The sequence below is a fragment of the Ensifer sp. R-19 genome (assembly GCF_049905105.1).
Classification (GTDB): Bacteria; Pseudomonadota; Alphaproteobacteria; order Rhizobiales; family Rhizobiaceae; genus Ensifer.
In genome coordinates this window covers 2,282,291-2,332,500 of the sequence record NZ_CP184570.1, presented here as the reverse complement: position 1 = coordinate 2,332,500, position 50,210 = coordinate 2,282,291, and the positions used below count along the sequence as shown (strand labels likewise).

The 50,210-nt window shown below is 63.2% G+C and carries 50 protein-coding genes (1 of these 50 cut by a window edge); 22 read left to right on the top strand and 28 right to left on the bottom strand.

Going from position 1 to position 50,210, the window contains the following annotated elements; genetic code table 11:
• Positions 1 to 24: 24 nt before the first annotated feature.
• From ACN9MO_RS30015 to ACN9MO_RS30005, 3 genes are all read right to left on the bottom strand, one after another.
• Positions 25 to 1,077, bottom strand: a complete 1,053-nt coding sequence (locus ACN9MO_RS30015) for an enoyl-CoA hydratase/isomerase family protein (protein ID WP_113133605.1) — start codon at positions 1,075 to 1,077, stop codon at positions 25 to 27.
• A gap of 23 nt (positions 1,078 to 1,100) precedes the next feature.
• Complete coding sequence (locus ACN9MO_RS30010) at positions 1,101 to 2,243, bottom strand: isobutyryl-CoA dehydrogenase (RefSeq protein ID WP_058328381.1); 1,143 nt, start codon at positions 2,241 to 2,243, stop codon at positions 1,101 to 1,103.
• Positions 2,244 to 2,462: 219 nt separating this feature from the next.
• Positions 2,463 to 3,881, bottom strand: a complete 1,419-nt coding sequence (locus tag ACN9MO_RS30005; protein WP_057251636.1) for a helix-turn-helix domain-containing protein — start codon at positions 3,879 to 3,881, stop codon at positions 2,463 to 2,465.
• Positions 3,882 to 4,038: 157 nt separating this feature from the next.
• Between ACN9MO_RS30005 and ACN9MO_RS30000 the strand changes: the two genes are divergently transcribed.
• The 5 genes from ACN9MO_RS30000 to ACN9MO_RS29980 all read left to right on the top strand — a co-directional run bounded on the left by ACN9MO_RS30000 (position 4,039) and on the right by ACN9MO_RS29980 (position 11,566).
• A complete protein-coding gene (locus tag ACN9MO_RS30000; RefSeq protein ID WP_113133606.1) occupies positions 4,039 to 5,571 on the top strand; it encodes an acyl-CoA carboxylase subunit beta in 1,533 nt (510 codons plus the stop codon).
• A gap of 11 nt (positions 5,572 to 5,582) precedes the next feature.
• A complete protein-coding gene (locus tag ACN9MO_RS29995; RefSeq protein ID WP_244495648.1) occupies positions 5,583 to 5,873 on the top strand; it encodes a hypothetical protein in 291 nt (96 codons plus the stop codon).
• A 32-nt stretch (positions 5,874 to 5,905) separates the two neighbouring features.
• The gene (locus ACN9MO_RS29990) at positions 5,906 to 7,909 is read left to right on the top strand and encodes an acetyl-CoA carboxylase biotin carboxylase subunit (RefSeq protein WP_057251638.1); all 2,004 of its coding nucleotides are present in this window, start codon (positions 5,906 to 5,908) and stop codon (positions 7,907 to 7,909) included.
• A gap of 175 nt (positions 7,910 to 8,084) precedes the next feature.
• The gene (gene scpA, locus ACN9MO_RS29985; RefSeq protein ID WP_113133607.1) at positions 8,085 to 10,223 is read left to right on the top strand and encodes a methylmalonyl-CoA mutase; all 2,139 of its coding nucleotides are present in this window, start codon (positions 8,085 to 8,087) and stop codon (positions 10,221 to 10,223) included.
• A gap of 20 nt (positions 10,224 to 10,243) precedes the next feature.
• Positions 10,244 to 11,566: a hypothetical protein gene (locus ACN9MO_RS29980; protein WP_244495649.1), complete on the top strand. Its 1,323-nt coding sequence runs from the start codon at positions 10,244 to 10,246 to the stop codon at positions 11,564 to 11,566.
• Here ACN9MO_RS29980 and ACN9MO_RS29975 read toward each other — a convergent pair.
• The 4 genes from ACN9MO_RS29975 to ACN9MO_RS29960 all read right to left on the bottom strand — a co-directional run bounded on the left by ACN9MO_RS29975 (position 11,559) and on the right by ACN9MO_RS29960 (position 13,859).
• The gene (locus ACN9MO_RS29975) at positions 11,559 to 12,086 is read right to left on the bottom strand and encodes a hypothetical protein (RefSeq protein WP_057251640.1); all 528 of its coding nucleotides are present in this window, start codon (positions 12,084 to 12,086) and stop codon (positions 11,559 to 11,561) included. The two genes, ACN9MO_RS29980 and ACN9MO_RS29975, sit on opposite strands and share 8 nt — an antisense overlap.
• Before the next feature lie 12 nt (positions 12,087 to 12,098).
• Positions 12,099 to 12,689: a hypothetical protein gene (locus tag ACN9MO_RS29970; RefSeq protein WP_057251641.1), complete on the bottom strand. Its 591-nt coding sequence runs from the start codon at positions 12,687 to 12,689 to the stop codon at positions 12,099 to 12,101.
• Complete coding sequence (locus ACN9MO_RS29965) at positions 12,689 to 13,288, bottom strand: hypothetical protein (protein ID WP_057251642.1); 600 nt, start codon at positions 13,286 to 13,288, stop codon at positions 12,689 to 12,691. The genes ACN9MO_RS29970 and ACN9MO_RS29965 overlap by 1 nt, the downstream gene beginning before the upstream one ends.
• Positions 13,289 to 13,406: 118 nt before the next feature.
• Complete coding sequence (locus ACN9MO_RS29960) at positions 13,407 to 13,859, bottom strand: hypothetical protein (protein WP_156414666.1); 453 nt, start codon at positions 13,857 to 13,859, stop codon at positions 13,407 to 13,409.
• Between the two features lie 259 nt (positions 13,860 to 14,118).
• Here ACN9MO_RS29960 and ACN9MO_RS29955 point away from each other — a divergent pair, with 259 nt between their 5' ends.
• Together ACN9MO_RS29955 and ACN9MO_RS29950 are read left to right on the top strand one after the other, a co-directional pair.
• Positions 14,119 to 14,709, top strand: a complete 591-nt coding sequence (locus ACN9MO_RS29955; protein ID WP_057251644.1) for a VOC family protein — start codon at positions 14,119 to 14,121, stop codon at positions 14,707 to 14,709.
• A gap of 93 nt (positions 14,710 to 14,802) precedes the next feature.
• Positions 14,803 to 15,492 carry a glutathione S-transferase family protein gene (locus ACN9MO_RS29950; RefSeq protein WP_057251645.1) on the top strand — a complete coding sequence of 230 codons (690 nt, stop codon included), beginning with the start codon at positions 14,803 to 14,805 and terminating at the stop codon, positions 15,490 to 15,492.
• A gap of 28 nt (positions 15,493 to 15,520) precedes the next feature.
• Here ACN9MO_RS29950 and ACN9MO_RS29945 read toward each other — a convergent pair whose 3' ends face one another.
• The 3 genes from ACN9MO_RS29945 to phnF form a co-directional block, all read right to left on the bottom strand.
• A complete protein-coding gene (locus ACN9MO_RS29945) occupies positions 15,521 to 16,147 on the bottom strand; it encodes a hypothetical protein (protein ID WP_112997347.1) in 627 nt (208 codons plus the stop codon).
• A 33-nt stretch (positions 16,148 to 16,180) separates the two neighbouring features.
• Positions 16,181 to 17,575: a selenium-binding family protein gene (locus ACN9MO_RS29940; protein WP_057251647.1), complete on the bottom strand. Its 1,395-nt coding sequence runs from the start codon at positions 17,573 to 17,575 to the stop codon at positions 16,181 to 16,183.
• A gap of 160 nt (positions 17,576 to 17,735) precedes the next feature.
• Entirely contained in the window at positions 17,736 to 18,467 is a 732-nt protein-coding gene (gene phnF / locus ACN9MO_RS29935) for a phosphonate metabolism transcriptional regulator PhnF (protein WP_057251648.1), read from the bottom strand.
• A gap of 108 nt (positions 18,468 to 18,575) precedes the next feature.
• On the opposite strand from phnF, the gene phnG reads away from it, so the two are divergent.
• Genes phnG through ACN9MO_RS29920 form a run of 3 tightly spaced genes read left to right on the top strand, consistent with a single transcriptional unit; the run spans position 18,576 to position 20,764 of the window.
• Entirely contained in the window at positions 18,576 to 19,043 is a 468-nt protein-coding gene (phnG, locus tag ACN9MO_RS29930) for a phosphonate C-P lyase system protein PhnG (RefSeq protein WP_057251649.1), read from the top strand.
• A complete protein-coding gene (gene phnH / locus ACN9MO_RS29925) occupies positions 19,043 to 19,651 on the top strand; it encodes a phosphonate C-P lyase system protein PhnH (protein WP_057251650.1) in 609 nt (202 codons plus the stop codon). Before phnG ends, phnH begins: the two co-directional genes overlap by 1 nt.
• Positions 19,652 to 19,654: 3 nt before the next feature.
• Positions 19,655 to 20,764 (top strand): carbon-phosphorus lyase complex subunit PhnI, encoded by a 1,110-nt coding sequence (locus ACN9MO_RS29920; RefSeq protein ID WP_057251651.1) that lies wholly within the window; start codon positions 19,655 to 19,657, stop codon positions 20,762 to 20,764.
• A gap of 32 nt (positions 20,765 to 20,796) precedes the next feature.
• On the opposite strand, the gene ACN9MO_RS29915 is transcribed toward ACN9MO_RS29920, so the two are convergent.
• Positions 20,797 to 20,988, bottom strand: a complete 192-nt coding sequence (locus tag ACN9MO_RS29915) for a hypothetical protein (protein WP_112997346.1) — start codon at positions 20,986 to 20,988, stop codon at positions 20,797 to 20,799.
• 44 nt (positions 20,989 to 21,032) lie between these two features.
• Between ACN9MO_RS29915 and ACN9MO_RS29910 the strand changes: the two genes are divergently transcribed.
• Genes ACN9MO_RS29910 through ACN9MO_RS29895 form a run of 4 tightly spaced genes read left to right on the top strand, consistent with a single transcriptional unit; the run spans position 21,033 to position 24,006 of the window.
• Positions 21,033 to 21,911 (top strand): alpha-D-ribose 1-methylphosphonate 5-phosphate C-P-lyase PhnJ, encoded by an 879-nt coding sequence (locus ACN9MO_RS29910; protein WP_057251652.1) that lies wholly within the window; start codon positions 21,033 to 21,035, stop codon positions 21,909 to 21,911.
• Entirely contained in the window at positions 21,908 to 22,684 is a 777-nt protein-coding gene (phnK, locus tag ACN9MO_RS29905) for a phosphonate C-P lyase system protein PhnK (protein ID WP_057251653.1), read from the top strand. Before ACN9MO_RS29910 ends, phnK begins: the two co-directional genes overlap by 4 nt.
• Before the next feature lie 3 nt (positions 22,685 to 22,687).
• Positions 22,688 to 23,395: a phosphonate C-P lyase system protein PhnL gene (gene phnL, locus ACN9MO_RS29900; protein ID WP_057251654.1), complete on the top strand. Its 708-nt coding sequence runs from the start codon at positions 22,688 to 22,690 to the stop codon at positions 23,393 to 23,395.
• Entirely contained in the window at positions 23,392 to 24,006 is a 615-nt protein-coding gene (locus tag ACN9MO_RS29895) for a DapH/DapD/GlmU-related protein (protein ID WP_057251655.1), read from the top strand. Before phnL ends, ACN9MO_RS29895 begins: the two co-directional genes overlap by 4 nt.
• Before the next feature lie 55 nt (positions 24,007 to 24,061).
• On the opposite strand, the gene ACN9MO_RS29890 is transcribed toward ACN9MO_RS29895, so the two are convergent.
• The 8 genes from ACN9MO_RS29890 to ACN9MO_RS29855 form a co-directional block, all read right to left on the bottom strand.
• Positions 24,062 to 24,658: a DUF922 domain-containing Zn-dependent protease gene (locus ACN9MO_RS29890; protein WP_057251656.1), complete on the bottom strand. Its 597-nt coding sequence runs from the start codon at positions 24,656 to 24,658 to the stop codon at positions 24,062 to 24,064.
• A 186-nt stretch (positions 24,659 to 24,844) separates the two neighbouring features.
• Positions 24,845 to 25,369: a DUF992 domain-containing protein gene (locus tag ACN9MO_RS29885; protein ID WP_057251657.1), complete on the bottom strand. Its 525-nt coding sequence runs from the start codon at positions 25,367 to 25,369 to the stop codon at positions 24,845 to 24,847.
• 385 nt (positions 25,370 to 25,754) lie between these two features.
• A complete protein-coding gene (locus ACN9MO_RS29880; RefSeq protein ID WP_057251658.1) occupies positions 25,755 to 27,473 on the bottom strand; it encodes a dihydroxyacetone kinase family protein in 1,719 nt (572 codons plus the stop codon).
• 13 nt (positions 27,474 to 27,486) lie between these two features.
• Positions 27,487 to 28,425: a sugar phosphate isomerase/epimerase family protein gene (locus ACN9MO_RS29875; protein WP_057251659.1), complete on the bottom strand. Its 939-nt coding sequence runs from the start codon at positions 28,423 to 28,425 to the stop codon at positions 27,487 to 27,489.
• A gap of 44 nt (positions 28,426 to 28,469) precedes the next feature.
• Positions 28,470 to 30,008: a tripartite tricarboxylate transporter permease gene (locus ACN9MO_RS29870; RefSeq protein ID WP_057251660.1), complete on the bottom strand. Its 1,539-nt coding sequence runs from the start codon at positions 30,006 to 30,008 to the stop codon at positions 28,470 to 28,472.
• Between the two features lie 34 nt (positions 30,009 to 30,042).
• Positions 30,043 to 30,543: a tripartite tricarboxylate transporter TctB family protein gene (locus ACN9MO_RS29865; RefSeq protein WP_057251661.1), complete on the bottom strand. Its 501-nt coding sequence runs from the start codon at positions 30,541 to 30,543 to the stop codon at positions 30,043 to 30,045.
• Between the two features lie 61 nt (positions 30,544 to 30,604).
• Positions 30,605 to 31,591, bottom strand: coding sequence for a Bug family tripartite tricarboxylate transporter substrate binding protein (locus ACN9MO_RS29860; RefSeq protein ID WP_057251662.1), 987 nt, complete (start codon positions 31,589 to 31,591; stop codon positions 30,605 to 30,607).
• A 75-nt stretch (positions 31,592 to 31,666) separates the two neighbouring features.
• Complete coding sequence (locus tag ACN9MO_RS29855) at positions 31,667 to 32,710, bottom strand: 4-hydroxythreonine-4-phosphate dehydrogenase PdxA (protein WP_112997364.1); 1,044 nt, start codon at positions 32,708 to 32,710, stop codon at positions 31,667 to 31,669.
• Between the two features lie 203 nt (positions 32,711 to 32,913).
• Here ACN9MO_RS29855 and ACN9MO_RS29850 point away from each other — a divergent pair, with 203 nt between their 5' ends.
• Positions 32,914 to 33,600 (top strand): GntR family transcriptional regulator, encoded by a 687-nt coding sequence (locus ACN9MO_RS29850; protein WP_057251664.1) that lies wholly within the window; start codon positions 32,914 to 32,916, stop codon positions 33,598 to 33,600.
• 51 nt (positions 33,601 to 33,651) lie between these two features.
• Here the strand turns inward: ACN9MO_RS29850 and ACN9MO_RS29845 are convergent, their stop codons facing one another.
• The 7 genes from ACN9MO_RS29845 to ACN9MO_RS29815 form a co-directional block, all read right to left on the bottom strand.
• Positions 33,652 to 33,945, bottom strand: coding sequence for a hypothetical protein (locus ACN9MO_RS29845; protein ID WP_057251665.1), 294 nt, complete (start codon positions 33,943 to 33,945; stop codon positions 33,652 to 33,654).
• 202 nt (positions 33,946 to 34,147) lie between these two features.
• The gene (locus tag ACN9MO_RS29840; RefSeq protein WP_057251666.1) at positions 34,148 to 34,864 is read right to left on the bottom strand and encodes an ABC transporter ATP-binding protein; all 717 of its coding nucleotides are present in this window, start codon (positions 34,862 to 34,864) and stop codon (positions 34,148 to 34,150) included.
• Entirely contained in the window at positions 34,845 to 35,609 is a 765-nt protein-coding gene (locus ACN9MO_RS29835; protein ID WP_057252085.1) for an ABC transporter ATP-binding protein, read from the bottom strand. Before ACN9MO_RS29835 ends, ACN9MO_RS29840 begins: the two co-directional genes overlap by 20 nt.
• On the bottom strand, positions 35,609 to 36,613 hold the full coding sequence (locus ACN9MO_RS29830) for a branched-chain amino acid ABC transporter permease (RefSeq protein WP_112997363.1): 1,005 nt from the start codon (positions 36,611 to 36,613) through the stop codon (positions 35,609 to 35,611). The genes ACN9MO_RS29835 and ACN9MO_RS29830 overlap by 1 nt, the downstream gene beginning before the upstream one ends.
• Positions 36,610 to 37,476 (bottom strand): branched-chain amino acid ABC transporter permease, encoded by an 867-nt coding sequence (locus ACN9MO_RS29825; RefSeq protein WP_112997362.1) that lies wholly within the window; start codon positions 37,474 to 37,476, stop codon positions 36,610 to 36,612. Before ACN9MO_RS29825 ends, ACN9MO_RS29830 begins: the two co-directional genes overlap by 4 nt.
• Positions 37,477 to 37,660: 184 nt before the next feature.
• Positions 37,661 to 38,833 carry an ABC transporter substrate-binding protein gene (locus tag ACN9MO_RS29820; RefSeq protein WP_057251668.1) on the bottom strand — a complete coding sequence of 391 codons (1,173 nt, stop codon included), beginning with the start codon at positions 38,831 to 38,833 and terminating at the stop codon, positions 37,661 to 37,663.
• Positions 38,834 to 39,201: 368 nt separating this feature from the next.
• Positions 39,202 to 40,512 carry an aspartate aminotransferase family protein gene (locus tag ACN9MO_RS29815; RefSeq protein WP_057251669.1) on the bottom strand — a complete coding sequence of 437 codons (1,311 nt, stop codon included), beginning with the start codon at positions 40,510 to 40,512 and terminating at the stop codon, positions 39,202 to 39,204.
• 97 nt (positions 40,513 to 40,609) lie between these two features.
• Here ACN9MO_RS29815 and ACN9MO_RS29810 point away from each other — a divergent pair, with 97 nt between their 5' ends.
• Entirely contained in the window at positions 40,610 to 41,458 is an 849-nt protein-coding gene (locus tag ACN9MO_RS29810; RefSeq protein ID WP_057251670.1) for a LysR family transcriptional regulator, read from the top strand.
• A gap of 18 nt (positions 41,459 to 41,476) precedes the next feature.
• Here ACN9MO_RS29810 and ACN9MO_RS29805 read toward each other — a convergent pair whose 3' ends face one another.
• A complete protein-coding gene (locus ACN9MO_RS29805; protein WP_057251671.1) occupies positions 41,477 to 42,910 on the bottom strand; it encodes a PLP-dependent aminotransferase family protein in 1,434 nt (477 codons plus the stop codon).
• A gap of 79 nt (positions 42,911 to 42,989) precedes the next feature.
• Here ACN9MO_RS29805 and ACN9MO_RS29800 point away from each other — a divergent pair, with 79 nt between their 5' ends.
• Entirely contained in the window at positions 42,990 to 43,721 is a 732-nt protein-coding gene (locus ACN9MO_RS29800) for a pyridoxamine 5'-phosphate oxidase family protein (protein WP_057251672.1), read from the top strand.
• A gap of 39 nt (positions 43,722 to 43,760) precedes the next feature.
• On the opposite strand, the gene ACN9MO_RS29795 is transcribed toward ACN9MO_RS29800, so the two are convergent.
• Entirely contained in the window at positions 43,761 to 44,852 is a 1,092-nt protein-coding gene (locus tag ACN9MO_RS29795; protein ID WP_057251673.1) for a LacI family DNA-binding transcriptional regulator, read from the bottom strand.
• Positions 44,853 to 45,120: 268 nt separating this feature from the next.
• Between ACN9MO_RS29795 and ACN9MO_RS29790 the strand changes: the two genes are divergently transcribed.
• From ACN9MO_RS29790 to ACN9MO_RS29770, 5 genes are all read left to right on the top strand, one after another.
• Entirely contained in the window at positions 45,121 to 46,101 is a 981-nt protein-coding gene (locus tag ACN9MO_RS29790; RefSeq protein ID WP_057251674.1) for an ABC transporter substrate-binding protein, read from the top strand.
• Between the two features lie 258 nt (positions 46,102 to 46,359).
• On the top strand, positions 46,360 to 47,850 hold the full coding sequence (locus ACN9MO_RS29785) for a sugar ABC transporter ATP-binding protein (RefSeq protein WP_112997361.1): 1,491 nt from the start codon (positions 46,360 to 46,362) through the stop codon (positions 47,848 to 47,850).
• A 1-nt stretch (position 47,851) separates the two neighbouring features.
• Positions 47,852 to 48,862, top strand: a complete 1,011-nt coding sequence (locus tag ACN9MO_RS29780; RefSeq protein ID WP_112997360.1) for an ABC transporter permease — start codon at positions 47,852 to 47,854, stop codon at positions 48,860 to 48,862.
• A gap of 11 nt (positions 48,863 to 48,873) precedes the next feature.
• A complete protein-coding gene (locus ACN9MO_RS29775) occupies positions 48,874 to 49,857 on the top strand; it encodes an ABC transporter permease (protein WP_112997359.1) in 984 nt (327 codons plus the stop codon).
• Between the two features lie 176 nt (positions 49,858 to 50,033).
• On the top strand, positions 50,034 to 50,210 hold the 5' end (the start) of the coding sequence (locus ACN9MO_RS29770) for an MDR family MFS transporter (protein ID WP_112997358.1). 1,308 nt of this gene lie beyond the right edge of the window; only the first 177 of its 1,485 coding nucleotides appear in the window; it begins with the start codon at positions 50,034 to 50,036; its stop codon lies beyond the right edge, outside the window.

The window sequence follows — 50,210 nt, the reverse complement described above, 5'->3', positions numbered from 1 at the left end:
CGAACAGCGCCCCATCCTCAGGCGCTAAAACAGTGGCGGGTGATCCTTCCTGCCGAAACGCGACAGCAAGGCAGGTGTGACACCGGCCAGCGCCACCGACCATTTTGGATTGCGGTCCTTGTCGATCACCGCAGCACGCACACCTTCGTAGAAGTCGGGGTTACCAAGCATTCCGAGCGTCGCGGAATATTCCCGTTCGAGACATTCGTTCAGCGACGCGCTGCGGCGACCGGCGCGCAAGAGTTCGAGCGTCAGCTTCATGCTCAGCGCCGAACGCGAATTGAGCAGCGCCAGCGTTTCCTTGGCGAAATCGGAACCATCAGCCTCGAGCGCCGCCACGATCTCTTCAACCGTATCAAAGGCGAAGCAGCGGTCGATCAGCGCAAAGTGGTTTCGAAGCGCCGTTGCCGGCGCTTCCGAAGCGTGCTTTGCAATCACCGCGTTGACATCTGCGCTGCCTGCCGTCGGCGGCAGCGTGGCAAGATCAGCGGCGAGTGCTTCCAGCTTATCCGAGGCGACGAAACTATCTGCAAGCCGCGCATGGATCGCATCGGCTGCGACGATGTCCCGACCGGTGAGACCGAGATAGGTGCCGAATTCGCCGGGCGCCTTAGGAAGAAGCCAGGTGGCGCCAACGTCAGGGAAGTAGCCGATCCCGGTCTCCGGCATCGCAAGCCGCGTGCGTTCGGTGACGATGCGGTGGCTGCCGTGGGCGGAAATCCCGACACCGCCGCCCATGACGATACCGTCCATGATCGCAATGTACGGCTTGCGGTAGCCGGAGATGCGGCTGTTGACGACGAATTCCTCGCGCCAGAACTGCGCACCTTCCTCCGGCCGTTCGCGGCCACTCTCGTAAATCATGCGAATATCGCCACCGGCGCAAAGCCCGCGCTCGCCCTCGCCGGTCACCAACACGGCGGCGACGGCCGGATCATTTTCGAACTCGGTCAAAGCCGCGGCGATCAGCCGGATCATCGGCACGTTGAGGCTGTTCAATGCCCGCGTGCGGTTCAGCCGGATTCTGCCGATCGCTCCCCGCCGCTCGACGATGACTTCAGGCGCCTGCATGTCCATGAACGATCTTTCCTGTTTCTGGCCTATTTCCGGCCGATAAGCGAACGCGCAACGATCAGGCGCATGATTTCGTTGGTGCCCTCGAGGATCTGGTGCACCCGGAGGTCCCTGACAATCTTTTCGACACCATAGTCTGCGAGATAGCCGTAACCGCCGTGAAGCTGCAGCGCGTCATTGGCGACGGCAAAGCAGCGGTCGGTGACGAAGCGCTTGGCCATGGCGCAGAGTTTTGTCGCTTCGGGGTCGCCGGCATCAAGCGCAGATGCCGCGCGCCAGAGGAAGGTGCGGGCGATTTCGAGGTCGGTCGCCATGTCGGCGAGACGGAACTGCAGCGCCTGGAACTCGCCGATCGCCTTGCCAAAGGCCCGGCGCTCCTGGACATAAGCCAGCGCCTTTTCGAAGGCGGACTGGGCGCCACCGAGAGACGCGGCGGCAATGTTCAATCGCCCGCCATCGAGCCCGCCCATGGCGATCTTGAAACCATCGCCTTCCGCGCCGAGGCGGTTTTCCGCCGGCACGCGGACACCATCGAGCATGACGGCGCGGGTGGGCTGGACGTGCCAGCCCATCTTTTTCTCATTGGCACCGAATGTGAGGCCAGGTGCGTCCTTCTCGACCACGAAGGTGGAGATGCCCTTGGGGCCGTCCTCGCCGGTCCGCGCCATGATCACGTAGAGGCCGGACTCGCCAGCGCCCGAGATGAACTGCTTCTGGCCGGTCAGGACATAATCGTTGCCGTCTCTCACCGCCTTGGTCTTCAGCGCCGCTGCATCCGAGCCCGAGCCTGGCTCGGTCAGGCAGTAACTCGCCAGCACCTCCATGGTCAGCAGCCTCGGCAGCAGCCGCTGGCGCTGTTCGTCCGTGCCGTAGCGGTCGATCATGCCGGCGCACATGTTGTGGATCGAGACGAAGGAGGCGACGGCCGGGCAGCCGGTCGCGAGCGCCTCGATGATGATCGCGGCATCGAGCCGCGTCAGTCCCGTGCCGCCGACATCGTCGCGGACATAAATGCCGGCCATTCCGAGCGCTGCGGCACCGCGCAACGTGTCAACCGGAAAATGCTTCTGCTGATCCCAGTCGATCGCGTGAGGGGCGATCTCGTCGCGGGCGAAATCGAGCGCCATCTGACGAATGGCCTCCTGCTCCTCCGACAGGCGAAAATCCATATGCATGTCCTCCCTGACCGCATACCTCTGCAGGTTTCCTTTAATCGTAACCGATAAAAGGGCAAAAACCTGCAGCAACCAAACGTGCCACAGCGACCTTTGCGCGTTTCACAAGACGCGCGGCGCTGTAGGCGATGGAGGCCTAGTTACACCAAACTTTGTCCAGGCCCAGATGCAACTTCTCACAGGGGCTGTTCAAAAATGAACAGACCGTCGCAATCAGCTCTCGCTTAGACGATACGGCAGAGCGCCGCGTAAGTCATGGTCCACGATCAGGCGGCGTTTCAATGGCGGTACCGCACGGCTCGCGCATTTCGTGCGTTCGCAGATCCGGCAGGAAATGCCGATCGGATCGAAGGCGGCGCGGTTGCCGAGGTCCATGTCGTCGGCGTAGACGAAGGCATCGGCATAGGAGACCTCGCAGCCAAGCGCCAGCGCGTAGCGCGGCTGCGCGGCGCGAAAGCCGCCACCGCCCTTAGTGATCTGGGTGGCGAGGCAGAGGTAGCGCACGCCGTCAGGCGTCTCGGCCAGTTGCCGGATGATCCGGCCCGGCGTCTCGAAGGCCTGGTGCACGTTCCAGAGCGGACAGGCTGCACCGAACCGGGCGAATTGCAGCTTCGCGGCGCTGTGGCGCTTGGTGATATTGCCCGCCCGGTCGATGCGGGCAAAGAAGATCGGTATGCCTTTCTGTCCCGGCCGCTGCAGGGTCGAGAGGCGGTGGCAGACCTGCTCCAGAGACGCGCCGAAGCGGGCGGCGAGCAATTCGATGTCGTGCCTCAAGTCGCGAGCGGCCTTCGAGAAGGCCTGGTAGGGCAGGATCAGCGCGCCGGCAAAATAGTTCTGCAGGCCGATGCGACAGATCTCATAGGCCTCTTCGGTGCGGAAGCCGGCACTACCGGCCACCCGATCGATCTCTTCGCGGGCATGAAGCTGGGCGATCTGCAGGGCGATCTGGAAGTCGCGTGTTGCTGCGGGCGCATAGGGATTGAGGGTCAGGATGCGGGCGCGCGGATCGAAGCGGCGGATCGCCTCGTCGCCGGCCGCTCCGCGCACGACCCGAACGCCGTGACGCTGTTCCAGATAGCTTGCCAGCGCCGCATGATTGTCGCCTTCGCCGAGCCCGAGCTCGCCCGCCAGCCGCTCGGCAAGCATGTCGATCTCGTGAATGTAGTTGTCGACGAAATGAAAGAAGTCGCGCACCTCTTCATACGGCGTGGTTTCGACAAATGAGGCCCCGCGGCCGATGGTGTCGTCAATGCTTGCGAGCTGCTCGCTGTTGCGGCGATAGGCCTGGTGGCAGGTGATCAGCGCATGTGCCAGTCCCGGGGCATTCTGCGCGACGAGCTTCAGTTCCTGCAGGCTTGCGGAATAGGTTTCAAACAAGGGATCGCTGAGGGCTTCCGAGAGCGCCGAGAGCAGACGATCGCCCTCCCCGGTCGAAAGCTCGGCGATATCGATCTGGAATTTTTCGGCGAGCGCTAAAAGCACTGCGGCTGAGACCGGCCGCTGGTTGTTCTCGATCTGGTTGAGGTAGCTGGTCGAGATGCCGATGCGTTCTGCAAATTGGCCTTGCGTCGCCTTGTTCGCCTCCCGCAGTTCCCTGACCTTGCGGCCGATATAGAGTTTGCCGATCGCCATGTTTGCAACTTTGCACTTTACGTTTCACAAATTTCTCTATTTCACATTTGCACATGAAGAGACGTTTTTCCATGCCGTCTTCGACGCTATTGCGAAGCTCGAAGCGCCTCTGCACAATCGCTGAAAAAACAGGCACTGAAAAAACCGGGAGGGCACCATGCGCGCCATACTAGAACAGGTCGAAGCCCGCCGGGCAGAAGCAAGAGCCGGCGGCGGCCAACGACGGATCGACGCCCAGCACGGCAAGGGTAAGCTGACGGCGCGCGAACGCATCGAGGTGCTGCTCGATGAAGGCTCGTTCGAAGAATACGACATGTACGTCACGCATCGCTGCGTCGATTTCGGCATGGAGAGCCAAAAGGTCGCGGGCGATGGCGTCGTCACCGGTTGGGGCACGGTCAACGGCCGGCAGGTCTATGTCTTTTCTCAGGACTTCACCGTTCTCGGCGGCTCCCTGTCGGAAACCCACGCGCAGAAGATCTGCAAGGTCATGGATATGGCGGTACGCAACGGGGCACCAGTCATCGGCCTCAACGACAGTGGCGGCGCCCGCATCCAGGAAGGCGTGGCCTCGCTTGCCGGTTACGCCGAGGTCTTCCGCCGCAATGCCGAAGCCTCCGGCGTCATTCCGCAGATCTCGGTCATCATGGGTCCCTGCGCCGGCGGCGCGGTCTATTCGCCGGCCATGACCGACTTCATCTTCATGGTTCGCGATTCATCCTACATGTTCGTGACCGGGCCGGATGTCGTGAAGACAGTGACGAACGAGATCGTCACTGCGGAAGAGCTCGGCGGCGCGCGCACGCATACGTCAAAGTCTTCGGTCGCCGACGGTGCGTATGAAAACGACATCGAGGCACTGGAAGCGACCCGCCTGCTTTTCGATTTCCTGCCGCTCAACAACCGCGAAAAGCCGCCGGTCCGTCCCTTCCACGACGACCCGTCGCGGCTCGAAATGCGCCTTGACAGCCTGATCCCAGACAGCGCCGCCAAACCCTACGACATGAAGGAACTGATCCTGGCGCTTGCGGATGAAGGCGACTTCTTCGAATTGCAGCAGAGCTTCGCCAGGAACATCATCACCGGCTTCATCCGCATGGAAGGCCAGACGGTCGGCGTCGTCGCCAACCAGCCGATGGTGCTTGCCGGCTGCCTCGACATCGACAGTTCGCGCAAGGCCGCCCGGTTCGTGCGCTTCTGCGATGCCTTCTCGATCCCGATCCTGACGCTGGTCGACGTGCCCGGCTTCCTGCCCGGCACCGCGCAGGAATATGGCGGCGTCATCAAGCATGGCGCCAAGCTGCTCTTTGCCTATAGCCAGGCGACCGTGCCGATGGTGACGCTGATTACCCGCAAAGCCTATGGCGGCGCCTATGACGTCATGGCCTCGAAACATATCGGCGCCGACGTCAATTATGCCTGGCCGACCGCCGAGATCGCCGTCATGGGTGCCAAGGGCGCCACCGAAATCCTCTACCGCTCGGAACTCGGCGACGTCGAGAAGATCGCCGCGCGCACGAAGGAGTACGAGGAGCGCTTCGCCAACCCGTTCGTGGCGGCAGAGCGTGGCTTCATCGACGAGGTGATCATGCCACATTCGTCGCGCCGACGCATCGCGCGTGCTTTTGCGTCTCTGCGCAACAAGCAGGTCGATGTCCGCTGGCGCAAGCACGACACGATCCCACTCTGATGGAGGCGACGATGGAACGGGAGCCAGAGCGCATCATGACGCCGGAAGAAGCCAGGCGCGACCACTGGTCGATGCTGCGCTATATGGCCGTCAATGCGCTGATCGGCGTGGCGATTGGCGCGCTCACGGCTGGCGTGCTGATCTGGCTCAATATCGGCGCCGTCGGCACCCACATCGTCCGTTCGACGAGCCCGGTTCTCGCCACCCTCATGGTTGTCCTGCCCTTCGCATTGCTTTTCGGTGGGGCCGCCGCGGCATCGTCGATCGCGCTTCTTCCCTATCGCCGCAAGTTCAAACGCTGACGCGCCGCCCCAAGGATTTGAAAGAGAAACAAATGTTCAAGAAAATCCTCATCGCCAACCGTGGTGAAATCGCCTGCCGCGTCATCAAGACCGCAAAGAAGCTCGGCATCGCCACCGTCGCGGTCTACTCCGACGCCGACCGCGAGGCCATGCATGTGCGCATGGCGGACGAGGCGGTGCATATCGGCCCCTCGCCGTCGGCCCAGTCCTATATCGTCATCGACAAGATCATCGACGCGATCCGCAAGACCGGCGCCGATGCCGTTCATCCGGGCTATGGTTTCCTCTCGGAAAACGCCGCCTTTGCCCAAGCGCTCGAAAAAGAAGGCGTGGCCTTCATCGGCCCGCCGGTCGGGGCGATCCAGGCGATGGGCGACAAGATCACCTCCAAGAAGCTCGCGGCCGAGGCCGGCGTCTCGACGGTTCCGGGCCATATGGGCCTGATCGACGATGCAGACGAAGCGGTCCGGATCGCCGCGTCGATCGGCTATCCGGTGATGATCAAGGCGTCTGCCGGCGGCGGCGGCAAGGGCATGCGCATCGCCTGGAACGACCAGGAGGCGCGTGAAGGCTTCCAGTCCTCAAAGAACGAGGCAAAGAACGCCTTCGGCGACGATCGCATCTTCATCGAAAAATTCGTGACGGAGCCGCGTCACATCGAGATCCAGGTGCTTGGCGACAAGCACGGCAACACGCTCTATCTCGGCGAGCGCGAATGCTCGATCCAGCGCCGCAATCAGAAGGTCATCGAGGAGGCACCCTCGCCTTTCCTCGACCCCGAGACCCGCAAGGCCATGGGCGAACAGGCGGTCGCACTTGCCAAGGCCGTCGGCTACCACTCGGCCGGCACCGTCGAATTCATCGTCGATGCCAAGCGCAACTTCTACTTCCTCGAGATGAACACCCGCCTGCAGGTGGAGCATCCAGTGACCGAACTCATCACCGGGCTCGACCTCGTCGAGCAGATGATCCGAGTTGCTAGCGGCGAAAAGCTCGCCTTCGGCCAGGACGATGTAAAGCTCAATGGCTGGGCGATTGAAAGCCGGCTTTATGCGGAAGATCCCTATCGCAACTTCCTGCCGTCGATCGGCCGGCTGACGCGCTACCGTCCGCCTGTCGAGGGCACGCGCGACAACGGCACGGTGACGCGCAACGACACCGGCGTCTTCGAGGGCGGCGAGATCTCGATGTTCTACGACCCGATGATCGCCAAGCTCTGCACCTGGGCACCGGACCGGCAGGCGGCGGTCGAGGCTATGGCCGACGCGCTCGATCAGTTCGAAGTGGAAGGCATTGGCCATAACCTGCCGTTCCTGGCCGCGGTCATGCAACAGCAGCGCTTCCGCGACGGCCGGTTGACGACTGCCTATATCGCCGAGGAATTTGTCGACGGTTTTCACGGCGTTGCGGCCGATGAGCGGTCGCTTCGCAAGCTCGCCGCCGTCGCGGTCTCGGTCAATCAGATCCTGCAGGAACGGGCCAGCCAGATTTCCGGCACGATCGGCAATCATCGCCGCATCATCGGCCATGATTGGGTGGTCGGTCTCGGCGATCACGATATTGCGGTGACTGCCGGTTCGTCCGCTGACGGCTCCTATGTGAGCTTCGCCGATGGCTCGACAGTCACCATCGCCGGCGACTGGACGCCCGGTCGTACGCTTGCCACGTTCAACATCGACAATGAGCCCTTGAGCGTCAAAGTCGATCTGGTCGGCACCGCCCTCCGGCTTCGCTGGCGCGGCATTGATGTCGTTGCCCATGTCAGAAGCCCGCGGGTTGCGGAACTAGCACGGCTGATGCCGAAGAAGCTGCCGCCGGACACGTCGCGCATGCTGCTTTGCCCGATGCCCGGGGTGATCACCTCGGTCACGGTAAAAGCCGGCGACACGGTCGAAGCAGGACAGGCGCTCGCGGTCGTCGAGGCGATGAAGATGGAGAACATCCTGCGCGCCGAGAAACGGGCCGTGGTGAAGCGCGTGGCGGTCGCCGCCGGCGCCAGCCTCGCCGTCGACGAGCTGATCATGGAATTCGAATAGTGAAAGCCGCAAAGCCATCCAGGCTTTGCCCCTCACCCTGACCCTCTCCCCGCAGGCGGGGAGAGGGAAGTTAAGCGCCGAGAGTGCGACGGCCCCCTTCTCCCGTTGTGACTGGGAGAAGGTCCCGGCAGGGGATGAGGGGCTGATTGAGACAAGCAGAATGCGGAGCACGTCGATGACCGAGAAAACCATCAAGGACTGGGAAGCGCTCGCCGAGAGAGAACTCAAGGCGGCGCCCGAAAGCCTCACCTGGCAGACGCCCGAAGGAATCGCCGTGAAGCCCCTCTACACGGCGGGAGATCTCGACGGCATCGATTATCTCACGTCGTTGCCCGGTTTCGAGCCTTTCGTGCGCGGCCCGCGCGCCACCATGTATGCCGGCCGTCCCTGGACGATCCGGCAATATGCCGGCTTCTCGACGGCGGAGGCCTCCAACGCCTTCTACCGGAAGAACCTTGCTGCCGGACAGAAGGGGCTCTCGGTCGCCTTCGACCTCGCAACCCATCGCGGCTATGACAGCGACCACCCGCGCGTCGAGGGCGACGTCGGCAAGGCCGGTGTGGCGATCGACTCGGTTGAGGACATGAAGATCCTGTTCGACGGCATCCCGCTCGACGAGATGTCGGTGTCGATGACCATGAATGGCGCCGTCATCCCGATCCTCGCCTCCTTCATCGTCGCTGGCGAGGAGCAGGGTGTTTCGCGCGACAAGCTTTCAGGCACTATCCAGAACGACATCCTCAAGGAGTTCATGGTCCGCAACACCTATATCTACCCGCCGGAACCCTCGATGCGCATCGTCGCCGATATCATCGAGTACACGGCCAGGGAGATGCCGAAATTCAACTCGATCTCGATCTCCGGCTATCACATGCAGGAGGCCGGCGCGACGCTGGTGCAGGAGCTTGCCTTCACGCTCGCCGACGGGCGCGAATATGTACGGGCGGCGCTTGCCAAGGGGCTGAATGTCGACGAATTCGCCGGGCGGCTTTCCTTCTTCTTTGCCATCGGCATGAACTTCTTCATGGAAGCCGCGAAGCTTCGCGCTGCGCGCCTGCTCTGGACCCGGATCATGAAGGAGTTCGAGCCGAAGAAGCCGTCGTCGCTGATGCTGCGCACCCATTGCCAGACCTCGGGCGTCTCGCTGCAGGAGCAGGATCCCTACAACAACATCGTCCGCACGGCCTTCGAGGCGATGTCCGCCGCTCTCGGTGGCACCCAGTCGCTGCACACCAATTCGTTCGACGAGGCGATCGCGCTGCCGACGGAGTTTTCCGCCCGCATCGCCCGCAACACGCAACTGATCCTGCAGCACGAGACCGGCGTGACCAAGGTCGTCGATCCGCTCGCCGGGTCCTACTATGTCGAAAGCCTGACCAACGAGCTCGCGGACAAAGCCTGGCTACTGATCGAGGAGGTCGAGGCGATGGGCGGCATGACCCGTGCGGTCGATGCCGGGCTGCCGAAGCGATTGATCGAAGAGGCGGCGACCCGTCGCCAGGCCGCCGTCGACAAGGGCGAGGAGATCATCGTTGGGGTCAACAAGTACCGCCTCGACAACGAGGAGCCGATCGACATTCTGGAGATCGACAACAGCGCCGTGCGCGCCGCGCAGATCCGCCGGATCGAGGAAACCAAGCGTCGGCGCGACAGCGTCGAGGTCAAGAAGACCCTTACGGCGCTTGCTGAGATCGCATTGACAGGCGAAGGCAACCTGCTGGCCGCCGCCGTCGAGGCAGCGCGTGCCCGCGCCACCGTCGGCGAAATTTCCGATGCGATGCGTGGCGCCTTCGGCGACCACGCCGCGACGCCCAAGGTCGTCAGCAAGATCTACGGCAAGGCCTATGAAGGTGAGCCGGAGCTCGAGGTGCTCTCGGGGCGCCTCGACGAGGTCTCAGCAAAGCTCGGCCGCAAACCAAAAATAATGGTCGCAAAGCTCGGCCAGGACGGCCACGACCGCGGCGCCAAAGTTATCGCCTCGGCCTTCGGCGATATCGGTTTCGACGTGCTTGCCGGCCCTCTTTTCCAGACCCCGGAAGAGGCCGCCGACATGGCGCTGGCCAGTAAGGTCAATGTCATCGGCGTCTCCTCGCTTGCCGCCGGCCACAAGACGTTGATGCCGCAGCTTGCAGAAGCCCTGAAGAAGCGCGGCGGCGAGGATGTCATCGTCATCTGCGGCGGCGTCATTCCGCGTCAGGACTATGACTACCTGATGGACAACGGCGTGTCGGCCGTCTTCGGTCCGGGCACCAATGTGCTCGACGCCGCACGCGCCGTGCTCGACCTGATCGAAGGCAAACGCCGCAATATCTGACACGGCAAGGCGGAGGGTGTTTGGCTCTTCACCTGCCCCGTGCGGTTGTCGTCGCCGATTGGCGCAACTATGTTGTGGCCATGACGTCGATCGCCGAAGTGTTCGGACCCTTTGTCCTGATGGGGCGCCTCATCGCTCGCTTCTGGCCGCAGCTCCTCTTGATCGGGACCTGCGGCTACATCGTGCATGATCTCCTGATGCGTGCGGCAGTCTGGATCGGGCTGCAGCATCCGCTCGGTGGCATGGTGACGCTCTCCTTTGTCGTGCTGGCGAAGCTCGTCGTTATCGTCTTGATGTTCATGGCGCTTCGCCCCGGTTTGCCGGCACTCGAAGCGCTCCGCCAACAACCGGTGGCCACGCATGTCGAGACCACGGTGCCGAAAACCGATCGCAGGCTGCTCGCCGTCACCTCAGCCGCCATCCTGCCGTTCTTCGCCTATTACGCCGCCTGGGGTTTCCTCGGCGAGGCGGTGCGGGAATATTCGCGTTTGGCACTCGACGCCGTCGCCTTCGGCGAGAAGGGTGACTTCTTCGATATCCTGAAATCGCGCGGCGTCTTTATTTCGATCGCGTTGTGCTGGCTGGTGCGGTGGGGCGCAAAGCGCATGAGCAAGCGCAGCGAAACACCCTTCTGGCGACTGCTGGTCGTCGCGGCGGACGCGAGCTGGATCTTCATCGGGCTTTATGGCCTGTCGGTCTGGAAAGACCAGGTCATCACCTGGCTCGGCGCCGGCAGGCTTCTCAGCATGAACGGTTTCACCTTCACCGCCGTAGCGCATGCCGCCGAGACCTTCGTGCCGGTGGAACTGAGAAGACCCGATTGGAACACTGAGGCCGAGGGTCTGTTCTTCTATGCGCTTCTACCGATCATCTGGCTGGTCATGGCGGCGATCATCAATGGTTACGAGCTTTCGAGCCCGGAATCGCGCGCCAGGCCATCCTCGCCGCGGCCGCGGCGGGCCAGAACCTTTCGCAAGTGGATTGCCGATTTCCTCGACCACTTCGTCAGCGACTACCGCTCCCGCTACGCTCCGATATGGACCTGCCTGAAGCTGACGCTCGGTTCAGGGCTTGCGACGCTATTTGCCTTCATCATTGCCTACCGCGCCATCGCCTGGCTTGGTGCCTGGATCTGGTATGCGGCGACGCGAACCCTCGGCATGGGCGACCTCGCGAGTTGGCAGCTTGTCTTCGATGCACTCAGCCTTTTCATCGGCAGCCCTAGCGATCTCGACGGTGGCATCGTGCTCGACGCCGTGCGCATCACCTTGTTGGCGGCGATGCTCGAACATGCGGTTTCCGGCCAGGCTGAGAAGAGCGAAATCAGCTACGCGTCTACTTGAAGATCAGCGTTTCATCGCTTGCGCCCGGAAACTCAATCCTGAGCGAAAGATCCCGCGCCTCCGCGGGAACGATGAAGCTCTCGGCCATACGGACCGTGGCGCCAGTCTTGGCGTCGGTAAAGGCGAGCACACCGCAGCGCGGGCGTTCGGCCACCTCCGGATACATCTCCCGGACGATCGGCTCGGTCAGGGTGACGGGCTCAAAACGGCGCCCCTCACTGTCGATCAGCCGGACGCGGCAGGCTCCTTGCGACAGAACGGCCGGATCGGTCGGCGACGCCTCGAATTCGGCGAGAATGACGCGCGCGTCATTGGTGCGCGGCAGCCGCCTCATGTCCAGAAGCTTCCACTGTCCACCGGCAAAGGCCTGCCCCGCTCCATCCTCGACGACGATCTCGGCCTTTTGGGTGGCAAGCCAATGCCCCTCTCGCAGGCTCTCCCACGCACGGACGACGAAGGCGAGCGGCAGTGCGACGACCAGCGCCAGCAGGCAGATCCAGAACGTGCGCTTCTCGCTCATGCCGGTGTCTCCTCAGCGCGCCGCCAACGTCCAGGGCGTGCCGCTGCTGCCGCGCGCAATGGTGACGGACGGCTTGATATCGGTCGGCTGCTTGTCGCCGAGCGTAATCCAAAGCTCCTCAGCAAGCGGCATCACCAGGCTGCGGGCGACGAGCAGCGTGCCTTTGTCAACGGCCGCTTCGGGAAGTTCGAAGGCAAGAAGTACCGGCCTCGGCAGGCCTGGTTCGAGCCTTTCCGTCGGCAGATAGCCGGGCACGGTCGAGAACCGCTGGCTGAGCTCGTAGCGCAAACCGTTGCCTGCCAGCCACTCCGCCGAGGTCAGCGTCATCGTTTCGGTTTTCGCGACGGCCGCGCCTTCGATGATGAGCCAGATGCCGGATGTCGAGTATTCCTTGATCCGCCCGAAGCTCTCGACCCTGACCTGGCGTGCCAGGTGCACATTGGCCGCGCCGAAGGCGAAGTCCCGGCTCTCGACCCGCTCGCCGACTGCACCACGAACGGCAATCGGTGCCGTGATATCGCCGTAGCCAGGCGTGCTGCTTCGCATCGCGTACAGCGCTGCGATTGCAGACACTGAGAGCAGCAGCGCGCGAAGAGCCGACATCATTGCTCCGACGATCCCGTATCTTGCGTGACTGCCAATTCGACCACCGCGGCCTCGCCATCATCGAACCAGTTGGGCGCGCCGTAGAGGTTGTCACGCGGCTTGTAGATCTGTTTGCCGATGGACAGAGAAACCTTCTCCGGCTCCGGGCGATCCGCCGGCCATTCCCAGACCGCGATGAGCTTTTCCGGCATGTTTGGGTTGATGGCACTCGCGATCCATTTGTCCCTGGCGAGATAATAGACCGGCTTCGGCGATGCGATGACTCGCTCGTCCTTGATCGCGATCAGGTTCATAAAGGCATTGCTGGTGGTGACCGATCGGTTGTCGAGTTCGATATCCACCATCAGGAATCGCTTCGGCTCGAACGGCTTGGTTCCGGTCGGCGGCACGGAAGCCATGGTGGCGTCGTTGATCGTCACCCGCCACCGGCCGGTATCGATCGCCTCACCCTTGGCTGCGGTGACGGCAGGCACCGGATTCGCCGCATCATAGACTGCGGTCGCAAAGGAGACCGCAGCCGCAGCCATTCCGCCGATACCGGTGACCAGCATGATCAAAAGACGCTGCCTGATTTTCGATCGTTGCACGACCGGCATTTGTCCTCCGTCCGCCCCTTCGGATGTTGCAACCGGAAGATAGGGAGGTTCGCACGGAAAATCAAAACACGCGTATCGGGGCAAGCGTCTTTGTCGGCCCGCGTCAGGACATCAGCACCTAGATCCGTTGCATCTCGATCGGCGCCGGCTGATGACGCCAGTTCGTAGCAGGCAGCCCTCTTTCGAAGGTCGCGCGAATGGACAATGGCCTGCCTGTTGCGTGCGAAACCACCATGAACATCTGCAATTCAGGGCCACGCCGAACGAACTGAATACCGAAATGCTTGCCGCCATAGGCGCCAGCGACTGTGGACTTCCACTGCCCGGTCCCTGCGGCAAGCTCGAGGTCCAAAAAGTTCTCGACGTTCATGACGGCTTGCCAGCCGTTGTTGCTCGTGACCGTCAGCAGGTCGCCATGTCTTACGATGCCGATGTAGCACTGATCGCAACGGCCGGCCGTCGAAGTCAGTTGCCGCCATTGCCCCGCAAACGCAGAGCCGTCCGCCCGCGCCGCGCCTGCAAGCGAAAAAGACAACAGGCAGACAACACCGACTCCCCGGAGAAACTTCACACTTCAACTCCCTGATTGTTCCCAGCCATCAGGCCGTTTGGAGCGTTGCCGACACATTCACTGATTGCATAATACACACACAGCAACCCAGAAGAAAATAGTTGAGATGTCGGATGCTTTCCGACCGCTTTGCGGGCAGCTTGCCCCCGCATTGGCGCTTGCCTTCTTGCCGCGACGGACGACAATCGAGTGGAGCGGAAAAGGGTGAAACCAGATCCCGTTTCGTCCTGTGTCCTCCGCTTCACCTGGGAGGCCTTCGATGCGAAAACTGCAGTCGCAAGGGGTTCATCACATCACGCTCGTCGGCGCCGACCGACAGACGTCGATCGATTTCTGGGAGGGTCTTCTCGGCATGCCCTTCATTTTCGAGCAGCCGAATCTCGACCGGGCGAGCGAAAGCCATCTCTATTTCGACCCGGGCGATGGCCGCCTGATCACCATCTTCACCGACGAGAACCGCAAGCCCGATCCCGAGCGAACCCCGACGGACATCGGCTGTGTGCACCACATCGCCTTTGCCGTTTCGCGCGCGACCTTCACCCAAGCGGTGGAGCGGCTCGACGAGCGAAGTATCCGGCACAGCGGCGTCAAGGACCGCGGCTTCATGGACTCGATCTATTTCGAGGACCCGCTTGGGCTGCTGGTCGAGCTTGCCTCCTATCGCTTCGAGCCACCACCGGGCCACAGCCACGCCGAGGTGCTGATGGAAGCACACAAGGTCAGGGTCGCACGCGGCGACTACAATATCGCCGAGGTGCACCTGGCCGATGCGATCGAGACACTGATCGAGCGCGCACGGCCAACGCTGTCGTCCGACCGGGAGCCGAAGGATCCTTATCGGCCGCGATAAAGCGCGTCGTGGTCCACGCCTGTCGTTCAACGCACGCGACCGCGCCGGCGAGCGAGCCGGAACTGCGGGATCGCGAGCAAAGGGAGGAGTGACATGCCTGCAATCAAGCTCAACGTGATCAAGCCCAGCGTCAACAACATGACGGCGCGCGTCTTCCTGAGGGCAGCCAAGCTCGACTTCAGCGAACAGGATGTCTACGGCCAGACCCGGACGGCCGAATACCTGGCGAAGGCACCGTCGCATCTGACACCGATGGTGGAGACTGCGGACCTGCCCAAGGGAGCCCTATGGGAGAGTTGCGCGATCATGCAGTATCTCTGCAACAAGCACGGGCTCGACGAATTCTATCCGAGGGACCCCGAGGCCCGCGCCATGATCGATAGCGCGATGTTCTATCTGATCGGCACCTTCTACCCCTATCTCGCCCGGGCCACCTATCCGGCACTGAACTTCCCGCTCTATCCGGGCGAAGTTGGTTGCAGCGATGCGGATGCGGAGACCAAGGAGAAGGCGCGCCGCGCAGCAGTCGAAGCGCTTGCCGAGCCGCTCGACGTCTTTCGGGCGTTCTATATCGGCGACAAACCCTTCATCGGTGGTTCCACCCCCTCGATCGCTGACATCAGGCTTGCGGCGACCCTCGAATTCCTGGCGGCAATCGACTACTCGCTGCCGGACTGGGCGAAGACCTACGTCGCCAACATGGAAAAGACGCTCGGCAATGCCTACACCGAACCGGCGACCGATGTGCGCGGCTACATCAGTTACGTGAAGGCCCAAAGGTAGACGCTCCGCCGGCTGCCACGTAGCAGGCTCATTGAACGAGAAGCACGATACCGGTTGCACCCAGCGCCAGCGTCCAGAGGCGATCGAAGTTGATCCACGCCGAGCGGAGTGCCGCAAGGCCGAGCCATTCGAAGACGGCGAGCGCGACCGCGGCGACGACGGCCAGCATTGCTGCGCCATGAACCGCAACGGCGGCGAGCGCGACGGGAAGCGAACCTGCGATTGCGAGATCCCCGGGACTATCCGCCACGCAGAGGCTGAGGACCGCCGGCAGCAGCATCAGGCCCGCCCCGTGGCTCGTCGCCATCAGGAAGGACCAGAGGCCAAGGCTGGCCATGCTGGCGCGCATGCCAACTCTCACCCGATGGCGGTGTCCGTAAAGCGCGCCGTAGGCGGCGACGCTGAGTATGAGCAGCGCCGCGACAAGCCTGAAACTGTGCGGCTCCAGCGCCGCGCCGAATGTGACGACCACTGCCAGCGTCAGCGCGGCGGAGACGGCATGACCGGCAGCAATCGGAGCAAGTGACAACCACACGATCCGACGGTCCTGGCGGTGAAGTCCGAGCGCCACGGCAAAGAGCCAGCCCATCGCCGGATTGATGCCGTGAAAGGCACCGAGGGCGGCAATCGAAAGCCACGGCCAGAACGTCGTCATTCGCCCCGACAGGACTGCACGATCGTCCCCTCCCTACGGGTAGCAATAGGAGTCGGACGAGCAGTCACCGCCTTCGAGACGGACCTGATGCGGGCGATGGCCCTTCGGCCAGTCGACGAAGAAGTTTTCGTCGAAGGTGATGCCGCCACCGTCGGCGACGTCCAGTTTGACCATCCACCCGTCGATACCTTCGGGGTAGAACTGCGGATCGATGGCACCATAGAGCGAATTGGTGAAATAGACCCGCTTGCCGTCCCGGCTGATCTCCACCATCTGCGGCCCGCCATTCAGCGCTCCGTTCTTGGCCTTCGGATGGGATGCACGCGAAACGATGCCGCCGATCCGCACACGGCCCGTCTCCTTCGGCGCAAAGGGGTCAGAAACGTCGTACTGGATCATGTCGCCGGTGCCCCAGCAGGAAACGTAGAGGAACCGGTCGTCCATCGACAGGTCGATATCGGTGACGAGCGGCGCGACAGCGCTGAAGCCCTTGAGCACGGGGGGCAGCAAATCCGGATCGGCCGGCTCCGCCGGTATCTCGATCACCTTCTTCACCGCCCATCGGTCGCCGTCGCGATACCAGGTCCAGATCGACGCCGAGAGGTCCTTGAGGCTGATGACGCAGCCGACGAAGCCATAGGCCTTGGTCGGATCATGCGCAGGCCGCAGCTCGAAGACGAGCTGGTGCTCCTCGCCGAAATCGATCTCCTGCAGGTGCTTGCGCTTGTGTAGGTCCCAGAAGTGCAGCCGGCGGCCATATTTCGAACCGAGCAGCACCTCGGGAACCAGCCCGTTTTCGAACGTATCCGGCGTGCCCCATTCGCTGGTGATCAGCGTGTCATGGCCGAGATGCCACCAGAAATCATAGGCAAGCTTCTGCGGCCCACGATCCATTTCCCATTGGCCGAGCACATCGAAACTCTGGTGGTCCAGCAGGAAGATGCCGCCGGGCGCCTTGCCGTCACGATCCGCGAGCGCGTTGATGTAGATGCCTTCGGGACCGCAATGGGTGGTGTGCAGCCGCGAATAATTTGCCTTCTCGGCAATTTCCGAAGGCTCGATCACCCGCACGATCTTCGGATTGCGCGGGTCCGGCTTGGTGTCGATGATGTGCAGACGGGAGGACCTCAACCCCGGCACTACCAGATAGCGGCGCTCGACATGCGGATGCGGCGCATTGGGGCAAAGACAGGAAGAGCAAGCATTCCAGCCGAAATGGTGCAGTTCGTCGCCGACGTTCGGCATGTCGACCTGGCCGACGATCTGCGAATAGCTTGGCGACGCCGGATCGACGTCGACGACCGCAATCGCATCCGGCCGCTTCCGCTCGGGATCGAACGCCGCCACATAGGCGAGCGTTTCCTTGGGAGCCTTGGCCGCCATGCGCGGTGATGGATAGAAGGAAGGATCGGGTCGCCACGTCGCCATTGCCATTCTCCCCTACGAGAATTCTAAATGCGCGGTTCCGGATGCAGGTTCCGGTCATGCGGCAAAAACGCGTCGGAAATGCGGCCTATCCGCCACATTTCCCCGATGGAGTGCTTGAGGCCGGGTGCGGATCCTGTCGCCGTGGGCAGCCGGCGGCGTTCTATGTCTCAATCCGCAGTTTCATTCGGTCAGCGGCAAATCGGGTACGGGAATACTCCACTGGAGAGCCGTCGAGATCGGCATTCAGCGATTGCGCCTCGAGCACGATCGCGCCCGGCGAGAGCTTCAGCATCGAAAGCTCCTCCGCGTCGGCATGCCGGGCGACAATCTCGGTCGAGGCGCGGACATAGTCATCCAAGCCGTGGGCGGCGAAGGCCTTGGTGACGGAATGCAACCGTTCGAATTCTTCGGCCATGCGCGGAAAACGATGCGCAGGATAATAGCTCGAGGATACCGACAGCGGTCGGCCATCGCCGCTGCTGACGGTCCTGAGCTCGATCACCGTATCGCCCGGCGCAATGCCGAGTGCCTTTGCGATCTCGCCGTTTGCCGGCAATTCGCCGTGGCCGAGCAGCCTCGTGCCGATCTCCTTCACTTGGCGACCGAGCCCCTGCGAGAACCGCGTGCGCTTCGAGATCGGGTAGCTCACCCTTTCCTTGCGCTCGATCATCGTGCCGCGTCCCTGGACCGCGCGCACCAGTCCCTCTTCGGCAAGCGCCGCAAGCGCGCTTCTGACCGTGTGCCGGTTGACGCCGAATTCGCCCGCAAGCACCGTCTCAGGCGGCACCATGCCGGCCGCATCGTAGTCGCCATTGCTGATTGCCAGGCGGATCCGGTCGGCGATCTGCCGCCACAGAGCGACGCCGGTCTGGCGCTCCACCACTTTTCGCATTGCCGTGTCTTTTCGCATTGGCATGTCACAAGCCTGTCATTTGCGGACGTTATGGAAAAGTATAAGATGTACAGTTGTCTAGATCAATGGACATTTGAGGTGAAAATGATGGATGCGAAGCTGAAACAGGAAAGCCCGCCGGATCCGGCGCGCAAGAAAGCCATGGGACTGCTCGCTCGCGCGACCCTCGACGAGCTGAATGCTGCCTGGGAAGCGCTCGCCGACAAGCCGGACGTTCATCCGGTTCGCGGTCCGGAGACCGGCCTCGTCATGGTGCGTGGCCGCATCGGTGGCGGTGGCGATCCCTTCAACCTCGGCGAGGCGACGGTCTCGCGCGCGACCATCCGCCTTTCGAGCGGCGAGATCGGCCACGGGCAGCTGCTCGGTGCGGACCGGCAGCGCGCGCGGCTTGCAGCGATCTTCGACGCACTCGCCCAGCGCGAGGACGATCGCGCGAACGTCGATGCTCTGCTTCAACAAGTGGCGGACCGGCTGGCGCTGGAAGAACGCCGCAACGCCGAAGAGACTGCAGCAACCCGCGTCGACTTTTTCACCATGGTCCGGGGAGACGACTGATGGCCAGCCAATCGCAGATTTACGCCGGCGCCTTCGCAGATCCAGTCTTTGCCGCCCAATCCGTCTTCCGCGACCTGATGGAGGGTTTTGCCCGCCCAGGCGCGATCAAGCAGCTTTCGGCCAAGAGCACGCCGCCCGCGCCGCTCGGCGCCGCGGCCGGCGCCGTGGCATTGACGCTTTGTGACCATGACACGCCCGTCTGGCTGACGCCGTCGCTCGGGAAATCGGGCGTTCCGCAATGGATCGCTTTCCATACGGGCGCCGCAGTGACCGCCAGCAAGACCGAAGCCCGCTTCGCCTTCGTCGAAAAAAGCGCCGCCTTCCCAGGTTTCGACCAGTTCTCGCTCGGCACCCAGGAATACCCGGATCGTTCGACGACGCTCGTCATTGAAGTCGAGGCGCTGACCGGCGGCCGGGCACTCACCGCCAAGGGGCCCGGCATCAAGGACGAGACGGAAGTCGCCGTGAAGGGGCTGCCGGAAGTCTTCCTCGAATTCTGGACCGCCAACCGCGCAATCTTTCCGCGCGGCGTCGATCTCGTGCTGACGGCCGGAGAGGAACTGCTCTGCCTGCCGCGCACAACCCGTCTTTCGCTGAAGGAGGCGTGACCCATGTATGTAGCCGTCAAGGGCGGGGAAGCCGCCATTGCCAATGCGCACCGCCTTCTCGCCGACCGCCGCCGCGGTGACCGAAACCTGCCCTCAATCACCATCGAACAGATAGTCGAGCAACTCGGACTTGCCGTCGACCGGGTGATGGCGGAAGCCTCGCTCTACGATCGCGCGCTTGCGGCTCTAGCAGTTCGCCAGGCACGCGGCGATATGATCGAAGCGATCTTCATCCTCCGCGCCTACCGCACGACGCTGCCGCGCTTTGGCTACTCCGAGCCGGTCGACACCGCCAACATGAAGATCGAGCGCCGCGTATCGGCGACCTACAAGGATCTGCCCGGTGGACAATTGCTGGGGCCGACCTTCGACTACACCCACCGCCTGCTCGATCCTTCGCTGATCGCCGACGAGACCGTCGCAGAGCCGGCGGTCAAGGAACCCGGCGAACACGTCATGCGCGTCTCCGACATTCTCGACGGCGAAGGCCTGATCGAGGGCGACGGCCAGATGCCCGAAGGTCATGTCATGGGCGACCTTACCCGCGAGCCGATGGAGTTTCCGATGGCCCGCGACCTGCGCCTGCAGGCGCTCGCCCGCGGCGACGAAGGCTTCCTGCTGGCGCTCGCCTATTCGACCCAGCGCGGCTATGGCCGCACCCATCCCTTCGTCGGCGAAGTGCGCATCGGCGAAGTGGAGGTCGAGCTCGATCTTCCGGAACTCGGCTTTGCCGTCTCGCTCGGCACGATCCGCGTCACCGAATGCCAGATGGTCAACCAGTTCATGGGTTCGGCCAAGCAGCCGCCTCAGTTCACCCGCGGCTACGGCCTCGTTTTCGGCCAGAGTGAACGTAAGGCGATGTCGATGTCGCTGGTCGACCGGGCGCTGAGAACCGACGAGTTCAGCGAGGACATCGTTGCGCCGGCCCAGGATCAGGAATTCGTCATCTCGCACGCCGACAACGTTCAGGCGACCGGCTTCGTCGAGCACCTGAAGCTGCCGCACTATGTCGACTTCCAGGCCGAACTGGACCTCGTCCGGCGCATGCGCCGCGACTACGAGGCGGCCAACGCCGGCGACACGGCGAAGGAACAACGGGAGGCGGCCGAATGATCGGGCAAACCGCATGGACGCACGGTGACCGTTCAGTCGCCGCCGCCATCTCCACCGCCGCAATCGCCGCCACTGTCACCGGCAAAGACGACGCCGGCATCGCCGGAACCATCGTCCTTGCGCGCCTTGGCGTCCGGCTCGCGCCGGGCATTGCGGGCGGCCCAGAACAGGGCGGCCACCACCACCGCGACGATCACAACCACCCAGAAAACTATCTCGCTCAAATCCTGACCCCATCCGCGGTCGACACACTCAAGGGTAATCGGCGATGAACGACCTTGCTACTTATAATTTCGCCTATCTGGACGAACAGACGAAACGCATGATCCGCCGCGCCATCCTGAAGGCGATCGCGATCCCCGGGTACCAGGTCCCCTTCGCCTCACGCGAAATGCCGATGCCCTATGGCTGGGGCACCGGCGGCGTCCAGGTCACCGCTTCGATCCTCGGGCCGGAAGACGTGCTGAAGGTCATCGACCAGGGCGCCGACGACACCACCAACGCCGTCTCGATCCGCGCCTTCTTCCAGAAGGTCGCCAATGTCGCCGTCACCACCCGGACAAAGGAGGCGACGATCATCCAGACGCGCCACCGTATTCCCGAGGAAAAGCTCTCGGAAGGCCAGACGCTCGTCTACCAGGTGCCGATCCCGGAACCCTTGCGCTTCCTCGAACCGCGCGAGACCGAAACACGCAAGATGCACGCGCTTGAGGAATACGGGCTGATGCATGTGAAGCTCTACGAGGACATCGCCCGCAACGGCCATATCGCCACGACCTATGCCTATCCGGTCAAGGTCGAGGGCCGTTACGTCATGGACCCTTCGCCGACACCGAAGTTCGACAATCCGAAGATGCACATGTCGGAGGCGCTGCAGTTGTTCGGCGCCGGCCGCGAAAAACGCATCTATGCGGTGCCACCCTACACCGACGTCGTCAGCCTCGACTTCGACGACCATCCGTTCGAGATCCAGAGCTTCGACAAGCCCTGCGCACTCTGTGGTGCCGAGGACGTCTATCTCGACGAGGTCATCCTCGACGACAAGGGCGGGCGCATGTTCGTCTGCTCCGACACCGATCATTGCGAAGACCGCCGCGCCTGCGGCCATGCAGGTCACATGCTCGCCCGAAAGGAGGCCGCAGAATGAGTACCCTCCCGCTTCTGAAAGTGAACGACGTCTCGAAGTTCTACGGAAGCCGCATCGGCTGCCGCAACGTCTCCTTCGAGCTTTACGCGGGCGAAGTGCTCGCCATCGTCGGCGAATCCGGCTCCGGCAAGACGACGTTGCTCTCGTGCCTCTCGACCCGGCTGATGCCGACCTCGGGTATCGTCGAGTACCATATGCGCGACGGTCAGTACCGTGATCTTGCCCGCATGGGCGAATCGGAACGCCGCTTCCTGATGCGCACCGACTGGGGCTTCGTTCATCAGAACCCGGCCGATGGCCTGCGCATGACGGTCTCGGCCGGCGCCAATGTCGGCGAACGACTGATGGCCGTCGGCGATCGTCACTATGGCAACATTCGCGCCACCGCCAGCGACTGGCTGGAGCGGGTGGAAATCGGCGTCGATCGCATCGACGACCAGCCGCGCGCCTTCTCCGGCGGCATGCGCCAGCGCCTGCAGATCGCCCGCAACCTCGTCACCTCCCCACGCCTCGTCTTCATGGACGAGCCGACCGGCGGTCTCGACGTGTCGGTGCAGGCACGCTTGCTCGACCTGGTGCGCGGGCTCGTGCATGACCTCGGCCTTGCCGCTGTTATCGTCACCCACGACCTTGCCGTCGCCCGCCTGCTTTCACACCGCATGATGGTGATGAAGGATGGCGCAGTCATCGAACAGGGACTGACCGACCGGGTGCTCGACGATCCGCGCGAGCCCTATACCCAGCTCCTCGTCTCCTCGATCTTGCAGGTGTAAATCATGGCTACGCCCCTCGTTGTTTCCGAAGTCGCAAAAAGCTTCACCATGCACCTGCGCGACGGCGTCCGCCGGCCCGTCGTCGCCAACGTCTCCTTCTCGGTCAAGGCAGGCGAGTGCGTTGTTCTCGGCGGCCCCTCCGGCGTCGGCAAGAGCTCGATCCTGAAAATGCTCTACGGCAATTACGGCGTGGACGAAGGCCAGATCCTGATGGATCACGACGGCAAGCTGGTAAACCTGGCAACGGCCGAGCCGCGCACCGTGCTTGAGGTCCGGCGCACGACGCTCGGTTATGTCAGCCAGTTCCTGCGTGTCGTGCCCCGTGTCTCCGCTCTCGACATCGTCGCGGAACCCTTGCAGGCCCGCGGCACCCCGATCGAAGAGGCGCGTGCGCACGCGGCGGAACTCTTAAGCAAGCTCAACCTGCCGCGCGAACTCTGGAGCCTGCCACCAGCCACCTTCTCCGGCGGCGAGCAGCAGCGCGTCAACATCGCCCGCGGCTTCATCACCGACCACAGGATCCTGCTGCTCGACGAGCCGACCGCATCGCTCGACGCCAAGAACAGGGCCGTCGTCGTCGAACTGATCGCTGAGAAGAAGGCGAAGGGTACGGCGCTGATCGGCATCTTCCACGATGAGGAGGTCCGCGACGCCGTTGCCGACCGCATTCTCGACGTCTCGGCCTTCTCGCCGCGAAAGGCTGCCGCATGAGCCAGAAGCTTGGGCTCGAGCCCTTCATCCATCCGACGGCGAGCGTCAACAATTCGACGTTCGGCCGCTATACTGAAGTGCAGGAGCGTTCGCGGCTCGACGAGGTCGAGTTCGGCGACTATTCCTACATCATGCAGGACGGCTCGATCTGGTGCGCGACGATCGGCAAGTTCGTCAACATCGCCGCCGCCGTGCGCATCAACGCCACCAATCATCCGACCTGGCGCGCGACGCTGCACCACTTCACCTACCGCGCACCGAACTATTGGGATGATACCGAACTCGACCACGACCTCTTCGCCTGGCGACGATCGAACCGGGTGACGATCGGTCACGACGTCTGGATCGGCCACGGCGCCACCATCCTGCCTGGCGTCACCGTCGGCAATGGCGCGGTGATCGGCGCCGGCGCCGTCGTCTCCAAGGATGTCGAGCCCTACACCATCGTCGGCGGCGTCCCCGCGAAGCTCATCCGCAGCCGTTTCAACGAAGGTATTGGCGAGCGGTTGGACACGCTCGCCTGGTGGGACTGGGACCACCAGCGCCTGCGCCGCGCGCTTGACGATTTCCGCGAACTGACGGCCGAGGAATTTCTGGTGCGCTACGCATAAGTGATCAGGCGCCGAGCGCAGGTTCGGCGCCCTCTCGAGCTGAGAACGAGGCGATCTACGGCCCGTTCACCAGTCTCAGAATCAACTGGTGGATATTGCCGCCGTCGGTGAGCTCAACCTGGTCGAAGTCGCGGCTGCGCTGGCGTTGTGCCTGCGAGAGCGCGCCGAGGCGCTTGGTCATTTCGGTCCTGATCTTGCGGCACTTCGGATCATCGGGGACGGTGAGCCCCAAGGTCGCGCCTTCGATCGCGCGCACCATTTCCTTGATGAAATCCCCGTGCACGAGTTCGTGCTTGCGCACCCCGTCGATGAAGATGTCCCAATTTTCGCGTGTGCCCGCAGGCAGAGGCTTCGCGGGCTTCGGCAGGGTATAGGTGATGATCAGCTTCGGCTTTGCCGTCGTCAGCACGCAGGCGCCTGCCTGTTCTTCGTACTTCCGCGTCCAGGTCAGCTTGAAATTGGTATGGGCGATCGCCCGGCCAATTCCGGCCTTCGGCCCGCGCTCGCCGATCGAAGCATAAAGGCCCGCGCCCGTCTGCCCTTCGATGACATAGGGCGCTTCCTTCTCGACCGCCAGCCACTCGGCAAACGCACTGCGCGGCGTGGACGCGAGGCAAAGGGCAACCACGCCCAGACAAAGGCTTTTGTTCAATCCAAACCTCGACGTTCGCCCCTTACGGCGCACAACTCTACCAGCCTTCCTTAAACGGGAATCGGCGGATGGCAACAGTTCAAGTGCAAAGGCACCGCAGCCCAATCTGAGCCGCGGTGCCCTTGTCGTTTATCCGATCGTGTCGAGCCAGTTGCGGGAGGGGTCAACAGGCCGACGATAACGACCTTAGTTGACGGCAGTCAGCGTCATCGATGTGCCGGTGGCCGCAAGGTTGAGGCCGATCTGCCCGGTCACGCTGACCGTCTGCAGATGGATCGAACCGGAAGTGCCGCCAACGAGGATGTTGGCGCCAATGCCGGCGCCGACAGTCGCTTCGGCGGTTGCACCCTGATAGAGGCCACCGAGCGAGCCGCGGTGGTAGCCAGCGGTAGGCGCGAATACGGCCCAGATCAGGCGGCTTTGAGTCGTGAAGCCGACATCGACGCCCATCTTGCGGATGGCGCCGGCGTAATGGTCAGAAGCCTCAGCCCCCATCGTCGAGCGGAAGACGCAATCGACTTCCTTGGCAGAACCGAGCACATAGCCGACGCCGCCGGCGATGTTGCAATCGAGGTAGCCGATCTTGACGCCGTTGCTGGTGTCCGGCTCCGGTTGCGGTTGTACTGTCGCGAGATCGGCTGCGTTTGCGGCCATCGCGCCAGCGAGAACCAGAGACGCTGCGGACACCTTCACGGCAAAACTCTTTTTCATTCTTGTCTCCTTCTCGGAACTTCAGAAATCATTGGCAGTTAACCGGCGGCACACGAACTCAAGCACTTAGCGCACGCTGCAGGAAAGACGAGCCATAGCCCGCGATCCGGCAATTCCGTGGCAGATATTCGTTAGCCGAGAAAATTGATGGGGTTTTCCCAACAATGACCGGAGATTGTGTTGAAAAAGCCACGGCCGACGGTATCGGCACGCCCTCCCGGAAGCCAGAACCGCACCGACGGGAGCAATTCGGCGAGAAACGGGCGGTTCGCGCGCGCGAAAGGAAAGAGAGAGAGAGAGAGAGAGAGAGAGAGAGAGAGAGAGAGAGAGAGAGAGAGAGACGAACGGGCGGCACTGCGGCCACCCGATCGGAAGGTTGAGCGCCTCAGGCCTTCGCCGATTGCAGCAGGAACCCGCCGGCAATTCGCGCCGTCAACGCCAGCGAGACGGCGCCGGCGTCGGGGTGACCGATGCTCTTTTCGGCGAGCGGACGGGCGCGGCCAAGCTTCGGCGTCAGGCTGGAAGTCGCCTCTGCGGCGGCGGTCGCGGCCTTGGCGGCAGCCTGCCACGCCTCGATCAGACGCTTGCCGGCGGCAAACTCACGCTCCAGGGTTTCGACAAAGGGCACCAGCGCATCGACGAGAGTCTTGTCGCCGACGCGTGCACGGCCGAGGCGCGTGACGCCATCGAGGGCGCGGCGTGCGCCATCGACGATGGTGGCGTCCGAGGGCGCCGTCTCGTCGTCGAAAGCATTGCTCCACGAACGCAGCAACAGACCCCAGATCGCACCCGACGTGCCGCCGGCGCGATCCGCCCAGGCATCGCCCGCCGCTGCCAGGACGCTTGCAGCGCCGGCGCCGGCCGCGACCGCCGTCTTTGCCGCCTCGTCGGCTGCGGCGGAACCGCGGCGCATGCCCTGACCGTGGTCGCCATCACCGGCGAAGGCGTCGATACGGCCGAGTTCGTCTTCCGCCTCCTTCAACGCTTCGGCAATCTCGCCAATCAGTCGGGCAATGCACTTGCCGCTCTCCTTCGAAGCATCGGATGCGGGGGCAAACATCTGCGGGCCGTCCTCGACCTTGATCTCTTCGGTCGCGGGCTCGGCCGCGATGATCGCGCCCTTGCGCAGCACCGGCGCATCGCACGGCGCGCGCCAATAGGTCTCAAGCTCATCGTTCAGCCACATCAGCGTTAGCGAGCAGCCCTGCATGTCCAGGCTGGTGACGAATTCGCCGCATTCGGGATCGACGATCTCGAGGCCGGCCGCCTTCAGTTCCTTCTCGACCGCGACCCAAAGCACGAAGAGTTCCTCGTATTTCGTCGAGCCGAGACCGTTCAGGACAGGCGCAACTTTGCGGACATCCGCCGGGCGTTCGGCCAGCAGCTTGCCGACCAGAAGCTTGGCGAACTCGCTCGCCGAAACCATCTTTTCTTCGCAGATGCCCGGCTCGCCGTGGATGCCGAGGCCAAGCGCCATCTCGCCCTTCGGCACGGCAAAGAGCGGTGCCTTGGCGCCCGGAAGCGTACAGCCGCCAAAGGCCACGCCGAAAGAAACGGTGCGGTCGTTGGCAAGGCGAGTGACGCGCTCGACCTGATCCAGGTTAAGGCCGGCTTCGGCAGCAGCGCCCGCGATCTTGAAGACCACGAGGTCGCCGGCAATACCGCGGCGCTTGGAAGGCGTTTCAGCGGAAGCGCTGGCAACGTCGTCCGTCACCGGCACGATGCGCACGTCGATGCCTTCAGCGCGCAGGCGCTCGGCAGCGACGCCGAAGTTCAGGACGTCACCGGCGTAGTTGCCGAAACCGAGCAGCACGCCACCGCCCTGATCGGCCTGGCGGCAGACGCGGGCAACGGCCGCGGTCGAGGGAGAAGCGAAGACATCGCCGGCAACGGCGGCATCCGCCATGCCCGGGCCGACATAGCCGGCAAAAGCGGGGTAGTGCCCGGAGCCGCCGCCGATGACGACAGCGACCTTGCCCTTCGGCACCTGGGTCGAGCGAACGACACCGCCCTTCACGAGACGGACGTTGCGCGCGTAAATCGAACTGAAGCCGGCAAGCGCGGTCGTGGCGAACTCTTCCGGTGCGTCAAAGATTGTGGTCATCGCGTCTCTTCCCTTATTCGCGAGGCAGAATGCGCCTCAGATAGTCCCGGTTGGCAGCGCTGACGGAGAGGCCGTCGCCGCCGTAATGTTCGCAGAGGAACGGGCTGTTGAAGCCGTGGGCAAGCGCCATTCGGATCGCGGCGCGGTAGTTGATCACACCGAACTCCAGCGGCGCAGGATGGGTAACGATCAGGCCCGACGTTTCGTCCTCGGTGCGGTAGTAGTTCTTGACGTGCCAATACTTCGCGAAGGGAGCAACCTTGGCCATCATCTGCTGCCAGTGCTCGACCGGACGGTGCAGGCGAACGAGGTTGCCCAGATCGGCATTGATGCCGACGTTCGGCAAGCCGACATCGGTGACGAAGCGCACGGCACTGTCGGCCGAGCCGATATAGGTATCCTCGTACATTTCGAGCGCCAGCTCGATGCCGAGTTCCTCGGCATGACGGCCAAGATCACGAATACGCTGAACGGCCTTCTGCCAGGTGGCGGGCTCGTCGGGGTTCTTGACGCCATCGACGGTCCAGAACCACAGCGCCTTCTTCTGCGCGTCAGTCAGCGGGCCAAAAAAGCCGAAGGAAACGGAGCCCGCACCGATGGCGGCCGCTGTTTCAATGACCCGGTGGCCGTAGGCAAGATACTCGTCGCCATGCTCCGGGTCGATCACGCTGCGCCGCGCAGTCGAGATCGCCGGCATGGTGAGGCCGAGGTCATGGGCGAGCTTGACGAAGCTGTCGAGCCGATCCGGCGAAAGGTCAGCAAGCCGGATCCAGCTGTCGGTGGGGTCGAGTTCGGTGAAGCCGGCATCGACCACATCGGCGAGCGTTTCTGCCCATTGCTCGACCGATTGCTCCTGCACCGAACTGCCGTCGGCCAGCACGTTTGGATATTGGATCATGGCGGCCGCGATCGGCCAGGTTTCACGGGTCCATTTGCGCGATGTGTTCGCCATGACCTTCCTCGTCGTCTCTGGATGTTGGGGGTGCGGCGGCTCCGTCAAGCCGCCGCGCTGCCGTCACCATGCGGGGCATCCGCATTATGCTTGCGCTTGCGAACCAGGCCGATCAGCCCGAAGACAAGCGGCGACAGCAGGAGTGCAAGAGCGAGCGCCATCAGAGAGGAAACCAGCGGGTTCGACCAGAAGATATCGAGGGTGCCGCCTGAAAGCAGCATCGACTGGCGGAAGGCATCCTCGGCCTTGTCGCCGAGCACCATGGCAAGCACCAGCGGCGCCAGCGGGTACTCGAGCTTCTTGAAGACATAGCCGAGCACGCCGAAGCCGATGACCAGGAAGATGTCGGAGACCGAGTTTGCCACCTGGTAGGCGCCGGAGAAGATGACGGCGACGATAATCGGGCCAATGATCGCAAAGGGCACGCGCAGGATCGAGGCGTAGAGCGGCACGGTGGCGATCACCAGGAACACGGCGACGACGTTGCCGAGATACATCGAGGCAATCAGGCCCCAGACGAAGTCCGGCCGCTCGGTAAAGAGCATCGGGCCGGGCGTCAGACCCCAGATCATCAGGCCGCCCATCATGACGGCGGCCGTTGCCGAGCCGGGAACGCCGAGCGCCAGCATCGGCAGCAGCGCCGAGGTACCGGCGGAGTGGTCGGCGGTTTCCGGTGCCACGACGCCACGCGGATCGCCCTTGCCGAACTTCGACTTGTCGCGCGCCGAGCGACGGGCAACGCCGTAGCTCATGAAAGAGGCCGCCGTCGGGCCGGCAGGCGTGATGCCCATCCAGATGCCGATGATCGTCGAGCGCAGGATCGTGAACCAGTAGCGTGGGATCTCGATCAACGTGCGGCCGATCTCGACGAGCTTGACGCGCGCCTTGATGCCCTCGAATCGCAGGCCTTCTTCCGTGGTCAGCAAGAGTTCGCCGATGCCGAAGAGGCCCATGACGGCGATCAGGAAGCTGACGCCCTTGATCAGGGTCGGGATATCGAAGGTAAGCCGCAGGTCACCGGAGATCGTGTCCATGCCGACGGAGGCAAGCGCAAAGCCGAGCATCATCGACACGAGCGTCTTGAACGGCGATTGCGCACCCATGGAAATGAAGCTGGCGAAGGCCAGGAAATAGACCGCGAAATATTCCGGGGACGAAAAGCGAAGCGCGAAGTTCGCGACCCAGCCGGAGAGCAGCGTGATCATGACGACGCCGGCGAGCGCGCCGATGCCGGCAGACACGAAGGCGAGCGTCAGCGCCCGGCTTGCCTGCCCGGCTTTCGCCATCGGATAGCCGTCGAAGGTCGTCGCGACCGACGAAGGTTCGCCGGGAATGTTGAAGAGGATCGATGTGGTCGACCCGCCGAAGAGTGCGCCCCAGTACATGCAGGAGAGCAGGATGATGGCGGAGATCGGATCCATCGAGAAGGTCAGCGGCAACAGCAGCGACACGCCGTTCGGCGCGCCGAGGCCCGGCAGCACGCCGACGAGAATGCCGAGCGTGACGCCGACCATCATCAGCAGGATATGGTTCCAGCTGAGGATGTGGCCGAAGCCATCGATCAGAAGACCGATATTTTCCATGTCATTCCTCCCGGGAAAGCGTGGGCGGTCGGGATCAGTAGATCCCGAACCAGGCCTCGACCGGTCCCTTGAGCAGGGGAACCTTGAAGCCGATCTCGAATACGATGAAGAAGAACAGCGAAACGGCGACGCCGGACGGCAACGCGATCCACCATTTGTAGCGCCCCTGGAAGAGCATCGTGCCGGCGATGTAGAGCGCCGTGCCGACATAGAGGCCGAGCCAGGCGGAAACGCCGGCAAAGGCGATCAGCGGCAACAGAAACGACGAGACCACCTTGGCACGGTGACCGTCGATGAAGATCTCACCCGTGCCGCGATGCTTGACGAAAGCGTGGATCGCATTCACGGCGCTTCCGAGAAGGATCAGAAGGCCGACATAGAAGGGAAAATAACCGGCTTCCGGCCCGAATTCGGTCCATCCCGCACCGATATCGAGGGACCCGTAGCAGACCGCCGCGCCAAAGGCGCCGGTCAGCGCAGCAACGCCAAGCTCAACCGCGAAGCGGGAGACCCCATTCGCACCGTTCTCGCTCATGATCGTGACCTTTCAAAGCGAATGACGGGTGCCCGAAGGCACCCGCCTCAATGTCCTGCCCTTAGTTGGCGAGCCAGCCTTCGCGCTTCAGCACTTCGCCGACAGCAGCGCCGTCCATCTCGATGGCGGCCTTGAAATCGTCGCCAGCGATGTAGGAGGGGGACTGCGAGGTGTCGGCGAGGTACTTCGCCCATTCCGGCGTTTCCGAAACCTTGCGCATCAGGTCCGCATAGAACTTGACCACATCCTGGTCAACGCCGGCCGGCAGCCAGACGGTGCGCGGCATCGAGTAGTTGTCGATGGCGATGCCCGATTCCTTGCAGGTCGGAATATCGCTCCAGCCCTTGTCACCGGCGACCTTGGCGTCGTTCGAAAGCTTGACGCTCTTGAAGACGCAGAGCGGCTTGACCATGCCGGCCTGCCACTGGCCGAGGTTTTCGCTCGGGTTGTTGACGTTGGCGTCGAGATGTTCGCCGGCAAGCTGGACGGCCGCTTCACCGCCGCTCTTGAACGGGATGTAGTTGATCGTAGCACCAGTCACCTCGTTGATCATCGAGGTGAGGATCTGGTCGACGTCCTTGGACTGACTGCCGCCGATCTTCAGGCCGCCTTCCTTCGCCTTGGCCGCAAAGTCGGCCGCCGTGTTGTAGGTGGCCTTGCCGTTGACCCAGAGAACGAATTCGTCGGAAGCGAGCGCCGCGACCGGGGTCAGGTCTTCAGCCTTGTACGGCACCTTGGCGCGAACCGGCAGCAGGTAGGCATTGTTCGTGCCGAAAGCGAGTTTGTAAGCGTCGCCCTTGTTGGTCGCCGTGTAGACGAAACCTTCGGCGCCGCCGGCGCTGCCCTTGTTGGTAACGACGACCGGAGCCTTCATCAGCTCGTACTTGCCGATGATCGCCTGGATCGTGCGGGCGAAGATGTCGGTGCCGCCACCGGGACCTGCCGTGACGACGAATTCAACCGGGCGATCGGGTTCGAAGGCTGCGGCCGGAGCAGCAACGCCGAAGACGGCTGCCATGATGCATGCGATGGAGACGGTATTCTTCAAGTCGGGTCCTCCCGTTTTGTGGTTCTGTGGCGCAAGACCTCCTCCTGCGCCGTTATTGCGTGAAAGCGTGCGAAATCAGGCGGCAGCCTTGAGAGCCGCCTTTTTCTTCGCCATGCGCACGGCGAGCAGCAGCGCTTCGCGGCTGGCGCCGACGTCGGCAATGCCCTTGCCGGCGATGTCGTAGGCCGTGCCGTGGGCCGGCGTGCAGAGCGCGAAAGGCAAGCCGCCCATCATGGTCACGCCCTTGTCGAAGCCCATCAGCTTCATCGCGATCTGGCCCTGGTCGTGATACATGGTGAGGACGGCGTTGTAGCCTTCCTTCAGCGCGCGACCGAAAACGGTATCGGCCGGGAAAGGTCCCTCGACGTTGAAGCCGAGTGCCTTCGCCTTTTCGACCGCCGGTTCGATGATGTCGATCTCTTCCATGCCGAAGCTGCCGCCGTCGCCGGCGTGCGGGTTGAGACCGGCAACCGCGATCTTCGCCTCTTCATAACCCGCCTCCGTGAGGCAGGCCCGGGTCAGCTCCAGCTCGGCGATGATACTGTCGACCGAGAGGTTGTCAGCCACGTCCTTGAGTGGAATGTGCGAGGTGACGCGGGCATTCCAGACCTTCTCGAGGACGTTGAACTCGCGAACCTTGCCGGTGAAGCCGAGAACGTCTGCGACGAAACGGATCTCGTCGTCATAGCCCGGATAGGCAAAGCGCATGGCCTTCTTGTTGAACGGCGTGAAGCAGACGGCGTCGGCCTTGCCCGTCTGCGCCAACTCGAGCGCCGTGCGGAAGTTCCGGGTGGCGAAAGTCCCGCCGGCGAGCGTCGCCTCGCCGCGAACCACGTCAGCAGGATCGAGGTGTGCGAGATCGACGAAAACGTGACGCGACGTTCCTGATTTGTCGAGGTCTTCGAGGGTCGAAGGCTCGAGGTCGAGCGTAACGCCTGCAGCCTTTGCGCCCTCATCCAGAATCCGGCGATCGCCGATGGTGATGATGTGCGCGGCTTCGCGGATATCGGAAAGCCCCAGCAGCTTTGCCGTGAGTTCCGGGCTGATACCCGCCGGATCGCCCATGGCGAGCGCGATGACAGGACGCGCGCCGTTACCGGCAACACCGTTGGTCGTCATGTGAGATGTCCTCCGCTTCATACTTCCGATCGCTGTCATACGTTATTCAAAATTCTGCATCAAGTCTTTTGTATTCTGTATGCAGCATTTTCTGTTGACGACGGAAGAGCCGATCTCCATGCTTTAATGAGACAGCGCTGATTCAATCGGCGCGAACGGGAACAGACGGTCGACGCCCTGTCGCCAGACGCAGAAGAAAAACAATGAACGAAATCACATCTCTGGAGAGACGGCCGGATGGCGGCCCTGGTCCGATCAGGCGCACGGCGCTGCACGACACGCTGGTCAGCCACCTGCGCGATATGATCATTGAAGGCGATCTATTGCCCGGAACCCGCCTGCACGAAGGTCAGCTTGGCGAACAGCTGGGCGTGTCGCGCACGCCGCTACGCGAGGCCATCAAGTATCTGGCAAGCGAAGGGCTGGTGGAGCTCGTTCCGAGCCGCGGTGCCGTCGTCAAGCGCTTCAGCGCCAAGGACGTGCACGACATGTTGACGGTCCTGCAGACGCTGGAAGAACTCGCCGGCAAGCTCGCCTGCGAGGCGGCAAGCGATGCCGGCATCGCCGAGGTGCGCGCGCTGCACGATGAGATGGTCCAGCGCTACAAGGCCGGCGACCGGCTGCAGTATTACAAGCTCAACCAGCAGATCCATTCGGCGATCGTTCAGCTCGCAGCAAATGCTGCGCTGGCCGATATGCATGCCGTTCTGCAGACGCGGCTGAAGCGCATCCGCTTCATCGGCCACGAGGGGCCGGAAAAATGGGCCGCGGCCGTCTCAGAACATGAGGAGATGGTCGTGGCGCTCGAAGCCCGTAACAAGGCAAAGCTTTCCGAGGTGCTCGGCCGCCACCTGATGAACGCTTGGGAAAGGGTGCGCGACGCCGTGTAGCAGGCAACGCCGCCGACGCATGAGAGCCCCGTCGGCGCTGCCTTGCGCCGGTCAGAATTTCGAGTATGCGTTGGCAACGGCCTTTGCGTTTCCGTTCCCTGCCTGCTTCTGCAGGGCCAGAAGAGCGTCTCGCAGCGCAGGGTTCGCCGTGATGTTCCTGTTTGCCAACAAATCCGCACTTGAGAACGTGGAGAGGAGACCACCCAATCCCGGCAGTCCGCTCCGGCCGGTCAGGGCGCTTGGCAGATTCTTCACGGCGTTCAACTGCGCCATGCTGATGCTCTGCAACGGGATCTTCTTCGTCACTGCGATCGAGCTGACCGCCTTACCTATGCCACCAAACATACTTCCCTCCTTGTAAAGTCCAGCCCGGCGTAGCGCATTTGGGCAATTCGCAACCATTGCGCGCACAACCTTTACAAGAGGAGTCGTTGCTAAATTCACCTTTCCGGAACTGGTACTTTAGTTAAGTTTTCGACATCGCTTTTGCCTGCCCGCACCACCGCGGCGTGGACAAGCTCAACCAGGAAAGATTCGCGTCGGACGATCAATGAAGGCCGCCGACCCCCAATAGCCGCTCAACCGCGCCATGATCCTTGGCGAGCGCATCCGGCGTTCCGCTCCAGGCGATGCGCCCGCGCTCGAGCACGATCACCTGATCGGCAAAGTCGAGGGCGCTCTGGATCCGTTGTTCGACCAGCAGGATGGTCATGCCGCCGGTCTTCGCCAGTTCGGCAAAGGCCTTCATCAGTTCCTCGCAGATGACGGGTGCCAGCCCCTCCAGCGGTTCATCGAGCAGAAGGATCGAGGGCCGCCCGAGGATCGAGCGCGCCGTCGACAACATCTGCTGCTCGCCGCCGGAAAGCTGGCTGCCGAGGTTTCTTCGCCGCTCGTGAAGCCGCGGAAACATGTCGTAGGCTTCCTGGATGGCGCTCTTCGGACGGTTCTTGAGCCCGACGAACAGGTTCTCCTCGACGGTCAGCGTCGGGAAGACGCAGCGCGCCTGCGGCACGAAACCAAGACCCTGCATGGCGCGCGAGGCGCTCGGCAGCGCGGTCACATCGGTACCGCCCATGCGGATGCGTCCGTCATAGCGCCGCGTCTGGCCGGCAAGCGTCGCAAGCAGGGTCGTCTTGCCCATGCCATTGCGGCCAAGAACGGCAAGGCGGGCGCCCGCCGGAACGGCAAAGGACACGCCTTCGAGCACGCGCGTCGGACCGTAGCCCGCGGACAGGTTTTCCACCTCAAGCGGCGTGGCTGGCATTGGCATAGCTCCCCAGATAGGCTTCCCGCACACGTGGATCCTTCGTCACGTCGGACGGCGAACCGTCAAAGATGATCGCGCCCGCAGCCAGAACAATCACGCGCTTGGCAAAGCGGAAGACGAGATCCATGTCGTGCTCGATCATCAGCACGGCGAGATCGGCTGGCAGATCGGCCAGGGCCTGCTCGATACGGCCGGTATCGCTTTGCGGCACGCCGGCGGCGGGCTCATCGAGCAGCAACACCTTGGGCTTCAGTGCCAGCGCAACGGCAAGCTCCAGGAGACGCTGCTGCCCGTAGGCAATCTCGCTCACCTTGCGGTGCATCAGTTCCTTGAGACCGAGCTTGCCGAGAAGTTCCTGGACCTCGACCATGACATCGGGCATGCCGAGAAAATTGCCGAAGAGGCGGCCGGCACGACCGTCGCGCTGAAGCACGGCAAGCGCAACGTGCTCAGCTGGCGTCATGTCGGCAAAAAGCCGCGTCACCTGGAATGAGCGGACAAGGCCTCGCCGCACGCGGCCGATGGCGTCGACGCCGGTCACGGGCTCGCCGGCAATGCGCACTTCGCCGGAGTCAGGCCGAAGATTACCGGTAACGAGATTGACGAACGTCGTCTTGCCGGCGCCGTTCGGCCCGATCAGCGCCACCCGGTCTCCCGGCGCCATGCTGAGGCTGACATCATTGGTGACTGCAAGCCCGCCGAAGGCGCGCTTCAAGTTGCGGACTTCGAAGATCGGCTGCATCATTTGGCCTCCCGGCGGCGGGCAACGAGAGCGGCGGCGGTGCCATAGAGGCCCTTCGGCGCGAACAGCACGACGGCGATCAACAGCGCCCCGACCATCGTCAGCCAATGGAACGGATTGGCAGCCGAGACAACATCTTCGAAGAACATGAAGACGACCGTGCCGGTGAGTGCGCCGAACAGCGAACCGGTGCCGCCGAGAACGAGCATGACGAGGCTCTCCGCCGCCATGTTGAAGGAGAGGCTGTCGAGGCCGACGACCTGGGTTGAGATCGCGTTCAGCGCGCCGCCGACGCCGGCAACGGCGCCGGATATGACATACATTTTCGTCAGCGCGATCTTCGGCGACGCGCCCATGGAGCGGATGCGGACCGGATCTTCCTTGATGCCACGGCACAGCATGCCGAAGGGCGAACGCACGATCAGCCGCAACAGCAAGAAGACGATGGCGAGCAACACGACGCCGAAGACGTAGGCCGTGCGGCCCCAGAGGTCGAACTCATAGAGGCCGAGGAGCGCCGTCGGCGCGATCCCGGAAAGGCCGTCGCTACCGCCGGTCCAGGACGATGCCTTGTTGGCGAACTCGTGGAAAAGGTGGATAAGCGCGATCGACAAAACCAATTGCGGAAGACCGTGAGCGCGCAGGATGACGACGCCGCAGACGAGCCCAGCCACCGCGCCGGCCACGATGCCGAAGGCCAGCATCGCCAGCGGATCGTTGATGCCGTAATGCGCCGAAGCGATACCCGCTGCATAGGCGCCGGCGCCGAGGAGGGCAGCGTGCCCGAGCGTCGCGACGCCGCAATAGCCGGTGACGAGATCCAGCGACAGCACCAGAAGTGCTGCGGCGATGATCCGGGTCAGAAGCGCCAGATTGTTGGGAAAGAGGAAATAGCCGATCACCGCGACCAGCAGGATGATCGCCAAGCCGATGAGGTCTCCACCGCCGAAACGCCGGCGCGCTGGGGATGCGGCAATCATGTCGTTCGTCGTCGTCATGGTCATCCCTTGGCCCTCCCGGCGAGCCCGCGCGGAAAGACGCAGATGATCGCGATCACGGCCAGATAGAAGAAGAACTCGCCGAATTCCGGCATGAGATAGCGACCGGTCGTATCGATCGCGCCGAGCAGCAGGCAGGCGACGAGCGCACCCGGGATCGACCCGGCACCGCCGACGGAGACGACGACCAGGAAGGTCACCATGTAGCGCAGCGCATAATAGGGCTCGACCGGAAGCAACTCGGCGCCGACGACGCCGCCGAAGGCGGCGAGCCCGACGGCAACCGCAAAGCTCACGGCATAGACGATCTCCGTGCGCACCCCGAGGGCGGCAGCCATCGCCGCATTGTCGACCGAGGCACGCAGCTTCACGCCAAGGGCGGTCTTTTCGATCGCGTACCAGAGGCCGGCGGCAACCGCGAGGCCGCAGACGATTGCGAAGATGCGGTGCGTGGCGATCGCCCGGAAACCGAGATCCACCGATCCCTGCAATTCGCTCGGCAATGGCACCGTCTTCAACGTCGGGCCGAAGACGTAGTTGGCGATGCCGATGATGCAGAAGGTGATGCCGATGGTCATCAGCACCTGGGTCAGTTCCGGCGCGCCATAGATGCGCCGGTAGAGCAGTCGTTCGATGGGCACGGCAATGACGATGGTGCCGAAGATCGCAAGCAGCACGGCAAAGCCATAGGCAAGGCCAAGATCGCGCGCCGCATAGGAGGCGATGTAGCCACCGATCATGGCAAAGGCGCCGTGCGCAAGATTGACCACGCGCATCAGGCCCATGGTCACCGAAAGGCCGATGGAGATGACGAAGAGCACCATGCCATAGGCAAGGGCATCGATCGCAATGCTGAGGACGGTTTGCATGGGGCTATCCGTGCCCTTTCTTCCAGTTTTTGCTGCGCCGGATTCGGGGCGCATTATATGCGCGGAGCGCTACTCCTGCGCCAGCACTGTGACGTCGCGGGGCGGGCACATGGCTTCGTTCATGGGCGCCGCCGATCAGCGCATCATCGGTGTCGGCGGGCGCTGTGCGCCCGCGCCAACCTGCCTACTTCAGCGCAGCGAGACCGGGGTCGCCCTGCTTCTCGAAGGTCTGGATTTCCTTGTTGTAGTAGGTGCCGTCATCAGCCTTGGCGACTTCGCGCAGGTAGATGTTTTGCGTGATGTGGCGTGATTCCGGATCGATCGTCACGGGGCCGCGCGGGCTCGTCCAGGAGAGACCCTTTACGGCCTCCACTGCCTTGGCCGCATCCTGCTCGCCACCGGTCGCCTCGATCATCTTGTAGATGACGTGCATGCCGTCATAGGCACCGACCGAAGGGAACGAGAGTTCGGCCGGGTTGCCGATCGCCTTGCCGGCTGCTTCGACGAAGGCCTTGTTCTCAGGCGAGTCATGCGAAACCGCGTAGTGGAAGGTCGTCTGGATGCCGAGCGCCGCTTCGCCTAGTGCCGGCAGGTCGGATTCCTGCGTCAGGTCGCCGGGGGCGAAGAACTTGATGCCGCCGTCCTTCAGGCCGTTCTCCTTGAAGGCCTTGACGAAACCGAGCGTCGTCGGACCGGACGGCAGGAAGGCGAACACGCCCTCGGCGCCCGAATCCTTGATGCGCTGCATGATCGGCGAGAAATCATTGGTCGCGAGCGGCATGCGGATCGCCTCGACGACCTGACCGCCGGCCGCCTCGAAACCCGCCTTGAAGGCGTTCTCGGCATCGACGCCCGGGCCGTAATCGCTGACGACGGAGATCACTTTGGAAACGCCTGCGTCCTTCGCGACCTTGGCGATCGGCGTCGAGGTCTGCCATGTGGTGAACGAGGTGCGCACGACGAGCGGGCTCTTCGTGACGATCGCCGAGGTTGCCGCATTCATGATGACGAGCGGCACATTCGCCTGGGTGAGCAGCGGCGTTACCGCCATCGCGTCCGGCGTGAAGTAGAAGCCGGCGAGATATTGCACGCCTTCCTTGACCACCAGTTCCTGTGCCAGCGCCTTCGCCTGGGCCGGATCGGCCTGCGGCACGTCGCGATAGATGATCTCGATATCGTCGTCGCCGACCTTGCTGCCGTTCAGCGCCATATAGGCATCGATGCCGGCCTTGAAGTTCTTGCCCTGAAGCGCGAACGGACCGGAGAATGGCCCGACAACACCGATCTTGATCGTGTCGGCATAGGCCGCGCCGCTCATTGCCAAAGCCGCGATCGCAGCCAGAATCATCCGTTTCATGTTTCCTCCCTGCGACGCCGATCGCTCCCGAACCCGCATCGTCCTCACAAACCCCGTTGATTTGATAGGCGTCAACTTGCCATGCCAAACGGTGATGTAAAAATGAAATATGGGGCCAAAATCATAATCGGGGAGTTATGTTTCCTGCGAGTTCGGATCCAGCCGCCAAGAGCGTATTTGACGGCGATGCGCGCGACGTCAACGAAACCGGGATGGCGGGATCGCGCCTTTCGGCCACAGGATCGTATCCACGATGGCTTTGGCGCCATGCCTCAACCTGCCAGCGGGACAGGCCAACCCGCACCAGGCTTCCGATGCGGGTTAGACGGTATCTTGGGGTGACCAACAAAATCTGCGCACGCGCGCATTCAGCCAGCACGCATGGCAGCGTCGATGGAGGCCGACAGGATCTCCAGCCCAAGATCGATCTCTCCGTCCGACACCGTCAGTGGCGGAGCGATGCGAAAGACGCCGCCCATCCCGGGAAGCTTGACGATGTTCATGCTGAGACCGCGCCGCATCGCCTCCTCCATGACCCTGGCACCCAGATCGAAGCCCGGAGCCTTCGTCTGCCGATCAGCGACAACTTCGAGCCCAAGGAGAAGGCCGCGTCCCCTGATATCGCCGACACATTCGAACCTTTGTTGTAGCGACAGGAGACCCTTGCGCAGCCGCTCGCCGCGCGCGATCGCCTGTTCGACCAAGCCATCACGTTCGACCACGTCGAGCACCGTTACGCCGACTGCCGCTGGCAGCGGATCCGACACATGGGTAGTGTAGAAGAGGAAGCCTCTCTCATGGGCCTTTTGCTCGATCTCCGCCGTCGTCATGACGGCGGCAAGCGGCAGCCCGGCGCCCAATGTCTTCGACAAGGTGAGAATGTCGGGCGTCACGCCGTCACGCTGGAAGGCGAACATATGCCCGGTCCGGCCAACTCCCGTCTGGGCCTCATCGAGGATGAGCAGCATGCCCCGTTCCTCGCACTTGCGCTTGAGCGCGGCGAGGTAGCCCGGCGGAAGTTCGAGGATCCCTCCGCTCGAAAGGATCGGTTCTGCGATGAACGCCGCGAGGCTGCCCGTCGACTGCCGGTCGATCAACGAGAAGGCATCGTCGAGTTCCGTCTGCCAATCATTGCTCCCATCCGGGTGGGTGAACCGCGGCCGGTAGGCGTTCGGCGCCGGGATTACGAACGAGCCGGCAGCGGCAGGACCGTATCCCCTTCGGCCGGCGCTGTAGGTCGCCGAGGCGGCGGCCCCCGTCATTCCGTGCCAGCTCTGCGCGAAGGCGACGACCTCGTGGCCGCCGGTCACCAGCTTCGCCATGCGAATGGCCGCCTCGTTCGACTCAGCGCCCGTTGTCAGAAGCTGAACCCGGTCGAGCCCCGGCGCAAGCGCGGCAAGGCGCGTGGCGAGCTCGACGACGGGCCGCGACAGCATGCCGCTGAAGAGATGGGCGACCGTCCGCATTTGCCGGTCGACGGTCGCAACGATGTCAGGGTGGGTGTGGCCGAGAACACCGCTCATCTGTCCGGAGGTGAAATCCAGAACGGCGCGACCGTCCGCATCATAGACGAAGCTTCCCTCCGCGCGCTCCACGATGATCGCCTCGAAACCGGGACCATAGCGCGTGAGGTGTTTGTTGGCGGAGGCCCAGAAGGCAGGGTCGGAGTTCAGCGACATCAGATTGCTCCTCGTTGGCTTTTCTCAATGGCTAGCGGGCATTTCTTCCTCAGGCAAATTGATAGTATTCCGCTCCGATATTGGATATTTTGATATCATGAGAAATCTCGATCTTGCCTTGCTTCGAAATTTCGCCGTCATCGCGCGGACGGGCTCAATCAGCCTTGCTTCCCAGCAGGTCGGGCGAACGCAATCGACGCTCAGCATGCAAATGCAGCGGCTGGAGGACTTTCTCGAGCAGGCGCTCTTCCATCGCACCGGATCCGGCGTGCGGCTGACCGCGGCCGGCGAAAAGCTGCTGGCCCATGCCGAACATCTTCTCGCCGGGCACGATGAGATCCTGGCGGAGATGGAAGGCAAAGGTCTCAAAGGCTCCGTGACCCTGGGCTGTCCGGAAGACTATTCGATCGCTTTCCTTCCCGGGATCATCGAGCGCTTTCTCGATCAGCACCCGGAGGTCGAATTGCGTATGGTCTGCGCACCGACCACGGAACTGCGCCCCATGTTGCTGCGGCGGCAAATCGACCTGGCGCTCGTTTCAATAGCCGATGCTTCAAACGGCGAGGTCATTCGTACCGAAGACTTCGTGTGGGTCGGCAAGGCTGCAGAACCGGAGATCCTCGACCGTGTGGCTCTGCCCCTGGCCTTGTCAGCCCCGACGACACTCGACTACCGGGCAGCCTGTGACGCTATGGAGGCGGTCAATCGCCGGTACCGCGTCGCCTTTGCGAGCAACAGCCTTGCCGGTCTCATCGCATTTGCCCGATCCGGCCATGCGATCAGCGTCCTGACGCGAACCGCCGTTCCCTCCGATCTGCACATCATTTCGGCCGGATTGCCGAAGCTCCCGACGATCGGCATCGCGCTCGAATTTGCCGAGCCTCGCCCGTCATCCGCGGTGATGGCGCTTGCGGACCACGTAAGAGCCGTGTTGCCCACTATTTGACGGTGTCGCGCGGGGTGGTCACCACCGAGAGCCGTCGACCAGTTTGAGCGCGGTGGTTCCCAGGAGCGTGGCTGCCGCCCGCAGCGCACCGGTTTCATATCCTGAGAACCCGAGGATGAGGCCTTCGGCATCGCTTCGCTGCATGAAGGTTTCGGATAGAAGAACCGCGTCGATTTTCGCTTCCGCCCGGATCAATTGCGACAGGCCCGGCGCGAGCCCGTCGCGCGGACGGACGATCATGTGAAGGCCCTGCTCCGGAACATCCGGGCACAGTGTTGCCCGGGATGTGACGCTGACAATTTCAGCCAGTTGATCACGGGCGACACGATAGCGCCTCTGGCTCTTGCGCAAATGGGACGCGACCGAACCATCCGCCAGGAGATCGGCCACGGCGTTCTGCAGGAAAACCGGCATGAACCGGTCGAAGGCGGCGCGCCGCTTGAGGACCCGCTCCAATGCTTCTGGAGGCAGCACCAGGTAACCCAGCCGCAACCCCGGAAACAGCGTCTTGGCGAAGGTTCCGAGATAGACGACACGGTCCGGCGCAAGCCCCGCCAGCGCCGTCAGTGGTGGACCCGAATAGCGGAACTCGCTGTCGTAGTCGTCCTCGAAGATCCAGGCGCCGGTCGCGTCAGCCCATTCGATCAGCGCCGCACGTCGGTCCATCGCCATTTTCACGCCGGTCGGAAACTGGTGCGAAGGGGTGACATAGGCAGCCCTGGCGAGAGGGTTTCGCGCAAGACCCGCTGCAACATCGATCCCTGCCCCGTCGACCGGCACCGGCACAGGCCGCACACCTGCTGCCATGAGTGTCGAGCGCGACACGCCATAGCCGGGCTCTTCGACCCAAGCCCAATCTCCGGGCGCAAGCAGTGCGTCGACGCAGAGCCTCAGCCCGTGCTGGGTGCCACTGACGATCACCACACAGCCTGGATCGCAGCGGATGCCTCGGTTGACGGCCAGGAAGTCTGCGATCTGTCGGCGCAAGTGCAAGCTGCCGCGCGGGTCGCCATAGGCAAGGTCGTCGACGCTCGCCTCCGCGATATGGCGCCGGGTGGCCGCAGCCAGCCGTGCAACAAAAGCCGGCTCCACATGGGTCTGGCCGAGAGCGAAGGGCGGCCGGCCGCCAAAGGCCAGCGGGATATCCGGCGCCGCGGCAACGGATGGCGGTGTCGGCAGGCTGGACGAGACATAGGTGCCCGAGCCGTGGCGGGCCTCGATCAGCCCGTCGCTCGCGAGATGCTCATAGGCCGCAACAATCATATTGCGGCCTATGCCAAGTTGGGCGGCCAGCTCGCGGCTCGACGGCAGACGGGAGCCGGGCGCCAGCAAGCCGTCGACGATGGCGGCACGTAACCCACTATGGACCCGAAGCGCCTGGTTGCGAATCGAGCGATCGAGTTCGATCGGCGGGAAGGCCGATCCCTGTCTTGGAAGAGAAGTGGTTGGCATGAAGCTAACGAAAGTGGACCTATTTCAAACCAGTCTGCTCATGCGAACCTTCAGGATGCAAGCCTGAAAGGAACCAGCCGTGACCGAACATTCCACGCCCGCCTACCCCGTCGATACGGTCAACCGCGTCAAGCGCCGCCATGATCGTGGTTTCTACGACCACGAGACGGTGCACAGGCTGCTCGACGCGGCGGCACTCGCCCACGTCGCCTATGTCATCGACGGCCAACCTTTCTGCACACCGACGCTCTTCTGGCGTGAAGGGCGGCACCTCTACTGGCACGGCAGCAGCGCCAGCCGCATGCTGCGCAACCTGTCCGCGGGCGAGCCGGCCTGCCTGACCGTCACACACCTCGACAGCCTCGTGCTTGCCCGCTCCGGCTTCAACCATTCGGCCGATTACCGCTCGGTCATGGCTTTCGGAACCGCCCGCCTGGTCGAGGACCAGGAGGAGAAACTGCGTGCCCTGACGATGATGGTGGACCGGCTCTTTCCGGACCGCACCGCGACGCTGCGCCAGAGCACTGCTCAAGAGATCAAGGCGACCGCTGTCATCGTCATGGAAATCGAACGGGCCTCGGCAAAGATCAGGGCCAAGGGTATCGCCGACGATGAGGAGGACTACGATCTGCCTGTTTATGCGGAGCGCCTTCCCGTGCACACCGTTCTGGGCGCACCCGAACCCTGCTCGCGCTTGCCGCACGGCGTCGTGCGGCCCGAGACGCTTTCTCCCTATCGATTGGGTCGCCCGCTGGAAGAGGCGCTAACGGAAGCCTACATCGCCGCCTATGCCAACCAAGCAGACGACTAACGACGCTCTGTCCTTGTTTCCCGAAAGTGTTGCGCCGCTCTATCGCTTTGCCTGCGCGGCCCGGACGGGCCAACCGGAGGTGGTTTCGCGAACCACCAAAGGCCCGTCGACCTTTATGGTCATCGGACGCATGTGTTTTCCGTGGATCGCCATGTCGATCAGGATCTCGGCGGCCCTCTGTCCCATCTCGTAGTTGGGCAGTACCAGCGTCGAGAGCGGCGGATGGGTGTAGCGCGCCAGTTCCTGGTCGTCGTAGCCCATGACCGAGAGATCAACGGGTACACGAAGCCCCTTCTCCTGTGCCGCCTCCATCGCGCCGATCGCCATAAGATCGTTGCCGCAGAAGATAGCGGTCGGCGGGTTCGGCATGGAGAGCAGGTCCAGCCCAGCCTCGTAACCGCGTAGCGGCAGCCAGTCGCCATCGCGCACAAGCGTCTCGTCGAAGGCGATGTCGGCGGAAGCGAGCGCCTGCTTATAGCCTTTCAGGCGGTCCATGGCCGCGTCCATCCAGCTTTCACCATTGATGAAGCCGATGCGCTTGTGACCGAGCGCCGTCAGATGCGCCGTGGCGGCAAAACCGCCGGCGACCTCGCCCGGCACGACCGCCACATGTTGGCGCGGATCGCAGTAGCAATTGAGAAGCACGGTCGGAAGCGGCGCCAGCGCCTTGGGCACGGCAACCTTGCGGGTGAAGATCGTCGCGTAGATGACGCCGGCGATCGAGGGATCTCTCAGCACCGAGCGCAGCACCGCCTCTTCGAGCTCCGGGTTGGAGCGAGTGACATGCGCCGACACCAGCATGCCCTGCTCGAAGGCATAGTCGCGGATGCCGTCGAGGCTGACGACCGGGTGCGGACTGGTCGAGATTTCGTCGACGATGAAGGCGATCGTGTCTTTTTCGACGGCGGGGGCCGCTGCAACCGCGCCGCGGGTGGCCGGCAATTTATAACCTATTTTATGAGCAGCCTCGCGCACCTTCTGCTGCGTTTCCTGGGAGATGCGCGAACCCGACATCTCATTGAGCACCAGAGAGACGCTTGACTGGGAAACACCAGCTATCCTGGCGACATCCGTCATCGTTGGGCGCCCTTCGCCCTTTTTATCCAGATTCCGCCCGTTTCCCTTGGCCATGCGTACTCTCCACCCTACAGCGCCGCGCGTCTATGAGACGCGCAAAGGTCGCTGTAGCTCTTTGAATTGCTGCATGTTTTTGTCCTCGGTTCCGATCAAAGGAAACATGCAGTCGAGCGTGCATCGCACTGCACGCGGGCTATTGCAAGTGCTCATAATTTTTTGCCTTGACTGCTAATATTATTAGCGCAAGATTTGACGATGTGAAGCGCAAAAACGCTCATGTCCGGTAGAGAAGCACCGGCCAATCTGGGAGGAGAACCCGATTATGACCACGATTTCCCGTCGCACCTTCATGCTTGCGGCAACGGCCGTCGGCGCGCTCGCCCTTGCGGGTGTCGCGATCGCCGAAGTGCCGAAGCTTGAGCAGAAGGACAAATACAAGGTCGGCTTCGCGCAGACCGAATCCAACAATCCCTGGCGCATCGCCCAGACGAACAGCATGAAGGCCGAGGCCGAGAAGCTCGGGTTCCAGCTCGTCTACACGGATGCCGCCGGCTCCGCCGCCAAACAGGTCGCCGACGTCAACTCGATGATCGCGCAGGGCGTCGACGTGATCTTCCTCGCGCCCCGCGAAGAAAAACCGCTGATCCCCGCCGTCATGGCCGCCAAGAAGGCTGGCATCCCTGTGATCCTGCTCGACCGTTCCGTCGATCCGTCGCTTGCCAAGGCCGGCGAAGACTATCTGACCTTCATCGGCTCGAACTTCGTCGAGGAAGGCAAACGTGTCGCCGAGTGGCTGGTGAAGAACGCCAACGGCAAATCGAAGATCATCGAACTTGAAGGCACGACCGGGTCGTCGCCCGCCAACGACCGCAAGAAGGGCTTTGACGAGGCGATCAAGGCGGCCGGCGGCTTTGAGATCGTTGCTTCGCAGACCGGCGACTTCGCCCGTGACAAGGGAAGGCAGGTGGCCGAAGCCCTGCTTCAGGCCCATCCCGATGCGGACGTGATCTACGCCCATAATGACGAGATGGCGATCGGCGCGATTGCCGCGCTCGAAGCAGCCGGCAAGGTGCCCGGGAAGGACGTTCTCGTTCTGTCGATCGATGGCGGCAAGGAAGCCGTGCAGGCGGTTGTCGATGGCAAGATCGCCGCGGTCGTCGAGTGCAACCCGCGCTTCGGGCCGAAGGCCTTCGAGACAATGATGCGTTACGCCAAGGGCGAAAAAATCGACCCGATGATCATCAACGACGACAAGTTCTACGACGCCTCCAATGCGGCCGCAGAACTCGCCAACGCCTATTGATACCATCTCCCGAGCCTATGCCGGCCGATCGGAACAACCGCATCGGCCGGTTTTTTGACCGCGACAGTGCCAGGCATGACCTTCGGCCGGTTCACGTGTAGGCTGAGAGCGCTCACCCTCTACAGCGCCGCGCGTCTTATCGGACGCGCAAAGGTCGCTGTAGCGCTTTGAATTGCTGCATGTTTTTATCCCTTAATCGGCTACGATTAAGGGAAACATGCAGAGGGGCGGCGGATGGCGAAGATAGGGAGGAGACCCATGCTTCTGTCCATGCAGGGCATTTCCAAAGCATTCGCCGGAGTGCCGGCGCTGAAGTCCGCCTCGCTTGAAGTCGAAGCGGCGGAGGTCATGGCGCTCGTCGGCCAGAACGGCGCGGGCAAATCAACGCTGATCAAGATCCTGACTGGCGTCTATCGCCGGGACGAAGGCAGCATCACTTTCGACGGCCACGATGTCGACTTCGCAATGCCGGCAAAGGCGCAGGCAGCCGGCATCGCGACGATCTACCAGGAAATCAATCTCGCTCCGCAGCGGTCTGTGGCGGAGAACATCTACCTCTCCCGCGAGCCGAAACGTTTCGGGATGATCGACCATACGGCCATGCGGCGTGGTGCCGAGGCCGTGCTGAAGACTTTCAACCTTGCGATCGATGTCGACCGTCCCGTCGCACATTTTGATGCCGCGACACGGCAGATGGTGGCGATTGCTCGTGCTGTGACACAGAGCGCCCGCCTCGTCATCATGGACGAGCCGACCTCCTCGCTCGACGAGCGCGAGGTCGCCATCCTCTTCGAGACGATCCGCACGCTAAAGCGCTCCGGCGTCGCCGTCATCTTCATCGGCCACCGGCTCGACGAACTCTATGAAATCTGTGACCGCGTGACGATCATGCGCGACGGGCAGACCGTGGCCAAAAGCCCGATGGCGGACATGCCGAAAATGGCGCTGGTGCGCCACATGCTTGGCAAGGAACTTGCCGCCTTCCAGGCGATCGCGCCCGAAGACAACGCGCTGGAACGGCCCGTCCGCCTCGAACTCGACAAGGCCGGCGCGGGTGTGCGCGTGCGCGATGTCAGCCTTGCCGTACGTGAGGGCGAGATCTCGGGCCTTGCCGGCCTGCTCGGCTCCGGCCGCACAGAAACGGCGCGCCTGATTTTCGGCGCCGACAAGATGGACCGCGGCGCGATCCGCATGCAAGGGCAGGATCGCACCTACCGCGAACCGGCGGATGCCATCGCCGACGGCATCGGTCTCGTTTCCGAAGACCGCAAGATCGACGGCATCGTGCCCGACATGAGCATCCGCGAGAACATGACGCTGGCCCTGCTGCCGAAGCTCAAGAAGGCAGGCATCGTCGACCGCGCGCGGCAGCACGAGATCGTCAGCCGCTATATCCGCGCCCTCGGTGTCAAGTGCACCTCCCCCGATCAGCCGATCAAGGAGCTTTCCGGCGGCAACCAGCAAAAGGTGCTGCTCGCCCGCTGGCTCGCCACCGATCCGCGGGTGCTGATCGTCGACGAACCGACGCGCGGCATCGACATCGGCGCCAAGTCGGAAATCCTGAAACTCTTGCGCAGCCTCGCCGACGAGGGGTTGAGCGTGCTGATGATCTCCTCCGAACTCGAGGAACTTCTCGCCGCCGCCGACCGCGTAACGGTGCTCAGCGACGGTATGTCCGTGGCGACCTTGCCGCGCAAGGATTTGAGCGAGACGGCGCTGCTTGCCGCCATGGCCCACCAGGAAGAATGACATGACGACGATCGAGACCCCTGCCCCACAGCCATCGGGAGCCCTTTCGTCCGGCAGCCGGTTAATGACGTTGGCCGGCCGCTACGGCACCTTCGTCGCCTTCCTTGCGCTGATCCTCTTCAACGTCGCCGTCACGCCGAACTTCCTCTCCTTGCAGACGCTGAACGTGAACCTGACCCAGGTCGCCACCATCGTCATCGTCGCGACCGGCATGACGCTCGTCATCGCCACCGGCGGCATCGACCTTTCCGTCGGCTCGCTGATGGCGATCGCCGGGGCGCTGGCACCGATGATCTTCATGGGACAGTTCTGGCCGGTCGAAAACATGGGGTTCGCAGTGGCGCTGGCCTTCCTGCTGCCAGTCGTGGTCGCCGGCCTGTTCGGCCTGTTCAACGGGTTCCTCGTCACGCGCTTTTCGATCCAGCCGATCATCGCGACCCTTGTCCTTTTCATCGCCGGCCGCGGCATCGCCCAGGTGATGACCAACGGCAATCTGCAGGTCTTCAAGAACGCGGGCTTCCAGTTCATCGCACTCGGCCGGATCGCCGGCATCCCGGCCCAGGTCGTGCTGATGGTCGTCATCGTTGCGGCGGCCTGGGCGATGATCCGCTACACCGTCATCGGCAGGCAGATCATCGCCGTCGGCGGCAACGAGAAGGCAGCCCGCCTGACCGGCGTACCGGTGAAGCGTGTCAAGCTCTTCGTCTACATGCTGAGCGGCGCGCTTGCCGGCGTGGCCGGCCTGATCGTGGTTGCGCGCAATTCCGCAAGCGACGCGAACCTAGTCGGACTCGGCATGGAGCTCGATGCCATCGCTGCGGTCGCCGTCGGCGGAACACTGCTAACGGGCGGGCGGGCCAACATCGTCGGCACGGTGCTCGGCGCCCTCGTCATCCAGCTGGTGCGCTACACGCTGCTTGCCAATGGCGTGCCCGACGCGGCCGCCCTCATCGTCAAGGCCGGGCTGATCATCACGGCCGTCTTCATCCAGCAACGCGCCGGCAAGCACTAGAGGCGACCCTGATGCAAACGATCCTTCGCCTCTTCATGGTCAAGAACACCAGTGACCTCGCCCGGCTCGGCGTCATCCTCGCACTTGCCGGCCTCATTCTTTTCGGGGCGCTGCGCTACGACAACTTCCTGTCGCCCTACAACATCCTGAGTTTCCTTCGCTACAACTCGATGTTCGCGCTGATTGCACTTGGCATGGCCTTCGTCATCATCACCGGCGGCATCGATCTCTCGGTCGGCGGCACCGCGGCGATGGCGAGCGTGGTGGCGGCGCTGCTCTCGCCCTATCATTGGGCGGCCGGGCTTGTGGGCGGCATGGCGGCCGGTCTCGCCGTCGGCGCTCTCAACGGGTTCATCATCACCAAGATGCGCATTCAGCCTTTCATCGCCACGCTTGCGACGATGCTGGCCGCCTACGGCACCGGCCTGCTGATGGCCAACAACCAGTCGGTTTCCGTTTCCTATGATACCGGCTTCACCGTGATCGGCCAGGACGACTTCCTCGGCTTCCCGATCCCCGCCTGGATCGCGCTTGCGGCCTACGTCCTCGGTTGGCTCGTGCTCGAAAAACTCCCGGTCGGCCGGCATATCCTGGCGATCGGCGACGGGGAGGCGACGGCCGGCCTGATGGGCCTGAAAGTCGAACGCGCGCTCACCGGGGTCTATCTCGCCTCGGGCACGCTCGCCGGTCTTGCCGGCGTCATCCTCGCCTCGCAGTTCGGCGCGGGCCAACCGACCGAAGGCGTGGGCTGGGAGCTCTTCGCCATCGCCTCCGTCGTCGTCGGCGGCACGCTGCTGTCAGGCGGTTCGGGCTCGGTCGGAGCAACGCTGGCCGGCGCTTTGCTGCTCGCCATGGTGTTCAACATCCTGAACTTCGAAAACGGTCTCGGCTGGATATCGCTCTCCGCCTACTGGCAATCGGTCATCCGCGGCGCCTTCCTGCTCGTCGTAGTCGTGCTTCAGGCCAAGCTGATGGCACGGCACCGGAGTGCCTAGACCGGCGACCAGAACCTGTTCGACAACACGGCTCGGCGGCTTCCGCCCAGCTTGCCCCGGCCCAGGAAGGAGCGAAGGGCTTGGACGTCCCGATCGCCGGGACGGTTGACTATCGCGCGTCCAGCCTTTCTGAATGCCTCTCGTCAAAGTGGAAATGACTGCATCGGACCACCTGCATGAATGAGATACGTCACCCGAATGAAACGACCGCGACGGCGGCCTCTCTCTCGGAGCCGGAGAAGAACGTCATCATCGGGGGAGTCCTTCTCGCGATGCTTCTGGCCGCACTCGACCAGACGATCGTGGCGCCCGCCATGCCTACGATCGGCAAGGCCCTCGGACACAGCGACTAT

What these genes read in the sequence shown, in the direction of transcription:
- ACN9MO_RS30015 (WP_113133605.1), bottom strand. Translation starts at nt 1,077, where the DNA reads ATGGACATGCAGGCGCCTGAAGTCATCGTCGAGCGGCGGGGAGCGATC.
- ACN9MO_RS30010 (WP_058328381.1), bottom strand. Translation starts at nt 2,243, where the DNA reads ATGGATTTTCGCCTGTCGGAGGAGCAGGAGGCCATTCGTCAGATGGCG.
- ACN9MO_RS30005 (WP_057251636.1), bottom strand. Translation starts at nt 3,881, where the DNA reads ATGGCGATCGGCAAACTCTATATCGGCCGCAAGGTCAGGGAACTGCGG.
- ACN9MO_RS30000 (WP_113133606.1), top strand. Translation starts at nt 4,039, where the DNA reads ATGCGCGCCATACTAGAACAGGTCGAAGCCCGCCGGGCAGAAGCAAGA.
- ACN9MO_RS29995 (WP_244495648.1), top strand. Translation starts at nt 5,583, where the DNA reads ATGGAACGGGAGCCAGAGCGCATCATGACGCCGGAAGAAGCCAGGCGC.
- ACN9MO_RS29990 (WP_057251638.1), top strand. Translation starts at nt 5,906, where the DNA reads ATGTTCAAGAAAATCCTCATCGCCAACCGTGGTGAAATCGCCTGCCGC.
- scpA (WP_113133607.1), top strand. Translation starts at nt 8,085, where the DNA reads ATGACCGAGAAAACCATCAAGGACTGGGAAGCGCTCGCCGAGAGAGAA.
- ACN9MO_RS29975 (WP_057251640.1), bottom strand. Translation starts at nt 12,086, where the DNA reads ATGAGCGAGAAGCGCACGTTCTGGATCTGCCTGCTGGCGCTGGTCGTC.
- ACN9MO_RS29970 (WP_057251641.1), bottom strand. Translation starts at nt 12,689, where the DNA reads ATGTCGGCTCTTCGCGCGCTGCTGCTCTCAGTGTCTGCAATCGCAGCG.
- ACN9MO_RS29965 (WP_057251642.1), bottom strand. Translation starts at nt 13,288, where the DNA reads ATGCCGGTCGTGCAACGATCGAAAATCAGGCAGCGTCTTTTGATCATG.
- ACN9MO_RS29955 (WP_057251644.1), top strand. Translation starts at nt 14,119, where the DNA reads ATGCGAAAACTGCAGTCGCAAGGGGTTCATCACATCACGCTCGTCGGC.
- ACN9MO_RS29950 (WP_057251645.1), top strand. Translation starts at nt 14,803, where the DNA reads ATGCCTGCAATCAAGCTCAACGTGATCAAGCCCAGCGTCAACAACATG.
- ACN9MO_RS29945 (WP_112997347.1), bottom strand. Translation starts at nt 16,147, where the DNA reads ATGACGACGTTCTGGCCGTGGCTTTCGATTGCCGCCCTCGGTGCCTTT.
- ACN9MO_RS29940 (WP_057251647.1), bottom strand. Translation starts at nt 17,575, where the DNA reads ATGGCGACGTGGCGACCCGATCCTTCCTTCTATCCATCACCGCGCATG.
- phnF (WP_057251648.1), bottom strand. Translation starts at nt 18,467, where the DNA reads ATGCGAAAAGTGGTGGAGCGCCAGACCGGCGTCGCTCTGTGGCGGCAG.
- phnG (WP_057251649.1), top strand. Translation starts at nt 18,576, where the DNA reads ATGGATGCGAAGCTGAAACAGGAAAGCCCGCCGGATCCGGCGCGCAAG.
- phnH (WP_057251650.1), top strand. Translation starts at nt 19,043, where the DNA reads ATGGCCAGCCAATCGCAGATTTACGCCGGCGCCTTCGCAGATCCAGTC.
- ACN9MO_RS29920 (WP_057251651.1), top strand. Translation starts at nt 19,655, where the DNA reads ATGTATGTAGCCGTCAAGGGCGGGGAAGCCGCCATTGCCAATGCGCAC.
- ACN9MO_RS29910 (WP_057251652.1), top strand. Translation starts at nt 21,033, where the DNA reads ATGAACGACCTTGCTACTTATAATTTCGCCTATCTGGACGAACAGACG.
- phnK (WP_057251653.1), top strand. Translation starts at nt 21,908, where the DNA reads ATGAGTACCCTCCCGCTTCTGAAAGTGAACGACGTCTCGAAGTTCTAC.
- phnL (WP_057251654.1), top strand. Translation starts at nt 22,688, where the DNA reads ATGGCTACGCCCCTCGTTGTTTCCGAAGTCGCAAAAAGCTTCACCATG.
- ACN9MO_RS29895 (WP_057251655.1), top strand. Translation starts at nt 23,392, where the DNA reads ATGAGCCAGAAGCTTGGGCTCGAGCCCTTCATCCATCCGACGGCGAGC.
- ACN9MO_RS29885 (WP_057251657.1), bottom strand. Translation starts at nt 25,369, where the DNA reads ATGAAAAAGAGTTTTGCCGTGAAGGTGTCCGCAGCGTCTCTGGTTCTC.
- ACN9MO_RS29880 (WP_057251658.1), bottom strand. Translation starts at nt 27,473, where the DNA reads ATGACCACAATCTTTGACGCACCGGAAGAGTTCGCCACGACCGCGCTT.
- ACN9MO_RS29875 (WP_057251659.1), bottom strand. Translation starts at nt 28,425, where the DNA reads ATGGCGAACACATCGCGCAAATGGACCCGTGAAACCTGGCCGATCGCG.
- ACN9MO_RS29870 (WP_057251660.1), bottom strand. Translation starts at nt 30,008, where the DNA reads ATGGAAAATATCGGTCTTCTGATCGATGGCTTCGGCCACATCCTCAGC.
- ACN9MO_RS29865 (WP_057251661.1), bottom strand. Translation starts at nt 30,543, where the DNA reads ATGAGCGAGAACGGTGCGAATGGGGTCTCCCGCTTCGCGGTTGAGCTT.
- ACN9MO_RS29855 (WP_112997364.1), bottom strand. Translation starts at nt 32,710, where the DNA reads ATGACGACCAACGGTGTTGCCGGTAACGGCGCGCGTCCTGTCATCGCG.
- ACN9MO_RS29850 (WP_057251664.1), top strand. Translation starts at nt 32,914, where the DNA reads ATGAACGAAATCACATCTCTGGAGAGACGGCCGGATGGCGGCCCTGGT.
- ACN9MO_RS29845 (WP_057251665.1), bottom strand. Translation starts at nt 33,945, where the DNA reads ATGTTTGGTGGCATAGGTAAGGCGGTCAGCTCGATCGCAGTGACGAAG.
- ACN9MO_RS29840 (WP_057251666.1), bottom strand. Translation starts at nt 34,864, where the DNA reads ATGCCAGCCACGCCGCTTGAGGTGGAAAACCTGTCCGCGGGCTACGGT.
- ACN9MO_RS29835 (WP_057252085.1), bottom strand. Translation starts at nt 35,609, where the DNA reads ATGCAGCCGATCTTCGAAGTCCGCAACTTGAAGCGCGCCTTCGGCGGG.
- ACN9MO_RS29830 (WP_112997363.1), bottom strand. Translation starts at nt 36,613, where the DNA reads ATGACCATGACGACGACGAACGACATGATTGCCGCATCCCCAGCGCGC.
- ACN9MO_RS29825 (WP_112997362.1), bottom strand. Translation starts at nt 37,476, where the DNA reads ATGCAAACCGTCCTCAGCATTGCGATCGATGCCCTTGCCTATGGCATG.
- ACN9MO_RS29820 (WP_057251668.1), bottom strand. Translation starts at nt 38,833, where the DNA reads ATGAAACGGATGATTCTGGCTGCGATCGCGGCTTTGGCAATGAGCGGC.
- ACN9MO_RS29815 (WP_057251669.1), bottom strand. Translation starts at nt 40,512, where the DNA reads ATGTCGCTGAACTCCGACCCTGCCTTCTGGGCCTCCGCCAACAAACAC.
- ACN9MO_RS29810 (WP_057251670.1), top strand. Translation starts at nt 40,610, where the DNA reads ATGAGAAATCTCGATCTTGCCTTGCTTCGAAATTTCGCCGTCATCGCG.
- ACN9MO_RS29805 (WP_057251671.1), bottom strand. Translation starts at nt 42,910, where the DNA reads ATGCCAACCACTTCTCTTCCAAGACAGGGATCGGCCTTCCCGCCGATC.
- ACN9MO_RS29795 (WP_057251673.1), bottom strand. Translation starts at nt 44,852, where the DNA reads ATGGCCAAGGGAAACGGGCGGAATCTGGATAAAAAGGGCGAAGGGCGC.
- ACN9MO_RS29790 (WP_057251674.1), top strand. Translation starts at nt 45,121, where the DNA reads ATGACCACGATTTCCCGTCGCACCTTCATGCTTGCGGCAACGGCCGTC.
- ACN9MO_RS29785 (WP_112997361.1), top strand. Translation starts at nt 46,360, where the DNA reads ATGCTTCTGTCCATGCAGGGCATTTCCAAAGCATTCGCCGGAGTGCCG.
- ACN9MO_RS29780 (WP_112997360.1), top strand. Translation starts at nt 47,852, where the DNA reads ATGACGACGATCGAGACCCCTGCCCCACAGCCATCGGGAGCCCTTTCG.
- ACN9MO_RS29775 (WP_112997359.1), top strand. Translation starts at nt 48,874, where the DNA reads ATGCAAACGATCCTTCGCCTCTTCATGGTCAAGAACACCAGTGACCTC.